Annotated in this window: 52 protein-coding genes (1 of these 52 running past the window's edge); 34 read left to right on the forward strand and 18 right to left on the reverse strand. The window is 71.0% G+C overall.

The features are described from left to right. The first annotated feature begins 178 nt into the window (after positions 1-178). Together recA and PCC79_RS07350 are read left to right on the forward strand one after the other, a co-directional pair. Complete coding sequence (recA, locus tag PCC79_RS07345; protein WP_232548087.1) at positions 179-1,252, forward strand: recombinase RecA; 1,074 nt, start codon at positions 179-181, stop codon at positions 1,250-1,252. Positions 1,253-1,356: 104 nt separating this feature from the next. Further along, the gene (locus PCC79_RS07350) at positions 1,357-1,818 is read left to right on the forward strand and encodes a regulatory protein RecX (protein ID WP_232548086.1); all 462 of its coding nucleotides are present in this window, start codon (positions 1,357-1,359) and stop codon (positions 1,816-1,818) included. A gap of 80 nt (positions 1,819-1,898) precedes the next feature. Here the strand turns inward: PCC79_RS07350 and PCC79_RS07355 are convergent, their stop codons facing one another. Beyond that, a complete protein-coding gene (locus PCC79_RS07355) occupies positions 1,899-2,144 on the reverse strand; it encodes a hypothetical protein (protein ID WP_232548085.1) in 246 nt (81 codons plus the stop codon). 94 nt (positions 2,145-2,238) lie between these two features. Between PCC79_RS07355 and miaB the strand changes: the two genes are divergently transcribed. Then, positions 2,239-3,732 (forward strand): tRNA (N6-isopentenyl adenosine(37)-C2)-methylthiotransferase MiaB, encoded by a 1,494-nt coding sequence (gene miaB / locus PCC79_RS07360; RefSeq protein WP_342373424.1) that lies wholly within the window; start codon positions 2,239-2,241, stop codon positions 3,730-3,732. Between the two features lie 148 nt (positions 3,733-3,880). Here miaB and PCC79_RS07365 read toward each other — a convergent pair whose 3' ends face one another. Further along, complete coding sequence (locus tag PCC79_RS07365) at positions 3,881-4,093, reverse strand: antitoxin (RefSeq protein WP_232548083.1); 213 nt, start codon at positions 4,091-4,093, stop codon at positions 3,881-3,883. 128 nt (positions 4,094-4,221) lie between these two features. Between PCC79_RS07365 and miaA the strand changes: the two genes are divergently transcribed. The 5 genes from miaA (at position 4,222) to PCC79_RS07390 (ending at position 10,788) form a co-directional block, all read left to right on the forward strand. Beyond that, entirely contained in the window at positions 4,222-5,235 is a 1,014-nt protein-coding gene (miaA, locus tag PCC79_RS07370; RefSeq protein WP_232548082.1) for a tRNA (adenosine(37)-N6)-dimethylallyltransferase MiaA, read from the forward strand. A gap of 25 nt (positions 5,236-5,260) precedes the next feature. After that, complete coding sequence (gene dapF, locus PCC79_RS07375) at positions 5,261-6,109, forward strand: diaminopimelate epimerase (protein ID WP_232548286.1); 849 nt, start codon at positions 5,261-5,263, stop codon at positions 6,107-6,109. Next, the gene (hflX, locus tag PCC79_RS07380; RefSeq protein WP_232548081.1) at positions 6,106-7,521 is read left to right on the forward strand and encodes a GTPase HflX; all 1,416 of its coding nucleotides are present in this window, start codon (positions 6,106-6,108) and stop codon (positions 7,519-7,521) included. Before dapF ends, hflX begins: the two co-directional genes overlap by 4 nt. Before the next feature lie 63 nt (positions 7,522-7,584). Continuing rightward, a complete protein-coding gene (locus PCC79_RS07385) occupies positions 7,585-8,613 on the forward strand; it encodes a lactonase family protein (protein WP_342373425.1) in 1,029 nt (342 codons plus the stop codon). Positions 8,614-8,691: 78 nt separating this feature from the next. Beyond that, positions 8,692-10,788, forward strand: coding sequence for an ATP-dependent DNA helicase (locus PCC79_RS07390; protein WP_232548079.1), 2,097 nt, complete (start codon positions 8,692-8,694; stop codon positions 10,786-10,788). 42 nt (positions 10,789-10,830) lie between these two features. On the opposite strand, the gene lexA is transcribed toward PCC79_RS07390, so the two are convergent. Further along, positions 10,831-11,643: a transcriptional repressor LexA gene (lexA, locus tag PCC79_RS07395; protein ID WP_232548078.1), complete on the reverse strand. Its 813-nt coding sequence runs from the start codon at positions 11,641-11,643 to the stop codon at positions 10,831-10,833. Positions 11,644-12,135: 492 nt separating this feature from the next. Between lexA and PCC79_RS07400 the strand changes: the two genes are divergently transcribed. From PCC79_RS07400 to PCC79_RS07410, 3 genes are all read left to right on the forward strand, one after another. Further along, positions 12,136-12,348 (forward strand): hypothetical protein, encoded by a 213-nt coding sequence (locus PCC79_RS07400; protein WP_232548077.1) that lies wholly within the window; start codon positions 12,136-12,138, stop codon positions 12,346-12,348. A gap of 193 nt (positions 12,349-12,541) precedes the next feature. Then, positions 12,542-13,042, forward strand: a complete 501-nt coding sequence (gene nrdR / locus PCC79_RS07405; RefSeq protein WP_232548076.1) for a transcriptional regulator NrdR — start codon at positions 12,542-12,544, stop codon at positions 13,040-13,042. A gap of 56 nt (positions 13,043-13,098) precedes the next feature. Beyond that, positions 13,099-15,957 (forward strand): vitamin B12-dependent ribonucleotide reductase, encoded by a 2,859-nt coding sequence (locus tag PCC79_RS07410; protein ID WP_232548075.1) that lies wholly within the window; start codon positions 13,099-13,101, stop codon positions 15,955-15,957. 238 nt (positions 15,958-16,195) lie between these two features. Here the strand turns inward: PCC79_RS07410 and PCC79_RS07415 are convergent, their stop codons facing one another. The 6 genes from PCC79_RS07415 to PCC79_RS07440 are packed head-to-tail and all read right to left on the reverse strand — an operon-like array spanning position 16,196 to position 21,166. Beyond that, positions 16,196-16,915, reverse strand: a complete 720-nt coding sequence (locus PCC79_RS07415) for a hypothetical protein (RefSeq protein ID WP_342373426.1) — start codon at positions 16,913-16,915, stop codon at positions 16,196-16,198. Continuing rightward, a complete protein-coding gene (locus PCC79_RS07420) occupies positions 16,915-18,108 on the reverse strand; it encodes a hypothetical protein (protein ID WP_342373427.1) in 1,194 nt (397 codons plus the stop codon). Before PCC79_RS07420 ends, PCC79_RS07415 begins: the two co-directional genes overlap by 1 nt. Beyond that, complete coding sequence (locus PCC79_RS07425; protein WP_342373428.1) at positions 18,105-18,854, reverse strand: ATP-binding protein; 750 nt, start codon at positions 18,852-18,854, stop codon at positions 18,105-18,107. Before PCC79_RS07425 ends, PCC79_RS07420 begins: the two co-directional genes overlap by 4 nt. Before the next feature lie 31 nt (positions 18,855-18,885). Continuing rightward, complete coding sequence (locus PCC79_RS07430) at positions 18,886-19,557, reverse strand: hypothetical protein (RefSeq protein ID WP_342373429.1); 672 nt, start codon at positions 19,555-19,557, stop codon at positions 18,886-18,888. Beyond that, positions 19,485-20,498: a hypothetical protein gene (locus PCC79_RS07435; protein ID WP_342373430.1), complete on the reverse strand. Its 1,014-nt coding sequence runs from the start codon at positions 20,496-20,498 to the stop codon at positions 19,485-19,487. Before PCC79_RS07435 ends, PCC79_RS07430 begins: the two co-directional genes overlap by 73 nt. After that, entirely contained in the window at positions 20,495-21,166 is a 672-nt protein-coding gene (locus tag PCC79_RS07440; protein WP_342373431.1) for a hypothetical protein, read from the reverse strand. The genes PCC79_RS07435 and PCC79_RS07440 overlap by 4 nt, the downstream gene beginning before the upstream one ends. A gap of 119 nt (positions 21,167-21,285) precedes the next feature. Here PCC79_RS07440 and PCC79_RS07445 point away from each other — a divergent pair, with 119 nt between their 5' ends. Beyond that, complete coding sequence (locus tag PCC79_RS07445; protein WP_342373432.1) at positions 21,286-21,612, forward strand: helix-turn-helix transcriptional regulator; 327 nt, start codon at positions 21,286-21,288, stop codon at positions 21,610-21,612. A 707-nt stretch (positions 21,613-22,319) separates the two neighbouring features. Here PCC79_RS07445 and PCC79_RS07450 read toward each other — a convergent pair. Next, complete coding sequence (locus PCC79_RS07450; RefSeq protein ID WP_342373433.1) at positions 22,320-24,803, reverse strand: hypothetical protein; 2,484 nt, start codon at positions 24,801-24,803, stop codon at positions 22,320-22,322. A 195-nt stretch (positions 24,804-24,998) separates the two neighbouring features. Between PCC79_RS07450 and PCC79_RS07455 the strand changes: the two genes are divergently transcribed. From PCC79_RS07455 to PCC79_RS07485, 7 genes are all read left to right on the forward strand, one after another. Next, positions 24,999-26,006, forward strand: a complete 1,008-nt coding sequence (locus PCC79_RS07455) for a toll/interleukin-1 receptor domain-containing protein (RefSeq protein ID WP_342373434.1) — start codon at positions 24,999-25,001, stop codon at positions 26,004-26,006. 104 nt (positions 26,007-26,110) lie between these two features. After that, entirely contained in the window at positions 26,111-27,202 is a 1,092-nt protein-coding gene (locus tag PCC79_RS07460) for a hypothetical protein (protein WP_342373435.1), read from the forward strand. 1 nt (position 27,203) lies between these two features. Further along, positions 27,204-28,220 (forward strand): hypothetical protein, encoded by a 1,017-nt coding sequence (locus tag PCC79_RS07465; protein ID WP_342373436.1) that lies wholly within the window; start codon positions 27,204-27,206, stop codon positions 28,218-28,220. 76 nt (positions 28,221-28,296) lie between these two features. After that, positions 28,297-31,833, forward strand: a complete 3,537-nt coding sequence (locus tag PCC79_RS07470; RefSeq protein WP_342373437.1) for a DUF6531 domain-containing protein — start codon at positions 28,297-28,299, stop codon at positions 31,831-31,833. After that, a complete protein-coding gene (locus PCC79_RS07475; RefSeq protein WP_342373438.1) occupies positions 31,755-32,579 on the forward strand; it encodes an RHS repeat-associated core domain-containing protein in 825 nt (274 codons plus the stop codon). Before PCC79_RS07470 ends, PCC79_RS07475 begins: the two co-directional genes overlap by 79 nt. Then, positions 32,576-32,959 (forward strand): hypothetical protein, encoded by a 384-nt coding sequence (locus PCC79_RS07480; RefSeq protein ID WP_342373439.1) that lies wholly within the window; start codon positions 32,576-32,578, stop codon positions 32,957-32,959. Before PCC79_RS07475 ends, PCC79_RS07480 begins: the two co-directional genes overlap by 4 nt. A 100-nt stretch (positions 32,960-33,059) precedes the next feature. Continuing rightward, complete coding sequence (locus PCC79_RS07485) at positions 33,060-33,551, forward strand: hypothetical protein (RefSeq protein ID WP_232548074.1); 492 nt, start codon at positions 33,060-33,062, stop codon at positions 33,549-33,551. Between the two features lie 43 nt (positions 33,552-33,594). On the opposite strand, the gene PCC79_RS07490 is transcribed toward PCC79_RS07485, so the two are convergent. Beyond that, entirely contained in the window at positions 33,595-34,311 is a 717-nt protein-coding gene (locus PCC79_RS07490) for a FadR/GntR family transcriptional regulator (RefSeq protein WP_232548073.1), read from the reverse strand. A gap of 143 nt (positions 34,312-34,454) precedes the next feature. Between PCC79_RS07490 and PCC79_RS07495 the strand changes: the two genes are divergently transcribed. After that, positions 34,455-35,747, forward strand: a complete 1,293-nt coding sequence (locus tag PCC79_RS07495) for an ABC transporter substrate-binding protein (protein WP_342373440.1) — start codon at positions 34,455-34,457, stop codon at positions 35,745-35,747. Between the two features lie 124 nt (positions 35,748-35,871). Here the strand turns inward: PCC79_RS07495 and PCC79_RS07500 are convergent, their stop codons facing one another. Further along, complete coding sequence (locus PCC79_RS07500; RefSeq protein WP_232548071.1) at positions 35,872-36,066, reverse strand: hypothetical protein; 195 nt, start codon at positions 36,064-36,066, stop codon at positions 35,872-35,874. 114 nt (positions 36,067-36,180) lie between these two features. Here PCC79_RS07500 and PCC79_RS07505 point away from each other — a divergent pair, with 114 nt between their 5' ends. The 4 genes from PCC79_RS07505 (at position 36,181) to PCC79_RS07520 (ending at position 39,362) form a co-directional block, all read left to right on the forward strand. Beyond that, positions 36,181-37,032 carry a transporter substrate-binding domain-containing protein gene (locus PCC79_RS07505; protein WP_232548070.1) on the forward strand — a complete coding sequence of 284 codons (852 nt, stop codon included), beginning with the start codon at positions 36,181-36,183 and terminating at the stop codon, positions 37,030-37,032. An 85-nt stretch (positions 37,033-37,117) separates the two neighbouring features. Continuing rightward, the gene (locus tag PCC79_RS07510) at positions 37,118-37,945 is read left to right on the forward strand and encodes an amino acid ABC transporter permease (protein ID WP_232548069.1); all 828 of its coding nucleotides are present in this window, start codon (positions 37,118-37,120) and stop codon (positions 37,943-37,945) included. Positions 37,946-37,949: 4 nt separating this feature from the next. After that, entirely contained in the window at positions 37,950-38,786 is an 837-nt protein-coding gene (locus PCC79_RS07515) for an amino acid ABC transporter ATP-binding protein (protein WP_425325658.1), read from the forward strand. Positions 38,787-38,828: 42 nt separating this feature from the next. Continuing rightward, complete coding sequence (locus PCC79_RS07520) at positions 38,829-39,362, forward strand: pyridoxamine 5'-phosphate oxidase family protein (protein ID WP_232548068.1); 534 nt, start codon at positions 38,829-38,831, stop codon at positions 39,360-39,362. 39 nt (positions 39,363-39,401) lie between these two features. Here the strand turns inward: PCC79_RS07520 and PCC79_RS07525 are convergent, their stop codons facing one another. Together PCC79_RS07525 and PCC79_RS07530 are read right to left on the reverse strand one after the other, a co-directional pair. Continuing rightward, positions 39,402-39,938, reverse strand: coding sequence for a DedA family protein (locus tag PCC79_RS07525; protein ID WP_232548067.1), 537 nt, complete (start codon positions 39,936-39,938; stop codon positions 39,402-39,404). An 81-nt stretch (positions 39,939-40,019) separates the two neighbouring features. After that, positions 40,020-41,303: an acyltransferase family protein gene (locus tag PCC79_RS07530; RefSeq protein WP_232548066.1), complete on the reverse strand. Its 1,284-nt coding sequence runs from the start codon at positions 41,301-41,303 to the stop codon at positions 40,020-40,022. Positions 41,304-41,418: 115 nt separating this feature from the next. Between PCC79_RS07530 and PCC79_RS07535 the strand changes: the two genes are divergently transcribed. The 3 genes from PCC79_RS07535 (at position 41,419) to PCC79_RS07545 (ending at position 44,985) form a co-directional block, all read left to right on the forward strand. Next, positions 41,419-42,351, forward strand: coding sequence for an AEC family transporter (locus PCC79_RS07535; RefSeq protein ID WP_342373441.1), 933 nt, complete (start codon positions 41,419-41,421; stop codon positions 42,349-42,351). Between the two features lie 76 nt (positions 42,352-42,427). Beyond that, the gene (locus tag PCC79_RS07540; RefSeq protein ID WP_232548064.1) at positions 42,428-42,817 is read left to right on the forward strand and encodes a pyridoxamine 5'-phosphate oxidase family protein; all 390 of its coding nucleotides are present in this window, start codon (positions 42,428-42,430) and stop codon (positions 42,815-42,817) included. Between the two features lie 71 nt (positions 42,818-42,888). Beyond that, entirely contained in the window at positions 42,889-44,985 is a 2,097-nt protein-coding gene (locus PCC79_RS07545) for a prolyl oligopeptidase family serine peptidase (RefSeq protein ID WP_342373442.1), read from the forward strand. An 87-nt stretch (positions 44,986-45,072) separates the two neighbouring features. On the opposite strand, the gene PCC79_RS07550 is transcribed toward PCC79_RS07545, so the two are convergent. Beyond that, positions 45,073-45,675 carry a DUF1707 domain-containing protein gene (locus PCC79_RS07550; RefSeq protein WP_342373443.1) on the reverse strand — a complete coding sequence of 201 codons (603 nt, stop codon included), beginning with the start codon at positions 45,673-45,675 and terminating at the stop codon, positions 45,073-45,075. 182 nt (positions 45,676-45,857) lie between these two features. On the opposite strand from PCC79_RS07550, the gene hrpA reads away from it, so the two are divergent. Together hrpA and PCC79_RS07560 are read left to right on the forward strand one after the other, a co-directional pair. Next, a complete protein-coding gene (gene hrpA / locus PCC79_RS07555; protein WP_342373444.1) occupies positions 45,858-49,718 on the forward strand; it encodes an ATP-dependent RNA helicase HrpA in 3,861 nt (1,286 codons plus the stop codon). Between the two features lie 49 nt (positions 49,719-49,767). Further along, positions 49,768-50,682: a PAC2 family protein gene (locus tag PCC79_RS07560; protein WP_342373445.1), complete on the forward strand. Its 915-nt coding sequence runs from the start codon at positions 49,768-49,770 to the stop codon at positions 50,680-50,682. Positions 50,683-50,737: 55 nt separating this feature from the next. Here the strand turns inward: PCC79_RS07560 and PCC79_RS07565 are convergent, their stop codons facing one another. Next, a complete protein-coding gene (locus tag PCC79_RS07565; RefSeq protein WP_342373446.1) occupies positions 50,738-51,904 on the reverse strand; it encodes a hypothetical protein in 1,167 nt (388 codons plus the stop codon). Between the two features lie 99 nt (positions 51,905-52,003). On the opposite strand from PCC79_RS07565, the gene PCC79_RS07570 reads away from it, so the two are divergent. The 5 genes from PCC79_RS07570 (at position 52,004) to PCC79_RS07590 (ending at position 56,380) form a co-directional block, all read left to right on the forward strand. Beyond that, entirely contained in the window at positions 52,004-52,861 is an 858-nt protein-coding gene (locus PCC79_RS07570) for an acyl-CoA thioesterase II (protein ID WP_342373447.1), read from the forward strand. Between the two features lie 327 nt (positions 52,862-53,188). Further along, positions 53,189-53,584: a hypothetical protein gene (locus PCC79_RS07575; RefSeq protein ID WP_342373448.1), complete on the forward strand. Its 396-nt coding sequence runs from the start codon at positions 53,189-53,191 to the stop codon at positions 53,582-53,584. A 47-nt stretch (positions 53,585-53,631) separates the two neighbouring features. Beyond that, entirely contained in the window at positions 53,632-54,654 is a 1,023-nt protein-coding gene (locus PCC79_RS07580) for a peptidoglycan-binding domain-containing protein (RefSeq protein WP_342373449.1), read from the forward strand. Further along, a complete protein-coding gene (locus PCC79_RS07585) occupies positions 54,651-55,301 on the forward strand; it encodes an ABC transporter ATP-binding protein (protein WP_342373450.1) in 651 nt (216 codons plus the stop codon). The genes PCC79_RS07580 and PCC79_RS07585 overlap by 4 nt, the downstream gene beginning before the upstream one ends. Further along, positions 55,298-56,380 carry an FtsX-like permease family protein gene (locus PCC79_RS07590; RefSeq protein WP_342373451.1) on the forward strand — a complete coding sequence of 361 codons (1,083 nt, stop codon included), beginning with the start codon at positions 55,298-55,300 and terminating at the stop codon, positions 56,378-56,380. The genes PCC79_RS07585 and PCC79_RS07590 overlap by 4 nt, the downstream gene beginning before the upstream one ends. A 96-nt stretch (positions 56,381-56,476) precedes the next feature. Here the strand turns inward: PCC79_RS07590 and PCC79_RS07595 are convergent, their stop codons facing one another. Both PCC79_RS07595 and PCC79_RS07600 read right to left on the reverse strand, forming a co-directional pair. Further along, complete coding sequence (locus PCC79_RS07595; RefSeq protein WP_269779159.1) at positions 56,477-57,430, reverse strand: sigma-70 family RNA polymerase sigma factor; 954 nt, start codon at positions 57,428-57,430, stop codon at positions 56,477-56,479. 139 nt (positions 57,431-57,569) lie between these two features. Continuing rightward, positions 57,570-57,671, reverse strand: the 3' portion of a protein-coding gene (locus tag PCC79_RS07600) for a S9 family peptidase (RefSeq protein ID WP_342373453.1). Its footprint extends 2,052 nt past the window's final position; only the last 102 of its 2,154 coding nucleotides appear in the window; the start codon falls outside the window, past its right edge; it ends in the stop codon at positions 57,570-57,572.

Consider the following 57,671-nt stretch of genomic DNA (forward strand, 5'->3'; position numbering starts at 1 on the left):
GGCGCCCCCTTCGAACACCTGTTCGGTAGAGTTGTGGATGTTGGGCACGACGGCAGCTCGTTCTCCACAGCCCGCCACGGGGGTGACGGAATGTCGGAGGCACGGCCTAACGTGCTGGGTGAAGCGGGAGAGACCTCTCCCACCCGAGGGCCCACCCGGTGGGCGGGAAAGGTGAACGATGGCGGTAGCAGATCGCGAGAAGGCGCTCGAGGCGGCCCTCGCACAGATTGAGAAGGCCCACGGCAAGGGGTCGGTCATGCGGCTGGGCGAGGAGACCCGCCAGCCGATCGAGGTGATCCCCACCGGGTCGATCACACTGGACGTGGCGCTCGGCATCGGCGGGTTGCCCCGCGGCCGGGTGGTCGAGATCTACGGCCCGGAGTCCTCGGGCAAGACGACGGTGGCGCTGCACGCCATCGCCAACGCCCAGGCGGCAGGCGGCATCTGCGCGTTCATCGACGCCGAGCACGCGCTGGATCCGGAGTACGCGGCGAAGCTCGGGGTTGACACCGACGCGCTGCTGGTGAGCCAGCCGGACAACGGTGAGCAGGCGCTGGAGATCGCGGACATGCTCGTGCGCTCGGGGGCGTTGACCCTCATCGTCATCGACTCGGTGGCCGCGTTGACGCCGCGCGCCGAGATCGAGGGCGAGATGGGCGACAGCCACGTCGGCCTGCAGGCCCGTCTGATGAGCCAGGCGCTCCGCAAGATGACCGGTGCGCTCTCCGGGGCCGGCACCACGGCGATCTTCATCAACCAGCTGCGCGAGAAGATCGGCGTCATGTTCGGGTCGCCCGAGACGACGACCGGTGGTCGCGCCCTCAAGTTCTACTCCTCGGTCCGGCTCGACGTCCGCCGCATCGAGACCCTCAAGGACGGCACCGACATGGTCGGCAACCGCACGCGAGTGAAGGTCGTCAAGAACAAGGTGGCGCCGCCCTTCAAGCAGGCCGAGTTCGACATCCTGTACGGGCAGGGCATCAGCCGCGAGGGCAGCCTCATCGATCTGGGCGTCGACGAGGGCATCATCCGCAAGGCGGGTGCCTGGTTCACCTACGAGGGCGACCAGCTCGGGCAGGGCAAGGAGAACGCCCGCAACCACCTGAAGCGCAACCCCGACATGGCGAACGAGATCGAGCTCCGCATCAAGACGAAGCTCGGCGTGGGCGTCAAGCGCGAGGACGCCGCGGGTGACGCCGGTGCGGAGGCTGCTGAGGACATCGATCCGGTGACCGGCGAGGTCAGGTTCTGAGCGGGGGCAGGGGAGGGGGCGCGGGCGGCCGTCGCGGGCGTCGGCGCTCCTCCGAAGAACCGACCGACCTGGTCGGTGACCAGCCTGAGGCCGATCAGGAAGCCGTGGCCCGGGAGATCGGGCTGCGGCTGCTCGAGCTGCGCGCCCGATCCCGTGCCGAGCTGGCCACGGCCATGGCCCGCAAAGGTGTGCCCGCCGAGGTCGCCGCGCGCGTGCTGGACCGTTTCGAGGAGGTCGGGCTGGTGGACGACGCGCAGTTCGCCAGCTTGTGGGTGGAGGGGCAACAGCGCCGCATGAAGTCGGCGCGCGCCCTGCGCCAGGAATTGCGCACCAAGGGGGTCGACGCCGAGACCATCGACACCGCGCTGTCCGACACCCCGGACGACGCGGACTACGCGGCGGCGCGGGCCCTGGCCGAGAAGAAGGTCCGCTCCATGGCCAACCTCGAACCCCACGTCCGGTACCGCCGGTTGGCGGGGGCATTGGCCCGGCGCGGTTTCGGCCCCGGCTTGGCCCACCGCGTGGTGGGCGAGGTCACCGAGGGCCTGGACGAGCCGGAGCCCTGAGCGGGGCCGGCCGCCGAGCGGACGGAGCCGGGCCGCGCTGCCTGCCGAACCGTCCAGCCCGAGCCACTCGCGCGGTCGACTCAGGGTTTGGTGACCTTGTCGACGATGTCGCTGTCGGACTGATCCGTCGTGTCTTGGCCGTCCTCGTCGCCGACGGGCTCGCGACGCTCGCCGACGTCACCGGCTTCCGGGCCGTCGGGCTGCTCGTCGGCCACGTCCTGACGGGTGGTCGGATCGTCGATGTGTGCGGGGTGACGCAGCGAGGGATTGTCGGCGGCCTGCTCTTGGGAGGGCTTGGCGCGCGGGTCGATCTGGTCGTTGCTCATGGAAACCTCCTTCGCGGCCCGCCACCGGGAGGCGGGGCATGGGCCTCCCACCCTAATGACCCGCGTCGGCCACGGGGTAGAATCTGCCCTCGTCATGACGAACCAAGCCCTGCCGCGCACCTACGAGGTCATCACCTACGGCTGCCAGATGAACGTCCACGACTCCGAGCGGATCTCCGGTCTCCTCGAGGGAGCGGGCTACACCCGCGCGCCCGAGGCGTCCCGCGGTGACATCGTCGTGTTCAACACCTGCGCGGTGCGCGAGAATGCCGACAACCGCCTCTACGGCAACCTCGGCCACCTGCGCCCGGAGAAGCTGAAGAACCCGGCGATGCAGATCGCGGTGGGTGGCTGCATGGCGCAGAAGGACCGCGACACGGTGGTCAACCGCGCGCCGTGGGTGGACGTCGTGTTCGGCACGCACAACATCGGCTCGCTGCCGGTGCTGCTGGAGCGGGCGCGCGTGGAGCAGGCGGCGCAGGTCGAGATCGAGGAGTCGCTGACGCGCTTCCCCTCGACGCTGCCCACCCGGCGCGACTCGCCGTACGCAGCGTGGGTGAGCATCTCCGTGGGCTGCAACAACACCTGCACCTTCTGCATCGTCCCGCAGCTGCGCGGCAAGGAGGCCGATCGGCGTCCCGGTGACATCCTCGCCGAGATCCGGGCCCTCGTCGCCGAGGGCGTCCAGGAGATCACCCTGCTCGGCCAGAACGTGAACAGCTACGGCGTCGAGTTTGGCGACCGGCTGGCCTTCGGCAAGCTGTTGCGGGCCTGCGGCGAGATCGAAGGCCTCGAGCGCGTCCGCTTCACCTCGCCGCACCCGGCGGCGTTCACCGACGACGTCATCGCCGCGATGGCCGAGACGCCCAACGTGATGCCGAGCCTGCACATGCCCCTGCAGTCCGGCTCCGACGCCGTGCTCCGCGCCATGCGCCGCTCCTACCGCAGCGAGCGCTTCCTGGGCATCATCGACCGCGTTCGCGCCGCCATCCCCGAAGCCGCCATCACCACCGACATCATCGTGGGGTTCCCCGGGGAGACGGACGCCGACTTCGAGGCCACGATGGACGTGGTGCGCGCGAGCCGATTCTCGGCGGCGTTCACGTTCCAGTACTCCATCCGCCCCGGGACGCCGGCCGCCACGATGGCCGACCAGGTGCCCAAGCCGGTCGTCCAGGAGCGGTATGAGCGCCTGGTCGAACTCGTGGGAAACCTGGCGTGGGAGGAGAACAAGACCTTCCTGGGTCGCACGGTCGAGGTGCTCTTCGCCGACGGCGAGGGCCGCAAGGACGCCGAGACGCACCGCGTGTCAGGGCGGGCCCGCGACAACCGGTTGGTCCACGTGGCGGTCGACCCAGACGCACCCGCCCCGCGTCCGGGCGATCTGGCCGACGTCGAGATCACCCACGCCGCCCCCCACCACCTCAACGCCGACGGCGCGGTGACCAACCTGCGGCGGACCGCGGGTGGCTACGCGTGGGAGCGCTGGCGTGGCGCGCCACCCGCAGCCCCCTCGATCGGGTTGGGGATGCCGCTGCGCCGCCCCGAGCCGATGGCCCCGGCCACCGGCGGCTGCTCCCGAAACTGACGACCCCGACCCGGACCGCGACCCCGGTGCTCATCGGCCGGCCGGGTCAGGACGCACTCAGGGCCGCACCCGAATCGGGTGCGGCCCTGAGCGAGATAGCTTGCGTCCAGGACGGATCAACGAACGTCAGGCGTCCGCCACCGCTGTGTCACGCGCGCTCCTGCGGAGCGTTCGCGTTCTGGTCGGTCGTCCCCTCCGGGGCGCCGACCCAGTCCTTGGCGAAGTCCTGGGCCTGGTCGACCTGCTCGGCGTAGCGGGACCCGGTCTTGCGGTCCACGGCGTCGCCCGCCTTGTCGATCCCGGCCTCCACCTGCGCCTCGTGGGCGTCGGCGGTGTTCTTGATGTCGTCGAAGATGCCCATGAGACCTCCTCTCTCCCGTCCAGTGCCGGCCCTGTTGTCACCCGGCAGGCCCCACCGTACGCCGCCGATGCGGACGAGGGAACCCCCCGCCCGTGAGCCGGACGCCCCGGATGGGCCAAGATGGACCGGTGCCCCACCACCCCGCGCCCGAGGAGACTCTGCCGGTCATCGCCCTGAACGGGCCCACGGCGAGCGGCAAGTCCACCCTCGCCGTCGACGTCGCCCTCCACCTGGCCGCCCACGGCCAGCCGGCCGAGATCGTCAACGCCGATTCGATGCTCGTCTATCGGGGCATGGACATCGGCACGGCCAAGCCGACGCAGGCCGAGCGGCGCGGCGTCCGCCACCATCTCGTCGACGTTCTCGACGTCACCGAGGTCGCCACCGTGGCCGACTTCCAGGATCGCGCCCGCACGGCCATCGCGGACTGTCGCCGGCGCGGGGTCGTGCCCGTGCTGGTCGGTGGGTCGGCGCTCTACCAGCGGGCCATCCTGGACGTGTTCGAGTTCCCGGGCACCGACGCCGCGGTGCGCGCCCGTTGGGAGGCGCGCCTGGCGGACGAGGGGCCCGAGGCGCTGCACGCCGAGTTGGCCCGGCGCAGCCCGGCGGCCGGCGCGGAGATCCTGCCGGGCAACGGTCGCCGCCTCGTCCGGGCGCTGGAGGTGATCGACCTCACCGGCAGCCATGCCGCCACCTTGCCCGCGTGGACGTACGCGATCCCCGGGGTGCGCGCGTGGGGGCTCGAACTGCCGCGCGACGTCATGGATGCCCGCATCGCCGAGCGTGTCGACGCGATGTGGGAGGCGGGATTCGTCGACGAGGTGCGCCGGCTCGAGGCGGCCGGGTTGCGGCGGGGCCGGACGGCAGCGGTCGCCATCGGCTACGCCCAGGTGTTGCGCTTCCTCGCCGGGGAGATCACGCAGGACGAGGCGCGGGCCGACACCGTCCGCCGCACCAAGCGGTTCGCCCGCCGCCAACTCGGCTGGTTCCGGCGCGACGACCGCATCGCCTGGCTGGCGGCCGGGGATCCCGGTGCCGCCGCCACCATCGCCCACGACGCCTTGGGCCCCGACGCCTTGACCACCGACGCCCCGCAACAGCGCTGCGGGGGCGGGGAACAGGCCCACGGCCAGCGGCGTTGATCTGCTCGTGTGGGAGAATGACGCGGTGGTGAGCTTTGCGAAGGGGCACGGGACGAAGAACGACTTCGTCCTCCTCGTCGACCCCGACGACGAGCTCTTGCTCACCGACGCCGCCGTGCGCTTCCTGTGTGACCGGCGCGGCGGCATCGGCGGTGACGGCGTCCTGCGGGCTGTGCGCGCTCGCCATGTTCCGGAGTGGAGCGGCGACCCCGACCTGTGGTTCATGGACTACCGCAACGCCGATGGCTCGATCGCCGAGATGTGCGGCAACGGCGTCCGCGTGTTCGCGCGGCACCTCGTGGCCGAGGGGTTGGTGCCGGCCGGCACCACCACCGTCGGCATCGGCACCCGGGCGGGCCTGCGCGAAGCGGAGGTGCTGCCCGACGGCCGCATCCGCGTCGCGATGGGACGCCCCCGCCTGGCCGCCGCGGAGGTCGAGGTGAGCCTCGCCGCGGGCGTTCCCGAACAGCGCTGGCGGGCGCGCGCGGTCGACGTCGGCAACCCGCACGCGGTCGTCTGGCTGGAGGGCGACGACCTCGACGGGCTCGACCTGACGCGTCCGCCGGTCTGGACGCCGCGTGAGGCCTTCCCCGACGGCGTCAACATCGAGTTCGTCGCCCCGGTCGGGGACCATCACGTTCGCATGCGCGTGTTCGAGCGCGGCGTGGGTGAGACCGCCTCGTGCGGCACGGGCACGGTCGCCGTGGCCGCAGCGCTGGCTGACCGTGGCGAGAACCAGAGTGAAAGCACCTGGCGGGTGGACGTGCCGGGCGGCTCCGTGGAGGTCACCCTCCGCGACGGGGACGCCTGGCTGACCGGACCCGCCGAGATCGTGGCCCGCGGCGACGTCGCGTGGCCCCAGGAGGAAGCATGACGCACGAGCCGTATGGCGCCGATCCCGAATCCGTCGACTACGACGGTGACCAGCTCGATCTCGCCGAGCGCATCTCGCTGCGGCGCGTGGCGGGCATGTCGACGCAGTTGGCCGACATCACCGAGGTCGAGTACCGCGAGCTGCAGCTGGAGCGCGTCGTCCTCGTCGGGGTGTGGACGTCCGGCACGCAGGCCGACAGCGACAACGCGATGGCCGAGCTCAAGCTGCTCGCCGAGACGGCCGGTTCCGACGTGCTCGAGGGGCTGGTCCAGCGGCGCACCAGCCCGGACCCGGCCACCTACATCGGCCGCGGCAAGGTCGACGAGGTGCGCGAGGTGGTGATCGCGACCGGCGCCGACACCGTCATCTGTGACGGGGAGCTGGAGCCCGCCCAGCTGCGCAACCTGGAGGACCGGATCGGCGTCAAGGTCATCGACCGGACGGCGCTGATCCTGGACATCTTCGCGACACACGCCAAGTCCATCGAGGGCAAGGCCCAGGTCGAGCTGGCCCAGTTGCAGTACCTGCGGCAACGGCTGCGCGGCTGGGGCGGCAACCTCTCCCGCCAGGCCGGCGGCCGGGCGGCGGCCGGCGCGGGCATCGGCGGCCGCGGCCCCGGTGAGACCAAGATCGAGACCGACCGCCGGCGCATCGGCAGCCGCATCGCCCAGCTCCGCAAGCGGTTGCGTGACATGGACGCCGTGCGCGACACCAAGCGCGCCGAGCGCAAGCGCAACCAGGTGCCCTCCGTCGCCATCGTCGGCTACACCAACGCCGGCAAGTCGTCGCTGCTGAACCGGCTCACGGGCGCCGGCGTCCTGGTGGAAAATGCCCTGTTCGCGACGCTCGACCCGACCACCCGGCGCAGCGAGACCGCCGACGGGCGCGTCTTCACCCTGACCGACACGGTCGGCTTCGTCCGGCACCTGCCCCACGATCTGGTCGAGGCGTTCCGCTCCACGCTGGAGGAATCGGCGGACGCCGACCTGCTCGTCCACGTGGTCGACGCCTCCGATCCCGACCCGGCCGGGCAGATCAGCGCCGTCCGATCGGTGTTGAACGAGATCGGCGCGGGCAACCTCGCCGAGCAGATCGTGTTCAACAAGATCGACCTGGCCGACCCGGACGCACTCGTGCCGCTGCGCACCCTGGCCCCGGACGCGCTGTTCGTCTCGGCGCGCACGGGCGCGGGGGTCGAGGAGCTGCGCGCCCGCGTCGAGGAGCGACTCCCGCGTCCGCCGGTCGAGGTGCGCGCCATGATCCCGTACGCCCGTCACGACCTGGTGGATCGGATCCACAAGGCGGGGGAGATCCTCACCACCGAGCACACCGGCGACGGCACCCGGGTCATCGCTCGGGTGAACGCCGATCTGGCCGGCGAGTTGGCGGAGTTCAGCGAACGTTCAGCCTGAACGCGTCCGCTCGGGCGTCCGCGGCGCCTGCGTGGGCGGGCGGCGTCCGCCTACGATGGACCCATGACTGACGCACTGTTGGCCCTTGTCGGCAACGCCAAGGCGGGCACGATCTCCGTGGTCGCCGTGGACGATGACCACCTGCGGGTGGTCGGCACGAGCGAGGTGGGTGCCGGGTGCAGCACCTTCGCCGTGGACGCCGCCCGCAACCGCGTGTACACCGCCGTCAAGGAGCCCTCGCCGGGCATCGTGACGCTGGAGCTGGACCGGCTCACCGGCACGCTGAGCGAGCTGTCGCGCACCGAGGTGCCGGATGCGTTGGCGTACCTCACCCTGGCGCGGGGCGGTGAACTGCTGCTCGGTGCGTCCTACGGCGGGGGCTGGGGGGCGACGTGGCCGGTCACCGACGGGGTGGTCGGGGAGCGTTCCAAGCCGGTGCAGCACCGCAACGTCCACTGCGTCGTGACGGACGCCGCGGGGCAGCACGCCTACTTCGTGGCGCTCGGGGACGATCTCGTGGCCCAGTGCGCGATCTCTCGCGACGGGGCACTCTCGCCGCTCGAGCCGCCGACCGTCGGCCTCGACGCCGATGCCGGGCCGCGCCACCTCATCTTGTCCTTCGACGAGACGTCGGCCTACCTGATGACCGAGTTCACCGGCGAGGCCATCCGGTTCGACCGCGACACCGAGACCGGCACGCTGACCCGGGCCGAGTCGGTGCGCGCCCACGCCACTGACCGGGGGCTGTCCGACAGCGAGCTGGGGGCGGACCCGAAGGAGGGCCACCTCGTCTGGGGCGCCGATCTGCACCTGGCGCGTGAGGAGGCGTACCTCGTCTGCTCGGAGCGCACCGAGAGCACGCTGGCGGCGGTGAGGCTGGACGCCGACGGTCACCTCGGTGAGGTCGTCGCGCTGGCCGAGACCCAGACGCAGCCCCGCGGGTTCAACGTCACCCCGGACGGTGCCCAGCTGCTCGTCGCGGGTGAGGCGTCGGGCCGGGTCAGCCTGGTCGGCATCAGCCTGGACGGCCGGCTCACCGAGCTGGACCAGGTGGCCACCGGCGAGGGCCCCAACTGGGTGCGGTTCGTCTGAGCCGCTCCACCGACGCGCTGTCCACAGGCGCGGCGCCCCGAACTGGGGCGGCGCGCCGTCGTCCGTTACGGTGATCGGATGAGCACCCCGCAGCCGACGGCCACCACCATCTTGGCTGCGGCCGTCGACCGCATCGGTGGGACGCCGCGCGACGGCCAGGTGCGGATGGCGCAGGCCGTCGAGCAGGCCATGGAGCGCGAGGAGCACCTGCTCGTGCAGGCCGGCACGGGCACCGGCAAGTCGCTCGGCTACCTGGCGCCGGCGCTCGCTCGGCTGCACTCCCACCCCCGCGAGCGCATCGTCATCGCCACCGCCACGCTGGCGCTGCAGGCGCAGCTGGCCCACACCGACATTCCGGCCGCGGTGGCGGCGGCCGCCACGGTGACGGGACGATCGGTGTCGCACGCGATCCTCAAGGGCCGCACCAACTACGCCTGCCTCCATCGGGTGATCGACGGTGCGGGAGCCGACCAGGGGAGTCTTCTCGCCGGGGCCGATGTCGCGGAGAGTCTGCGCAGCGGTGCGCGGGCGGACGCCGCCACCGTGGTGGGCGCGGAGGTCGTGGCGCTGCGCGAGTGGGCGAAGGAGCAGCTCGACACCGAGGCGTCCGGCGACCGTGACGACGCCCCGACGCACACCGCCGCAGCCTGGGCGCAGGTCTCCGTGCCGGTGCGCGAGTGCCTCGGCGCCACCGCGTGCCCGTTCGGGGACGTGTGCTTCGTGGAGAAGTCGCGGGAGACCGCGCGGGCAAGCCAGCTGGTCGTGACCAACCACGCCCTGCTCGCCATCGACGCCATGCACGGCCACACTGCGTTGCCCGATCACGACCGGTTGATCATCGACGAGGCGCACGAGCTGGTCAGCCGCGTCACGGGCGCGGCGTCCGCCGAGCTGGGCCCCGCCCAGGTGGAGCGGGTCGCGCGTCGCTGCCTCGGGGCGGTCGACGACGACCTGGGTGTGCAGTTCCTCGAGCTGGCCGACGAGCTCACCGGTGTGCTGACGACGATCGAGCCGGATCGCATCACCGACCCCGAGGCGCCGGTGTTCGGCGTCCTGGCGCGTCTGCGGGAGGTGACGCGTGAGGTCGCAGGGGTGTTGGCCAAGTCCGACGACGCCACCGACAAGCAGGCCGGCGCGGCGGCCAAGGAGATCCTCGATGTGGCCGAGCGCATGGCAGTGCTCGGTGACGGGGACGTGTTGTGGTTGAGCGACCGGGAGCGTGGGGGGCGCTGGCTCGTCATCGCGCCGCTGGACGTCGCGCTGCTCATGCGCGACAAGGTGTTCGCGCAGACGCCGACCGTGCTGACCTCGGCCACGCTCAAGCTCGGCGGTGAGTTCGAGGGCGTGGCCCGCACCGTGGGCCTGTGGCGCAGCGAGCGGCTCGCCGACGGGGCGACCGCGGTGGGCGCGCCGCGCAAGCGGCACGACGAGGTCGGCCAGGAGTCGGGGGCAGCGGACGCCGGGGGAGCCGGGAGCGGCGCTCCCGCGTCGGCCCAGGCATGGCGCGGCCTGGATGTGGGATCGCCGTTCGACTACACCCGACAGGGCATCGTGTACGTGGCGGCACACCTGCCCGCACCCTCGCGGGACGGAATCGGCCCCGAGGCCCTGGCCGAGATCTCCGAGCTGGTGTGGGCGGCCGGCGGACGCACGCTCGGCCTGTTCGCCTCGCAACGCAACGCCGAGGCGGCGGCGCGCCACTGCCGCGCCGAACTGCCATCGTTCACCACCTTGTGCCAGGGCGACGCGCAGCTCCCGGAGCTGGTGCGCCGCTTCGTCGCCGAGCCCACCACGAGCCTGTTCGGCACGCTCAGCCTGTGGCAGGGCGTCGACGTGCCGGGGGACACGTGCCAGCTCGTCATCATCGACAAGATTCCCTTCCCGCGGCCCGACGAGCCGCTGATGCGCGCGCGCCAGCAGGCGGCCCAGCAGGCCGGGGGCAAGGGGTTCATGACGGTCGCGGCCCACCACGCGGCCCTGTTGCTGGCCCAGGGCAGCGGACGCCTCATCCGCCGGGTCAGCGACCGGGGCGTCGTGGCGGTGCTCGACCCGCGTCTGCGCACGGCCCGCTATGGCTCGTTCCTGCGGGCGTCGATGCCCGACTTCTGGCAGACCACGGACCGGGAGACCGCGATCGCTGGCCTGCGTCGGCTGGCCAGCGAGGCGGCGGGCTGAGCCCCCGGGCGACACCACGTCCGCCCGGGGGGTGACGCCGAGTCAGACGCGCCGCAGCACCGCGGTGACCTTGCCCAGGATGGTGGCCTGGTTGCCGTCGATGGGGGAGTAGGCGTCGTTGTGGGGCAACAGCCACACCTGCCCCGGCGTCCGCTTGAAGGTCTTGACCGTCGCCTCGCCGTCGATGAGCGCCGCGACGATCTCGCCATTGTTCGCGTCCGGCTGTTGGCGGACCACGACGTAGTCGCCGTCGCAGATGGCCGCGTCGATCATCGAGTCGCCCTTGACCTGGAGCAGGAACAGCCGCCCCTCACCCACCAGGTCGCGGGGGAGGGGAAGCACCTCCTCGACGTGTTCCTCGGCGAGGATCGGCCCACCCGCCGCGATGCGGCCCACCAGGGGAACCTGCACCGAGGCGCTCACGTGGACATCGGCGTCCGGCACGACCTCGTCCGCCTCCTCCTCGTGCGCGACGGCCCCGGTGGCCTCACCGGGCAGCCGCACCATGAGGGCGCGCGGACGCTTGGGATCCCGAAGCAGGAAGCCCTTCTTCTCCAGCACCTTGAGCTGGTGGGTCACGCTGCTGGGCGAGGCCAGACCGACCGCGTCGCCCATCTCACGGATGGTGGGGGGGAAGCCCCGCGCCTCGACCATCTCGCGGATGTGGTGCAGGATCATGCGCTGCCGGATCGTCAGCCCGTCCTCCCCGGCAGGGCCGTCGGGCAGGGGGCGAATCTTGCTGAGCTTCTCGAGATCGGCGTCGCTGGGCCGGCCGCGGTGGGACTGCTTGGGAATCTGCTTGCGGGGCCGCCCGCGGCGCGACGGGTTCGGGTTCGGTGTCGTGGTGGTCGCCATGGAGGTCACGCTAGCGCTCCGCACGGGGGGCATTCAAACATCTGTTCGACGTGTCGCGCGACTCGGTTCGAAAACTGTCGGAGGCGGCTGATGGACTCGTCCCCAGGTGAGCAGCACGCTCGAACAGATGTGCGATGGGTGCTTGCAATCGCTCGCCCGTTCGGTTCATACTGATCGAACAGATGTTCGACCGGTGCACCAGGAGAGGAAGCCACCATGAGTGCAGTTCTGATGGATCGCCCGGCGGTCCGGTCTGCCACCCCGCGTGACCCGATGGCGGCGGAACCCGCCCGCACCGCGCCGGCCCGCGCCCCTCGCCAGCTTGGCACGCGGGGGCCGGCGTCACGCTCGGACGCGACGGGCCCGGACCGGGCGCGGCCTGACGCAGGGCGGGTCGCCGCGGCGCGTGGCGCCGTGCGGGGTGTGGGAGCCGATCGACGCGGGCGCGCCTGGACGGCGTCCGGCGCGAGGGCGTGTGCGGAGGTGCGGTCGGTGACGTCGGTTGCGCGGCCGGCCGCTGCCCCGTCGGCGTCCGGCCGGCTGTACTGGACGCCCCGGGGTGTGGCGGTGATGGTGATGCTGGTTGCCGTCGTGGTGGGGGTCATGGCCACGACGTTGGTCGGGGCCTTCCTCGCCGTGAGCAATGAGCCGGTGGCCGAAACGGCCCTGACGGCGGCGTTCGTGGCTCCTCAGCCGGGGCGTTGACCGACGTCGGCGCGCCGCACCGGCGCGACGCGCCGACGAGCTTGCATCGTGCCCACCTCTGCTCCTAACCTCTACATGTAGTAGTTACATCGGTGTCGTTCATCCACAGATTGTGGTCGTGGCGCACAGGGTGTCCACGGGAGATCCACACCTTCGTCCACAGGGCGAGGCTGTCGCGGGAGGAGGGAGAGCCGTGCACTGTCCGTACTGCCGATTCACCGATTCCCGCGTCCTCGACTCGCGCGTGGCGGAGGACGGCACCTCAATCCGGCGGCGGCGGGAGTGCCGGTCGTGCCAGCGGCGTTTCACCACCCTTGAGCAGATGCAGCTCGTCGTCGTGAAGCGCTCCGGCGTGGTTGAGCCCTTCTCGCGCGAGAAGGTCGTCAGCGGCGTGCGGAAGGCCTGCAAGGGCCGTCCGGTGTCGGAGGGCGAGCTGGCTCGCCTCGGCCAGCAGGTCGAGGAGGCGCTGCGCGCCGCGGGCCAGGCGGAGATCCCGGCGGACGAGGTCGGGGTGGCCATTCTGGGCCCCCTGCGAGAACTCGACGCGGTGGCGTACCTGAGGTTCGCGTCCGTGTACCGCCACTACCAGTCCGTGGAGGACTTCGAGGCGGAGATCGACCGTCTCCGGGGGGAGCTGTCGTCCGTGGGTGCGTCGTCGGACGTGCCCGAACCCACTGAGCAGCAGCTGTTCTGAAACCACCCACCGGCGCCCCGCGGGCGCCGAACAACCCAGGAGGAGAAGGGTATTCCATGACCGAGACGAAGCAGGCACCCCGCAAGGGCGCGACGAAGGGCGGCGCCGGCCTGACCATCGAGCGCGTGTTCACCACCGAGGGCGCCCACCCCTATGACGAGGTGACCTGGGAGTCGCGCGACGTCGTCCAGACGAACTGGAAGACCGGCGAAACGGTCTTCGAGCAGCGCGACGTGGAGTTCCCGGACTTCTGGAGTCTCAACGCCTCCACCATCGTCACCACCAAGTACTTCCGCGGCGCCGTGGGGACGCCCCAGCGCGAGCGCAGCCTGCGCCAGCTGATCGACCGGGTCGTCGGCAAATACCGCACCGCGGGCGAGGAGAACGGATACTTCGCGACGCCCGAGGATGCCGAGATCTTCGACCACGAGCTGACCTGGATGCTCCTCCACCAGGTGTTCAGCTTCAACAGCCCGGTCTGGTTCAACGTCGGCACGCAGAGCCCCCAGCAGGTCAGCGCATGCTTCATCCTCAGCGTCGATGACTCGATGGACTCGATCCTCAACTGGTACAAGGAGGAGGGCTTCATCTTCAAGGGCGGCTCCGGTGCCGGCCTGAACCTGTCCCGCATCCGCTCGAGCAAGGAGCTGCTGTCCTCCGGTGGCACCGCGTCCGGGCCGGTCTCCTTCATGCGGGGGGCGGACGCCTCGGCCGGCACGATCAAGTCGGGCGGCGCCACCCGCCGCGCGGCGAAGATGGTCGTGCTCGACGTCGATCACCCCGACATCGAGGAGTTCGTCGAGACGAAGGCGCGTGAGGAGGACAAGATCCGCGCGCTGCGCGACGCCGGCTTCGACATGGATCTCGGCGGCAAGGACATCGTCAGCGTCCAATACCAGAACGCCAACAACTCGGTGCGCGTCAACGACACGTTCATGAAGGCTGTCGAGGAGGGCACCGAGTTCGGGCTGCGCGGTCGGATGACGGGGGAGGTGATCGAGGAGGTGGACGCCCGCGTCCTGTTCCGCAAGATCGCCGAGGCCGCGTGGCAGTGCGCCGACCCCGGCATCCAGTACGACGACACGATCAACGCGTGGCACACCAACCCCGAGACGGGCCGCATCACGGCGTCCAACCCGTGCTCGGAGTACATGAGCCTCGACAACAGCTCCTGCAACCTGGCCAGCCTCAACCTGCTGAAGTTCCTGCGCGACGACGACACCTTCGAGGTGGAGACGTTCGTGAAGGCCTGCGAGCTCATCATCACGGCCATGGACATCTCGATCTGCTTCGCCGACTTCCCGACCGAGGCGATCACGCAGACGACGCGTGACTACCGCCAGCTCGGCATCGGCTACGCCAACCTGGGCGCGCTGCTGATGGCCATGGGCCGGGGCTACGACTCCCCGGGTGGGCGCAGCCTCGCTGCGGCGATCACGTCGCTCATGACCGCGGCGGCCTACCGTCGCTCGGCCGAACTGGCCGGCGTCGTCGGCCCCTACGCCGGTTACGCGCGCAACGCGTCGGCGCACCAGAAGGTCATGCGCAAGCACCAGGCCGCGAACGACGACCTGCGTATCGTGGAGGCGGCGGACCGCCCGGTTCACGACGCCGCCAGCGCCGAATGGGCCCATGTCGTCGAACTGGGCGCGAAGCAGGGCTTCCGCAACGCGCAGGCGTCCCTGCTCGCGCCGACCGGCACGATCGGCTTCATGATGGACTGCGACACCACCGGCATCGAGCCGGACTTCTCGCTGGTGAAGTTCAAGAAGCTGGTTGGCGGCGGGTCGATGCAGATCGTCAACCAGACGATCCCGCGCGCCCTGGGCAGGCTCGGGTACTCCGCCGAGGTTGTGGAGGCGATCGTCGCCTACATCGCCGAGCACGGCCACGTCGTGGGGGCGCCCGGGCTGAAGACGGAGCACTACGAGGTGTTCGACACCGCGATGGGTGAGCGGGCCATCAAGCCGATGGGCCACGTGCGGATGATGGCGGCCGTGCAGCCCTTCCTGTCCGGCGCGATCTCCAAGACGGTGAACCTGCCCGAGTCGGCCACGGTCGAGGACATCGCCGACGTGTACATGCAGGGCTGGCAGCTCGGGCTCAAGGCCCTGGCCGTCTACCGCGACAACTGCAAGGTGGGCCAGCCGCTCAGCGATGCCAAGAAGAAGGTCGAGCCGGTCGTCGAGGTGAAGGCCGAGCCGGCGGTGCGCGTCGAGTACCGCCCGCGTCGGCAGCGGTTGCCCAAGCAGCGCATGTCGCGGACGACGTCGTTCACCGTGGGTGGCGCCGAGGGTTACATGACGAGCTCGGAGTACGAGGACGGCCGTCTGGGCGAGCTGTTCCTCAAGCTCGGCAAGCAGGGCTCGACGCTGGCCGGTGTCATGGACGCCTTCTCCATCGCGATCTCGATCGCGCTGCAGTACGGCGTGCCGCTGGAGACGTACGTCCAGAAGTTCACGAACCTCAAGTTCGAGCCCGCCGGCATGACCGACGACGTCGACCTGCGGATGGCGCAGTCGGTGATCGACTACGTCTTCAAGCGGCTGGCGCTGGACTACCTGAGCTTCGACGAACGCGGCGAGCTGGGCATCTACACCGCCAGCGAGCGGGCCCGGTACGTCGAGACCGGTTCCTACCTCTCCGAGGAGGACGAGGCCCAGCTCATCGAGTCGGAGTCGCTCAAGAACGACGCGATCGACGACATGCGCTTCGACGAGTCGGGCCCGAACCAGCCGAGCCTGGTCTCCGCGAGCCCGGACCTCACCGGTGCGCACACCACCGCCGAACTCATGGAGCGGGTCACCGGTCACGCCGTCGACGCGCCCCTGTGCTTCACCTGCGGCACGAAGATGCGGCCATCGGGCAGCTGCTACGTCTGCGAGGGCTGCGGCTCGACCAGCGGCTGCAGCTGATGCCAGTTCTCACCCGAATGTCACCGTAATGAGACGCTGGTGTCACCGCCGTCGCACGGTTTTGTCACCAGCGTCGCACCGGATGTCACCACTGCTTGTGCAGGTCGCAGGCGAGGAAGGCGTCATGGGAGGCCCGTGAGAACGGGAGTGACAAAAGGATGAGAACAGCACGACCGATTGCCCCGGGCCGAGTACGGTCCGGGGCTTTCGCGTCCCCCGAGTCGGGGGCGTCGTCTGTCTAGGTCATGGCGGTGCGGTCCTCGTCGAGCATCAGGGAGTAGGCGGTGTGCGGGGACAGGGCGGGGCCGTGTCCGGGGGTGAGGGCGCCGCGGTTAGTGAGGGCGGACATGTCGATCCGGTCCTGGCGGGTTGCGCGTCGCTCGGTGAGGGCGCCGGTGTAGGCGCGGTGGAGGACGCTCGCGGCGGAGCGGGACAGTGGCCGGTTCGCGGCGTCGAGGCGGTCGAGCGCGTCGATCGCCTGGGTGGTGTCGGGGTCGGTGCCGCGGGAGACGGAGACGGCGCCGTTGTTGGGGTACACGAGCGTGAGTCCGAGGGCGGCGAACCGGGGCGCGAGGGTGGCGAGGTCGTCTTCGAGCTGGTCGAGGGTGTACCCGAACACGATGCACAAGTGCTCGATGGGGGTGCCGTACCGGGCGGTGGTGAGGACGCGGGCCAGGACAGTCAGGCGGGTCTCGTCGGGCAGGTGCGTGGGAGCCCGGTCGGGCGTTGGCTGGTCTTGCTCGTCGTCGAGGAGCTCGGACCAAGTGATGCCAGCGGTCGTGACGATCGCCTGGACGTTCCCGATGGGCGTGGAGGGGTGGATGCCGTCGGCGACGATGATGTAGCGGAACGCGGACGGGGACAGGCCCGCGGCGCGGCACGCTTCCCGTTCGGACATGCCTGCGGCCCGGACGGCGGTGGCGAGCGCGGCACCGTTCGCGGGGACGTGCTTGGGCATTACCGGCTCCTTCCCACGGGCGTGACGGTGAGGCGCAGCGACTTGACCCACTGGTCGGGCTGGCTAGCGTGGGCAGTGCCGGACAGGTTCAGGTCTGACCTGGCCCACCGGACGGCGTCCGCGACGTCGCGGCCTGAGCGGGCCAGGAACGGGTCGTCGGGCCCGGCGCCTTCGAGGACGCGCAGGTGCCGTTGCGCGCGCAGGAACGGGATCGCGTCGTCGTGGAACGTCCACGCATCCCGTCGGTTCCCGGTGAGGGTTCCGTCCGGGGTGACGTGCCGGAGCCGGAGCCTGGACATGTTCGCGCCGTACTCCATGCCCGCGTCGTGGAGGAGGACCGCGGTCCCGACCCACGGTTCGGCGTACGCGCGCAGGGACCGGATCTCGTGCCCGTCGAGGCGGCGGTGCTCGTTGGCGCGGACGGCCGCGAGCGCGGCGTTCGTGACCAGGTTCAGGAAGAACCCGGACGTGAACATCGCGGCTTGGGTGGCACGGACGACGGTCACGCACTCGCCCGGGCCGGTCTTGTCCGCGAGCAGGCTGGCGATGGTGCGGGTGGCCGTGTCGGCGTCGCCGGGCGGGTCGGCTACCACGGACGCGAACACGGACCTGTAGAGCCGGTCGACGACCGCGAAGTCGGCGGGCGGTAGCGTGTCGCGGGCACGGGCGCGCCACACGTAGAACGCGGCCCGCGGCACATGCACCGGGAACGGACGCCCGGCACGCTCCGCGGGCGGTTCGTGGCCGCTTGCGCGGACGGTGCACAGTGACGGGTCGAGGCCAGTCTCGACCGGCATCCCGTTCGCGTCGCACCAGTCCGCGAACGGCCCGTCCGCGGAGTCGTCGGACACGAGGACGAGGTCCGCGCCCGCTGCCTCCACCGCGTCCGCGACGGGCCCGATCCACGCGGGGACGCCGATCATGTCCGCGTGCGCGAGGACGACCGTGTCCACCCGGTACCCGGCCAGCCACGACTCGACAAGCGCGAGCTCGCGACCCGCCCCGGAGCGGGCGGTCGCGCCCCGCACGTCGTGCCGCGCCCCGATCGCCGCGAGTACGTCCTGGTGGAACGTGTACGGGCGGCGGTGGGGGCGGACGACGGACAGGACCACGCCGTCGTCCACGGTCCCCGCGTCCCGGATCGCGCGGGAGTGGTCGGCGGGGTCGGCCCACAGGTACCGGCTGGTGGTCACGCGGTCCTCCTCGCCATGAGGACGCCGCGCGCCCACGCGAACCTGGGCCCGGTCACGGGCACGGACGGGTCGTCGTCGGCGAGGACGCGCGCGGTGTGCGCCCACGTGCGGATCAGGCCCCGGCACACGACCCGGTCGTGGACGAACACGTCGGCCGGGTCCGCGAGCGCGAACCCCGGGTGCAGGCGCCCGACGGCCGCTAGCAGGTCGTCCCCTTCCAGCGGCGCGAACGTCGCGGACGTGAGGACGCGCGATTCGAGCTGCGGGTACCGGGCGACCGCTTCGAGGACGTCCGACCCGACGGCCGCGAGCGCGAACCCGCCACGGGTCGTCTCGTGCAGCCACACCAGTTCCTTCATCGCGGACACCTGCGCGTTCTGGAGCTCGTCCACGACGAGCAGCCCGCCCCACTCGGGCAGGGTGTCGCCGAGCAGGTTCCCGAGGTCGTACCGGGTGAGGCGCCCGCACCGTTCCCCGGTGACCGCCTGGTAGGAGTGGCGTAGCACGTCGAGCGGGGCGGGCCTGTCGGACATGGTGACGATCACGGCTGGACGGGCGACCCGGTCGGCGGCGTACACCGCGCAGGTCGTCTTGCCCGTGCCGGGCGGCCCGTCGATCGCGACGATCGCGTTCTCCTCTGTCGCGTACCGGATTTTCGCGTACGCGTCGCGGAAGTAGGGCGTGACCGCGGGGTCGTCCCGCAGGATCGCGGAGAACGGGACCTGGGTCCGGTCGGTGACAGTCACGGGGTTGTTCCTCTCAGGGGGGGGGGGGGGTTCAGTCGGGCAGGTCGTCGCCGTACCGGTCGGGCAGCTCGGCCGGGAGGGCGGGGGCCGGGGCGGGCGGCTTCGCGGCGGGGGCGGTGCGGCGCTTGCGCCGGTCGAGCTTGACGACCGGCTCGGGCACGACCGGCGTGGTCGCACCGTCCGGGCCGTCGTCGTCCTGGTTGCCGTCCGCGTGGTGGGCGGCGGCGATCGCGTTGCCGGAGCGAGCGCGCTGCTCGCGGACGATCCGCAGGGACTCGTTCACGCGGTTCAGCTCCTTCGAGTCGCGGGCGCGCTTGGCGAGGATCGCGTCGCGTTCGGACTTCGGCACCACGTCTACCTTCCATGCGCGGGCCACGTGCTCCCCGGACGTGTCGAACACCTCTATGAAGTCGCGGGACCGTGCCATGTGACGGATGCGGTAGTCGGTGCCGACGCGCAAGTCCGCGGATACGTACTGGCCGTTGTCGAAGTGGATGCCGTTCTTCGTGGCCCGGCATGTGTCCTTCGCGGCCGGCATCATCGCTGCGCGCAGCTCGGCCGGGTCGAGGAACCGCTGTTCGGTCGGGTCGGCCGCGTACGCCTGCAGGCGCGTGAGCCCGCCGAGCTCCTTCACGGGGATGCCGGTGTTGATCTCGTCCACAACCTCGGTGAGGGCCAAGTTGAGCGCGTGCCACGTCCACACGGAGGACAGGTCGGTGTCCTTCGGCAGGTTCGCGACACGCGCCGCTTCCCGTCCTGTGTGGTGCCGACGTGCAGGGCGCCGGGGGCGCGCCCTGTGAGGCGGGAGTTCACGAGCTGGATCGCGCGTTCGGCCTTCCCGTTCAGCCAGGACGAGTACGGCGGGATGGGGGACACGACCCAGCCGAGCATGTCCGCCGACTTGTGCGTGACGGCGGCGTAGTTCTCGGCGCCGTTGTCGAAGACGACCTGCTCGGGGACGCCGCCGAGGGTCACGCCGTGGTAGTCGCGCTCGGTCGCGACCTCCGCGAGGGCGGCTGCGACCAAGTCGGTGTTCACTGGCGTCTTCCACAGGAACGCGTGGACAAGGCTCGTGGCGGCGTCCACGGCCACGGTCAGGTACGGGCGGATCGCGGTGCGCGCGCGGTGGTCGGGCAGGACGCGCACGTCCGCGTGGGTGTGGTCGACGTGGAGCGAGTGGTTGCGGTGCGGGGACGTGGTGCGCAGGTACACCCAGTTGCGGGACATGCCGGGGAACCCTTCAAGAGCGCCGTACCTGCGGGCCGGGTCGACCCGTGCGAGGGCCCGCGCGAACGTCGCGTACGAGCAGTCGACCTGCCCGTGCCGGGCGAGCTGCCGGTACGCCTCTCGGACGGACCGGCTGTCCGCGTACGCGAGGAGGTGCTCGGGCGTGATCTCGAACCTGGCCCGGGCGTTCGCGCCCGTGCGGGCGCCGTTGACGGGCGCCGTGGTGCTGCCGATGTCCACGACGGCACGTTCCGGGGCGTGGTGGGGGTCGGTCGTGAGCCAGCGACGGACCGTACGAGGGGTCACACCGAGCCGTGCCGCGGTGTCGCGGACGTGCTGGTTGGAGACCCGTCCGTCGACGGCGAGGCGGCGCAACCGGGCTATAGACGCGGCACGGTCGGTAGAGGAGACGGTCACGGCGTGGTCCTTCCTGCGAGTACGGCCGGGGACAGGTGGGTGTCCCACAGGGGAGTGGTGCGGCCGTCCGGTGCCATGAGCAGGGACGCGGCCGTGTTCCCGAGCGTGAGGAGGCGGACCCCGGCGAAGGCGAGCCCGTGCCGGGCGGTGCCCGCCGCCACGTACCGGGCGAGCTGGGTCAGGACCGTGGCGTCGCGGGCGGTTTCGGCGGAGCGGTAGGTCTTCAGCTCGTCGTAGAAGACGCCGGCGTGCGGGTGGTCCCAAGCGAGGTCGGCACGTCCGTGGCCGCGGGTGTGGACCTCCGCGCCAGCGAACGTGGCGGTGCGGGGGAGGAACACGCGGACGTACTGGTGGACGAGGCCGGACACGCGGACGCGCGCGACGGCGATGCGCCCGTTCTCGCGGCCTACGACATGTTCGGCGACGGCACGGCGGACCAGGTCGGGCAGGTCCTCCTCGGCGGTGACGGGCAGGAGCCCGGCGATGGCGGCGATGGCGGCGTGCGCCTGGGTGCCCTGCCTGCGGGCGGTGGCGATGTGCCGGTCGTTGAGGGTGGGCGAACTGTCGGCGACGGGGACGAGGGCGATGGGCCCGATGTCGTAAAGGGAGGTCACGGGCGGGCCTCCGTCCAGGTAGCCGAGGTGGGGACGCCACTGGGTGTGGGACAAGGAAAACCTCCAAGAGTGTCATAAATATAGGACACCCTCCCGTCCCGACCCCGCCGTGCGCAAGCCCGACACGGCGCGGACGGGCGACACCGTCCACGGGCCTCCGTAAGGTTGCCACCGTGACCGATCGACCGACCCCCGAGCGGAAGACGCGCACCCGGCGCCTGCCCCCGCGCGTGCAGCCCAACACGGGGCTGCCCGACTGGCCGGCCACCCCGAGCGACGACCCCGCCATCGAGAAGGTCCGCCAGCTCGCCGCCCGCCTCGCCGCCGTCATGGACGAGCGCGGGCTCGCCGCCCGCGAGGTCGCACGCCTCGCCGGCATCAGCGTGAACACCGTCCAGGTGATCCGCTTCGGCAAGGGCTGGCCCGACAGCCACGCCATCGCCCGGCTGGAGGTCGTCCTCGACACGGCGCTGTGGCCCGCCCACGGCGACCACGCCTGACCTTTCCGTTCGTTCTCGCATCACGTCGTCGACGATCACCGTCCGCCGCGACACGAACGTGGCGACAAAGTGACGACCACCCCCTCGCACTGGGACCGACCGGCTCCCCTGCTTGACCACAGAACCGTCGGACCTGTAGGCATGGCAACGTCAGGAACGCCTACCGGGAGAACGCCATGAGCACCTGTGCCAGCGGTTTGTCGTCATTTTGTCGCCACCCCGGGCCGTGACCTACTCCGCCGGTGGCCGCTGCCCGGACTGCCGGGACACGGGCCTGCCCAACGTGTGGCCGGCCCCCGGTAGCGCGTACTGCACCGCGCACGCCTACGCCCGCCGGGCCCACCAGAAGCGTCACCAGAAACGCGTCGAGAGAGCCCGGAAGGCAGGCTTGCCCATCCCGCCCGCCGAGACGTACGAGCCGCGTCCCGCAGCCACCTACCCAGGCGCGCACCTGACCCCTCGGCAGGTGCTAGAGGTCGTAGCGGCCGTGTCTGAGGTCCGCCGCGCGGAGGACGCGGTCAGGGACGCTATCCGCGCCAACGACACCCGTCGTCTCGGCCTCGCCGCCGACGAGCTGCTCGACGCCGGCGGCGCCCTCCGGCAGACCCTACGGCCCGTAGAACGGGCTGCTACGCCGGCAGGGCCATCCCGGTACGGTCACGGCCGGGGACGACGACGCGGAACGCCGCAACCGTGACAGCCCGTCCCTACTTGACCAGCCCGAACTCCCACAGCCTGGGCGTAATCACCTTGGCGTGGTAGGCAGCCAACAGGCCCTTCATCGTGTTGATCGCCCCGTTCAGGTCCGGGGAGTCCGCAATCTGGGTCACCTTCCCCTTCGCGGACGTGACCGGGTGGGTCGTGTTCAGCTCCAACGCGATCTGGTACAGGCCCCACGGGATGGACGGGTCGAACACCTTCTTGTCCGCGCCGTGCCGGCGGACCTTGGTGACCTTGCGGGCTTCCGCGAGGACCGCTTCCCACTGTGCGAGGAGCCCGTCCTCCTGCGTGGTCAGCGGGTGCGACTTGGCGAGCCGATCCAGCTCGCGGCGCGCGGCCGTGTCCCCGTCGAGGCAGAGCTCGTTGCGGTACTCGCGCTTGTCGGACCCGGTGAACGAAAGGCACTTGTTGTGGTACGCGAGCGCCGTGTACAGCAGGCACTCCTTGAGGAACCCGAGGTCGTGGGAGAAGTTGTCGCCGTTGTCGGCGCACCTGTTGACCACGCCCCGGATCCAGAACCTGCCTTCTGACGCCATCCGGCCGGCCACGAACAGCGGGAGCTTGGTGGCGAAGTTGTCGGAGCGCAGGTGGAACCCGTTGCCGTTGTAGGCGGTGCACCTGGTCAGTTGCGAGTACAGGTCGATGTTCTCGAACGACGTGCCGTAAGCGCGGAGGTAGCCGACGATGTTGGGGTTGTAGACGGCGGCGGTGATGGCCTTGCGGTGGGCCTCCCGCCCGTTCGTCTCGCAGTAGATGCCGGTCGTGTCGTCGGGGAACTTGCGGGTGTCGAACAGGGCGGAGAACACGGACGAGGTCTTGTGGACAGTGACGACGGGCACCCCGTCCGAGCCTGTGGAGATGTTCCCCGAGTCCGGGTCGAACCCCTTGTGCAGGGCCCCGGGGACGATCGCGTCGTCGCCGTGGTCGTACTTGTCGCCCTCGTCCACGTCGTACATCTTCAGTGGGAACTCGGTCCGGGTGGTGTCGTCGGTGTTGCCCCACAGGACGCAGGAGACGCCCGCGTCCTTGGTCGCGTGGAAACGTCGCCGGTTGAACAGGTAGCCGTCCACGAACTCCTTCTGCGCCAGGCCCTGTGACTTGAAGTACTTCGACGGTGAGTAGACGACGTAGGAGTCGGTGGGCAGGCGCAGGTAGTAGCGGAACGCGGACCAGATGAACAGGTTCGTCAGGTCCCGCAGGGGCTGGGTGCCGTTGGCCTTGATGTCCGGGTCGGCGGCCATCTGCTTCTTCACCCACGACGACTGCCAGCCGAAGGACTCCTTCTTCCCGCTCACGTTGGCTTCGACGCCGGCCACGTCCGCGTAGGGAGGGTTCTCGAACAGGATGATGGTGCAGTGCGGGTCGTCCAGGTACGCGCGCGTCGCGTTCGGCGCGCGGTGGTCGGCGGTGTCGTCCCCGTCTTTCTTGACGGGGGCGCCGAGGACGAACCTGTCGGAGAGCGCGTCGCCGTTCAAGAGGGTCCCGAAACCGGAGTCCTCGCCCGCGGCGACGGTGGGAGGTATCACGGCCCGGACCCGGCCGGCGAACTCGCGCAACAGCTCTAGGTACTCGAACTTCTCGTACGTGTTCACGATCGCGTGCGACAGGACCGTGTGCGGCTCGCCGTCTTCCGCGCCGCTCGCGGCCGCGCCGGGACAGTCGGGGTGGGGGCAGGGGATGGCGTCGAGGCCGCGTTGCAGGTTGCCGGTGCCGGCGCACCTGTCGATGAGGACGTAGTCGTTCCCCGCGGGCACCCTCCCGATCGCGGTCAGGAGCAGCTCGTAGGACTTCTTCACGTACGGCTCGGGCGTGTAGAACGCGCCGAGCTCGATCTTCTTCAGCTTGTCGTTGAGCCGGTCGAGGATGCGTTTGAACTCGGACCAGTCGTCTCCGTGGTAGGGCGTGACGAGGCCGGCGAACCGGGCAGGTTTGCGCAGCTCGCCGTTCGCGGCGAGGAGGTGCTCTTTGGTGGACCCGGGGACCTCTCGGTAGTACCGCTCGGCCCAGGGGACGACGCACTCCTGGGTGATGTCGACGGGCACGAACTCGTCGGACTTCAACAGCTCGACGACGCGGGCGGCGCCGCCCACGAGGAAGTCGTGGACGACCTCGGGCTCCCGGACGACGTGGAAGCCGGCGTTCTCGCGTGACGCGGAGATCGCGTAGGTCTGGTGGATCGCGTCCCGGTAGTCGAGGGCGTCGTAGACGCGGAGGACTTTGGCGTTCAGGTCGATGAGGAGGATGTTGCGGGGGACGTTCCGGCCGGTGAGACGGAGCTTGGACAGGTACTTGACGGCTTGGAACAGCACGGCCGGGGTGTCGTTGATGGCGAGCTTGAACTCCAGGAGGTTGCCCTTGACGACGCCGTCTGTGCTGGCGATCAGGATCTCTGGGAGCGCGGGCAGGTAGGGCTGGAACTCCTTGTAGAAGGCGAGCTGCCCGGCGGTCTCGTTGGGATAGCTGTTCGGCAAAGCACGTGCTCGTTTCCGTGAAGTGGCGGGTGGGCGCGGCCACCCGGCCAGCCTCACGTGAATCCTATCCGCGGTCGCCGGGGGCGGGCCGACCGTCGCTGTCCGCGGACCGAAGCCCCGCCTTGCCGTACTAAATCTAGGACGCTACGGTCGACCGGAGGCACGACCACGCGATACGGACTAGGGACACACAGGATGCTCGGTTTCGGCACGCCGGAGGAGGCCGCCCCGGACGGCGGGCACGTCCACGAGGTCTTCACGGTCGGCAACCGCCGCACTGGTGACATGGTCCGCTGGGAGCAGTGCGACACGTGCCCGCACACCCAGCCGACCACCACGTGGACCGGGCCCGACGGCACCCGTCACCTGCTCGCCGACGGGGTCCACCTGTCCGTGCCCGCCGGGACGAGCGTGGAGGAGTGGTGGGCAGCGCACGGCTGGGACCCGGACGACATCGACCACACGACCACGTACGTGCCCGCCGACTTCGACCAGCCACGCGAGCTCGACCGGGTGAACCGGGCGAACAAGAAGGCCGTCGACGACTACAACCGCAAGGTCGACCAGCACAACCGCCGCGAGATCGACCGGGTCAACCGCGAGAACAAGAGGGCCGTGGACGACTACAACCGCAGGGTGGACCGGCACAACAGGGAAGCGGACAGGCACAACCAACAGGTCGTCGCCGACATCAACCGTCAGCTCGCCGCAGCGCCGAGGACGAGGACCATCACTTACCAGCCGGTGGAACGCGAACTGGTCGAGCGCGTCCACGGGGCGATCGACTTCGACGACGGCCGGGACTACGACGTGTTCCTGAGCTACGCCCGCATCGACGGCGAGGCCACCGCGAAGGCGCTCGCAGCCGCGTTGGAGGAACGGGGCGTCCGCGTCTGGTTCGACGCCGTCGCGATCCAGCCCGGCAAGTCCCAGTCGCTGCAGATGGACGCCGGGCTCCGCAAGGCCCGCGCCGGCATCGCCGTGCTCACCGCCGCGTACCTCGCGGGCCGGTTCTGGACCCAGCGGGAGCTCGGCGCGCTCTTGAACAAGCCGACCCTGATCCCCGTCCTGCACGGGGTGACGTTCGACGACGTGAAGGAGTACTCGGGCATCCTGCCCGACCTGGCCGGGTTCACCACCGACCAGGACGACGTCGACACGATCGCGGACAAGATCGCGCCAGCCGTCGCCCCGCCACGATAGGGGACTGACAAGGCCCGCCTCCCGCGGACGACGGATGAGACGTAGGCGGGGTCCGGCTGCACGGCCGTGCGCAGGCTGCGATAGTTGGCTGGTTAGGAGGCGACGTGGCGTATACCCCCATCCTCGACGCGGTGCTGTCGACGTGGTCGACCGCGCGCTTCGCCACGTTCGCGAACGTGATGGACAGGGCGTCGGAGTCCGACAAGGGCCGCGCCCCGCACGTAGCGTTCGAGACCGTGTGGGTCAGCGACGGCCACCCGTTCGACCACCTGGGCGCCGCCGAGGTGCTCGCCGCCGAACGCCGCTCCGTCGGGGACGTGGAGATCCTGAAACTCGCCGACGACGAGGGCCCGTGGCAGGTCGTGGCGCTGCCGACCGTCCACGACGGCGTGTTCCACCTCGCCAGCGGCGTGCCGACCACGCACGCGCGGTGGAAGAAGGTCGTCCGCTGGGTCGCGTCGGCGCGCGACGTGTCCCGGTGCTTCCTCGACCACCGCGACTTTCGCGCGTTCGGCCACCAGCTGCAACAGTTCGGCGAGGTGGAGGTCGTGACGGCCACCGGCAGGTCGACCCGGGACCAGTCGTCGCTGTTCCGCGGCTTCCCGCCGGTCACCGGCTCCCTACGGCCACGCCCCGAGGAGGTCGTCGAGGAGTTCGAGCGCAACAGCGCGTACGTGCGCTCGTGGGTGCTGCGGGTCGGTGACGAGCTCAACTTCCACCTGCGCCGGGTCGCCGGGGCGACGTTCTACTCGGGCAGGTACCGGCTGTTCGAGGACCAGGTCCTCGCACCGCTCGCCGAGGCCGCAGCCGCCCGCCGGGCGCTGCTCACCGGCCGTCAGCGGCGCAGGTCCGTGCCGGTCGTGCCGCTGTCGGTCGTGCTCGCCGAGGACGTGTTCAACTCGCGCGAGGACACGGGCCTGCTCGTCGACCTGGCCCAGGGAATGACGGACATGAGCATGGCCGTGTTCCACCGCAACCCGTACCTGCACTTCGTCCTCACCGACGAGGGCGACGGCTCCAACTTCGACGTGATGGTCACCGTCCCCGACGTGGTGAACGTGTACCCCGGCTTCCGCGCGTCCCCGGCCTCGCTCGCGAGAGTGACCGGCCGGATCGCGGAGGCGTTCGGCGCGATCCGCATCGAGCAGGCCGAGCCCCGACCCAAGGTCAGCCTCACCGACCTCGTGGAGGCATGACGTGGCGCGCAAGGCACGGCCCGTGTTCGACGCCGACCGGCTCGTCGACGAGTTCAAGGTCTACGACCGGCACGTGGACGTGGTCTCCAGCTTCCACTGGCTGTACACGCAGGTGACCGAGCTGGCGGACACGGTCGCCCAGTTCGAGCGGTACCCGAGCATCAAGGTAGGCGACAAGTCGCTCACCCCCGACTTCACCGTCGCGTTCACCGACGGGTCCGGAATGGCCGGGGAGGTCGCGAACCTGTCCCTGCGGGACGAGTCGGTCGAGGGGCTGTGCCGCCAGTTGCAGGGCTACGCCGAGCTCACCGAGATGCCCGGCCCGCCCAACCAGAAGGGGCACCAAGCGCCGCTGCCAGTCTCCCCGGTGGACGTGTTGTTCCTCACGCCCGTCGCGGTCGCCGCGGACGCAGCGGACCGGGTGCTCACGCAACGCGTGGACGACCCCGAGCACTGGTTCTCCCCGCCCCGACGACCCGTCCTCGTCCACTACTCCCAGGAGCCGGACAAGTACGTGTTCCTGGTCTGGCCCGCAGGCAACGGCACTCTCCACCGCGGCCAGCGGGAGCACGTGTTCGGGGACAGGCACACGTTCCGTTGCCTGCCCGACCAGTTCGGCCCGAACAAGGTCCAGTACGGCTTTATGAACGACCAAGTGCCCGGCCTGTACATGGCGACCCGCCTGTGGACCCAGGTGCTCCCCAACTCGTTCTGGCAGGACGAAGCCACCGTCCCCCTCGCGGAGCTCGTGGCCGCTGTGAAGGACCAGCACGAAGGGCACGGCAACACGCGCGAGGTCCGGCTCGGCATGCAGGTCCTCGTCGCCGCCGGGCTCGCGAAAGAGACCGTGCCGGACAAGGAATGGGTCGTCACGCGCCGCAGCCTCCGCCGGAGCGACAAGGACGTGGCCGTCGCCATCGCCGAGCGGGTCCGCAAGGCGGCCGCCCCGTCCGCAACCCCGCCCGCCCGCAGGCCACGAAAGGCGACGCCCGGCGACGGGCAAGAGACGCTGTTCTAGCCCGACCAGCGATCCCAAAGCTTCGGACGGTCCCCCTCCGGGGAGCAAGGCGAGGGCAGGAGGTTAGGGAGGGGGCGTGACCCGCCCCGCCAGCCGTGACCCATCTCGTGCTTCGCTGCTCGCACTCGTCCTCGCGGTGGCACTGGCCCTGACGGTGACGCCGTTCTTCGCGCCCGTCACGGTGCACGCCCAAGGGGGCGGTGGGACGATCCGGGTCGACGATCCGCGTCCGGGACAGCCGATGACCTCGGGGGAGGAGCGACGCCAGCTCGCGATGCACGCCTTCCCGGACGCCTACACGGCACCGGCGCAGTACAAGTACGAGCTCTGGGAGCGCGACAACGACGGCCCCTACGTGTTGATCGGCAACACGGGCCCGAACGACCTGAAGGTCTACGGCTACCTAACGTCTCCGAACGTCAGCCCCTTCCACGTCTACACGTACCGCGCCCGGCTCCTATGGAGGGCCACCAGCTCGACGGGGTGGCAAGAAGTCGCGCTCAGCAACGAGGTCGCTGCCGTCTGGCAGCCGTACACGCTGAAGATCAACTTCGAGCAGGACGCGAGCACGGCGAAATGGGCCGCACGGGTCACAGCAGATGGAGTGTTCAACAGCTCCGACTCCCAAGTCGCCCTCTATCGAAAGGGGAGCCCGGACAGCTTCGCGTGCTCTAGCACCGACTATGGCACGTGCAAGTCGCCCGGTTTCCTCAAGTCGGAGATCCACGGCACGAGCTGGTACGCCGTGGTGGAGGACAGGCTGAACCCCTCGACGTCGCCGCCCATGTACCGGGTCGACCAAGACTGGTACGACCCGGACGCCCCCGACCCGGGCGAGAAGATCTACACGGCCAGCGACTTCCAAGACCCGACGCAAGGCCAGCACGGCGAGCCGGTCAATACCGCGACGGGCGTGTTCTGGGCGACCCAGACGGACCTGACGTTGACGGGGCGTGGGCCTGCGCACGACGTCCCGCGCACGTACGTGTCCGCGCGCGCGGAGCAGGACGGGCCGTTCGGGTACGGGTGGGCGTTCTCGTACGGTTGGCGGGCCGACAAGACTCCCGACGGGCTCAAACTGAACGTCACCGACCCCGACGGCAACGTCATGGTCATCCCGCGCAACGCCGCGGGCGACGGCTGGGTCGTACCCGCCCGGACCCGTCTCGACGTGGCCGACGAGGGCACCGGGATCGCCGTCACCACCCGCGACCGGACCGTCTACACGTTCGCGGCCACGGGCGAGCTCACGAGCGTCACCGACCGGAACGGTGAGGCGTTGACCCTGTCCTATACGGGAGGGAAGCTCGCGACCGTGACCGGCCAGCTTGGCAACACGCTGACTTTCACGTGGACCGGCGCGCACGTCACCAAGATCGCCGACGCCGCCGGACGCGAGGTCTCCTACTCATATGACACGGCGGGGAACCTGACTGGGGTGGACCTGCCGGGCCAGCCGTCGTGGACGTACACGTACGACACCGCGCACCGGCTCCTGGCGAAGAAGGACGCCCGGAACGCGACCCTGACCAACGAGTACGACACCACAGGGCGGGTGACCAAGCAGACCAACCCCCTCGACGGGATCACCACGTACGTCTACTCGGTGCCGTTCACGGGAGGGGTCCTCACGAAGGTCACCAACCCGGACGGCAGCCGCACCGACTACCTGCATGGCGACGGCGGCCTTCTGCTCCGCAAGACCCTGCGCGCGAACACCGGCAGCGCGACCGCTCTCCCGATCGACTACGCCTACGACGCCGCGCGACGGCGGACCGTGGTCTCCGAAGGCGCGACCACGGCAGCACGTGTCACGGTCACCCGCTATGACTCTCGCGGCAACCCAACCTCCGTCACCGACCCGGCCGGCGCGACGACCCGTACCACCTACGACGCCCAGGATCGGCCCCTCACCGCGACCGACCCGCTCGGCACGACCACCAGCTTCGAGTACGACGCGAACGGCAACGTCTCCAAGGTCACCACCCCCGACCCCTCCGCGCCTACGGGCACAGTCTCGACCACGTTCCAGTACGCGACGACGGCCCACCCCGGCGACCTGACCGGGACGACCGACCCGGCGGGCAAGACCACCACGATCGCGTACGACCCCGCTGGCCGGCCCACCACCGTGACGGACCGGACCGGGCGATCCGTGACGACCGGGTACGACACCGCCGGCCGGCCGACGACGACCACGGTGGACGGGAAGACAACCACGACCGGGTACGACGCGTCCGGTTGGCCGGCCACGGTCACAGACCCGCTCGGGCACGTCACGACGGCCGTGTTCGACGCGGCGGGGAACCCGACCAAGATTACCGACGCGGAGGGCAACGACACGAACCTCGTCGTCGACCTGGCCGGGAACGTCACCAAGTCGACGACCGGCACGAAGACGCAGGAGACCGACTACGACCCCGCCGGTCGGGTCACCGAGCAGCGCGACGGAGCCGGGGCGGAGACCGTCTACGCATACAACGCCACGACCGGCCTACCCTCAACGGTCACCGACCCCGCCGGGCGGGTGACCACGTACACGTGGACCAAGTATGGCGAGGCGGCGACGGCCAAGGACGCCGCGAACCGCACCGTGACGTACACGTACGACACCGTCGGCAACCGGACGCGACTAGCGACGACAGGGATCACGACCACGTGGGTTTACGACCCGGCGGGCCGGGTCGCGTCCATGACGGACGCGGGCGGCACCACCCTGTACGAGTACAACCGTCTCGGCAGCCTCACCAAACTGGACGCCCCCGGCGACCTCGCCGACGTGTCCTGGGCGTACGACCAGCGAGGCAGGCAGACCGGCCTCACCTACCCCGGCGGGCTCTCGATCACCCGAGCGTTCGACGACGAGGGCCGCCAGACGGGGCTGAGCGACTGGGCGAACCGGGCCCACGCGTGGACGTACGACCAGTCGGGCAGGCTCGCCACGCACACAAGGCCGGGCGGCACGGTCGTCACCACCAACACGTACGACGACGCGTCCCGGTCCACCAGCCTCGTCACCACCGCCGGGACCACGGCCCTCGCGTCGTTCGGGGACGCCTTCGACGACCGCGACACCATCTCCACGATTACCCCGACGGGCACGGCCGTCACCGGGGACACGACCCGCAACCTGTCATTCGACGCCGCAGAACGGCTCGGCGCCGAGGGGACGAAGACGTTCGGCTGGGACACCGCCAACAACCTGAAGAACGTGCCCGGCCAGACCGGGCGGACGTTCGGCCCCGACGGGCGCCTCACCGCCGCTAGCGTCGCCGGCCAAGCGGTCACGTACGGGTACTCGGCCACAGGCTCCCGCACGACCACGACCCGCGGGTCGGACACGACGACGTACGGGTGGGACGCCCTGAGCGGCTCACCTCCCACACCACCCCAGACGGCACCGCCACCACGTACGGGTACGACGGCAACGGCCTACGCAGGTCAAAGACGGTCGGTGCGAACCCGGTCGAGACGTTCGCGTGGGACACGTCCGGCGGCCTCCCGCTCCTGCTCGCCGACGCGACGAATCTGTACGTGTACGGGCCCGACGGAGGGCTCGTCCAGCAGGCCGACAAAGCCACCGACACCAGCGCCTACCCGATCCGCGACCTGACCGGCTCGATCCGGGGACTCGTTGACGGAACCGGGACCGTCAAGCTCGCCCGGACCTGGGACGCGTACGGCAACCAGACCGCGACCACGGGCACCGGCACGTCGTCGTTCGGGTACGCCGGGGAGTACCGCGACGCCGAGTCCGGCCTCGTGTACCTGCGGGCCCGCTACTACGACCCCGCCAGCGCGCAGTTCCTCACCCGCGATCCCCTCGTCGCACAGACCCGTGACCCGTACGGATACACAGCCGGCAACCCGTACCAGGACGGCGACCCGTCGGGCCTGATAGTCCCGTTGGTTTGGGGGGCTGTTAGCGTCGTCGCGGCATTAGACGCGTACCTAATCACCACGGACGAGTGTGACGTCGACGGCCGCGAACTTGTGCTCGCAGCAGCGCCAATACCGGGGTTCGCTAAGTTCAAACTCGGGCACTCCGTAGTCTCTGCGGTAACGCCGATCGGCGCACGAGGCCGCCACCTGTCCGTCGCGCTTCCAGTCGGTCAGCGTGCGTTGAACACGCAAGCCGTCATTCGCGGCAGGTCGTATTCCGGGCACGCACTGGACAGGATGCAAGAGCAGGGCATCATGCCATCAGTCGTGGAGAACGCTCTCTCCCCGGAGAATGCAGTAGCTGGCAAAGTCATGGGAACGACCGCCTACTACGACGAGGCCAACCGGCTTACGGTCATCGTGGACACAGGTTCTGGACGGGTTGTAACGGTCGACTATGGGAGGATCAGGCAATGAAACTGGCCTACTCGGGGCGTGACCTGCGCCAGGTCGCCCTCATGGAGGACCGGGTGGCTGGCTTCCGGGCTGGCGGTGTGGCCCTCGCCCGCCTCGTGAACGACTTGGACTCGCTGTGGAACGAGCTGGAGACGACCGCCGCGTGGGTCGATGACCTCCGCTCGCACTGGTGGACGTTGGAGCAGGTCTACGCGGTCGCGATCGACCGCGACGAGCTCGACGCCCTTCCCGCCGAGATGCAGCAGCTCGTCGACGAGGCAGTGGCCGCTATCGCCCTGCTCTTGGGCAAGGTCGAGCGGGACGCAGACGGGGACGGAGACGCCGACGATCCTCCGCGCCGTCCTGACACCGATGTGAGAACTGGAACGACAACTGGATGAGAACTGGCAGCTGAGAACCACTGGCCGCTCCCCACGCGGTGCGGTCGCGGCGACGGGCCCCCGGGATGTTCCCGGGGGCCCGTCGGCGTAGGGTGAACGCGTGGCTCCGGGACGTGTTGCACTGCTCGCGGTGGGCGCGGCGTACGGCGTCCTGCTCGGCTGGCAGGCGGTGAGTCTGCCGGCCACCGTGCCGGTCCACGTCGACGCCGGTGGAGACCCGACGCGGTGGGGCACGCTCGGGGGGCACCTCGCGTTCGCCGTCGTCATGGGCATTTCCGTGGTGGGAGTCTTCTGGGCCGTCCCGTGGTTGACGGGCCGGCTGCCGGCCGAACTGGTGAACCTCCCGGACGCCGAGTACTGGCTGCGTGCCGAGAACCTGGCCACGACCCGTCGGCGGCTCGCCGACGAGACGGGGTGGCTCGGAGCCGCCACGCTCGTGCTGGTCGGATACGCCGTCTGGATGCTCGGCCGCGTGGCGCTGGGGCGTCCGTCCCATCCGGCCGTCCTGTGGATGCTCGTGGCGGCACTGCTGGTCGGAGCGGTGGCCCACGCCGTCCGCAGCCGTCGCACCTGGCGTGCCCCCGAACAGTGACGTCGCCCCCGGGGTGGCCGAACGGGGCCGGAAGCCCCCCGTTTCAGCCCTTCCGCGCCTGCAGACGTCGACGCGACGCGGCCAGGTGGACGCGCATGGCCGCGCCCGCGCCGGCGGCGTCCCCGGCCTCGATGGCGTCCACGAAGGCGGTGTGCTCGGTCAGGATCTGCGCGAAGTGGGCACTGTCGGTGAGCGCGGCGGACTCGTCCAGCCCCGTGCGCTGGAGCAGCACCATGCGCGGCCCGAACGACTCCAGCGTGGAGACCATGAAGGCGTTCTGGCTCGCCCGGGCCACGGTGAGGTGCAGTTCGAAGTCGGCCTGCACGCCCCGTTCCGGCGACCGCTCGGCGCGCCCGAAATGCTCCAGGGCACGCCGCAGGGAGGTGAGGTGGGCGGCGGAGCGGCGCTGGGCCGCCAACGCCGCCGCCTCCGACTCCACGCCGATGCGGAAGTCCAGCAGCGCGGCAAGATCGTCCCGCGTCCGGACCGCGGCGAGCGGGCCGCCCACCGGCTCGACGGGCACGGCCAGGACGAAGGACCCGCGGCCCTGGAAGGTCTCCACCAGCCCGGACGCCTGGAGGTGCTGCAGCGCCTCACGCACCACCGTGCGGCTCACCTCGAAGGTACTGCTGAGTTCACTCTCGGTGGGGAGCTTGGCGCCGGCTGCGAGCTCGCCCGCCAAGATCTGCGCCCGCAGACGTGCCGAGAGTTCGTGGGCCAGCGCGCGGGAGCCGCGGGCGAGGGCAGCGGTGTCAGACATGGCCCTGTCGTACCAGCTGGAGACGTGTCTGACAACGTACCCAAGGCATCATACGAGTCGTTGACTTGTACGATGACGGCTGTTACTCTCGCCTCATCGACGGCAGCGGTGCCGCCGCACGCGCACTGGGAGGTCTCGTCCACATGACTCGTCGCCGCACCCTCGCCCCCGTCTTGGCCGCTGCCGTCAGCGGGCTGGTGCTGCTGAGCGCCTGTGGCGCAGGTGAGCCGGCCACCACCACGGCGGGGGGCGACGCCCCCTTGACCCTCCGCTTCACCTGGTGGGGCAACGACAATCGCCTGCAGACCACGAGCCGCGTCATCGAGGCGTTCGAGGCCGAGCACCCGAACATCCGCATCCAGCCGGAGCCCGGTGACTGGAGCGGATACTGGGACAGGCTGGCCACCCAGTCCGCCGCGAACGACACCCCCGACGTGATCCAGATGGATGAGAAGTACATCGTCGAGTACGGCAGTCGTGGGCTGTTGCTCGACCTGGCGGATGTCGACACGGGCGACTTCGCCCCGGGCACCGTGGAGCTCGGCGAGGTCGACGGCACCCTCGTCGGCATCAACGCAGGCATCAACGCACCGTCCATGGCGGCCAACCCGACCCTGTTCGAACAGGCGGGGGTTGAGCTGCCCGACGACACCACGTGGACGTGGGACGACTTCCAGCGCATCGCCCAGGAGATCTCGGCCGCCGGTGGCGGTGAGTCCTGGGGGGCCATGAACATGATGAGCACCGACGCCGTCCTCAAGGCGTGGCTGCGTCAGCACGGCAAGGAGCAGTGGACGGCCGACGGCATCGCCTACGAGGCGTCCGATGTGGCCGACTACTGGAGCTACTTCCTGACGCTGCAGGAGGACGGCTCGATCCCCCCGGCGTCCGTGACGGGGGAGGACGAGGGGCAGCCGATCGACCAGTCGCTGCTCGGCACCAACCGGGTCGCGCTCGGGTCGTTGTGGTCGAACCAGTACCCGGCGCTCGACCGCGCCACCGGGGAGTCGCTCCTGCCGTTGCGGCTGCCCCGCGCCGAGGGCACCGGCCGGGACGCCGAGCTCTGGTACAAGGCGTCGATGTACTGGTCTGCCTCGGCCCGCTCGGCGCACCCCGAGGAGGCCAAGATCTTCATCGACTACCTCGCCAACAACGTCGAGGCGGGCACGCTGCTGGGCACCGACCGGGGGGTGCCGGCCAACCTGACCGTCCGCGAGGCCATCGCCGGCGACCTCGGCGAGTCCGATCGCAAGGTGGTTGAGTACCTGGACTCCATCAACGACGAGTTGGGCGCGCCCTCCCTCGTGCCGCCGATGGGGGGCGGGCAGAGCCCGTCCATCCAGCTCCGCTACGCGCAGGCCGTCATGTTCGGCACCCAGGCGCCCGAGCCGGCGGCCGAGGGGTTCGTCACCGAGGTGCGGGGCGCGCTGGGCTGATCCCTGCACGGTGAGTCAGCCGAGCCGCCCCCGAGGCGGTCATCTCGGCGGAAAGCACCCAAGGGCGGGCCCGGTCAACGGCGACCGGGCCCGTTCCCCGGGGCGTTTCGAGGCCGGGTTCACCTCAGCAAGGTGGGGGTCTCCGCGTCGGGGGCGACCTCGGCGAGCGCTGCGCCACGTCGGTGACGCTCGACTTGGTCGCCGCCACGTCGAGCACGCGGGGCCGCTCGTCGACGATCGGCCGCCCACAGGCGCGTGCGACGTGGGCGGCGACGGTGAGCAGGGCGTCCAGTTCTGCCTCCACGGGCAACGTCTCCACGCCCCCCGCCTGTCAGGAATGATCACGGCTTCGTTAAATCGTGTGGACACGGACGGGAATTGTCGGCCGCGGGTGCAAAGATTCCGGCGAACACCATCGACCGGGAGGATCCCTGTGAACAACCACCGCCGCCGCACGCGGCTCGCCGCCGCCCTCGTGGCCGGCACCGCGGCGCTCAGCCTCACCGCGTGCGCCAACTACGCGAGCGCGCCCACCACGACCGCTGCCGGGGGCGCCACGGAGACCGCCGGGGCGGACGCCGGCGTCCAGCTGGTCAGCCCGGGCCACCTCACGGTCTGCACCCACCTGTCGTACAAGCCCTTCGAGTTCACCGAGGGCAACGAGGTGGTCGGCTTCGACATGGACCTGATGGATCTGGTGGCCGAGGAGCTGGGCGTGACCCGCGAGGTGATCGACATCGACTTCGGCCAGATCACGTCGGGGGCGGTCTTCACCGCCCAGCGCTGCGACGTCGGCGCGGCCGCGATCACGATCAACGATGAGCGGGCCGCAGCGACGGGCTTCTCCGAGGGGTACTTCAGCGCCACCCAGGCGCTGCTGGTGTCCGCCGACTCGTCGGTGACGGGGTTGGAGGACCTGCGCGGCCAGGTGGTCGGCGCCCAGACCGACACCACGGGCAAGTCCTACGTGGAGGAGCACGCGGCCGAGTTCGGCTACGAGGTGCGCATCTTCGAGGACATGCCGACCAGTGCGAACGCGGTGCTCGCCGGCACCGTGGCCGCCGCGGTGAACGACAACGGCGTCTTCTACGACTTCGCTCGGGAGAACCCGACCACCAAGGTGGCCACCGAGTTCCAGACGGGGGAGGACTACGGGTTCAACTACGCGCTGGACAACGAGGCGCTGGGCGAGGTGATCGACCAGGTGCTCACCGAGGCCCGTGAGGACGGACGCTTCAACGACATCTACCGCAGCTGGTTCGGCGTGGACGCCCCTGCCAGCTGATCCGCGCCCGCGGCGTCCGGCCCGGACGCCGCGGGTTCCTCACCGCGCTCTCGTCGGCGCGCCACCGTCATCTGCCAGGAGTGCCATGAGCTCGACCGCCACCGTCGCCCCGCGCGTCACCCGCGCCAAGATCTCTCCCCGCAAGCGGGCCCGACGCATCCGCCTCGTCCAGTACGCCGTGTTGATCGCCCTCGTCGTGCTCATGATCGCGACGGTGGACGGCCGCCAGGTGCAGTCGGTGTTCTTCCGCCCCGACCTGATCGTCCTGACGCTGCAGGGGGTTCCGCACGCGCTGTTCAACACGCTCGCCTACACGCTCGGGGCGTTCGTGGTGGGGCTGGTGCTGGGCACGATCCTCGCGTTGATGCGCCTCTCCCAGGTCGCGCCCTACCGGTGGCTGGCGAGCATCTACATCGAGTTCTTCCGCGGGGTGCCGGCGCTGATCGTGCTGCTGTCGTTCGGTCTGCTGTCGGTCGCCTTCCCGGGGCTCCGATTCCCCTTCGATCCGTACGGGACGGTGTGGGCCGCGTTGGGCATGGTGAGCGCGGCCTACATGGCCGAGACGATCCGCGCCGGCATCCAGGCCGTGCCGAAGGGCCAGGTCGAGGCGGCGCGGTCGCTGGGGATGCCGGCCGGCATGGCGACGCGCAAGATCGTCCTGCCCCAGGCGTTCCGCATCATCACCCCGCCGCTGACCAACGAGTTGATCCTGTTGACGAAGGACTCCTCGCTGGTCTACGTCCTGGGCCTGACGACCGCCGCGTTCGAGCTGACGAAGTTCGGGCGCGAGCTGTCCAACAGCAATGTGAACCTGACCCCGCTGGTCGTGGCCGGGTTCTGCTACCTGATCATCACCCTCCCGCTGACGTTCCTCGTCCGGCGCATGGAGGCCCGTCAGCAGAAGGCCCGGTGACCCCGTGACCACCACACCCGACGTCGTCCCCACCGGCAACCGCGCCGACGAGATCCAGATCTACGACCTCCACAAGAACTTCGGCGACCTCGCGGTGCTCAAGGGCATCTCCACGGTGGTGCGCCGCGGTGAGGTGGTGTGCGTCATCGGCCCCTCAGGTTCGGGCAAGTCGACGCTGCTGCGCTGCGTCAACCTGCTGGAGGAGCCGACCAGCGGCCGCATCTTCATCCTCAACGAGGAGATCACCGATCCGGACGCCGACGTCGACTTCATCCGCACCCAGATGGGCATGGTGTTCCAGCAGTTCAACCTGTTCCCGCACCTGACCGTGCTCGAGAACTGCACGATCGGGCAGACGCAGGTGAAGAAGATCCCCCGGTCGGTTGCGGAGGAGAATGCCCGCGCGAACCTCGCCAAGGTCGGGCTGGCCGACCGGACGGCGTCCTACCCGGCCCAGCTCTCCGGGGGGCAGCAGCAGCGGGTGGCGATCGCCCGCGCGTTGAGCATGGATGTCGAGATGATCCTCTTCGACGAGCCCACCTCGGCGCTGGACCCCGAGCTGGTCGGCGACGTTCTCGGCGTGATGCGCGACCTGGCCGATGAGGGCATGACCATGATGGTGGTCACCCACGAGATGGCGTTCGCGCGCGAGGTGGCCGACCGGGTGATCTTCATGGACGGCGGCGTCATCGTGGAGGAGGGCCACCCCGACCAGGTGATCGGCAGCCCGCGCGAGGAGCGGACGCGCACGTTCCTGCAGCGGGTGCTCGACCCCACCCACGCGTCGCCGGCGCCCCAGGCGGGCGGAGGCGACCGGTCGCAGCCGCCGGCAGCGGGCTAGGGTGGGGGCGTCCTCGACCGAGGGCCGAAGCGAAGGAGCACGATGAGCCAGAACGAGAACAGTCCCGCCAACGACATTGTCGTCACCTCCGACCCCGCCGAGGTCGAGCGCGTCCGCTCGCTCATGGCCGACATCGACGTCGCGATGCTGACGACGGTGGACGCCGGCGCCGACGACGGGCGCCTGACGAGCCGCCCGCTGTCGACCCAGCTCGCCGAGGAGGACGGCGACGTGTTGTTCCTCGTGCGCAGCAGCAGCCATGTCGTCCGTGACATCCGCGCCCATCCCCAGGTCAACGTGGGCTACACGTCGAAGTCGGCCTGGGTCTCGCTGTCCGGCACCGCCGAGGTGATCGAGGACCGCGCGCTGATCGAGGAGCTGTGGAGTGCCGGGGCGTCCTTCTTCATGGAAGGCGGCCCGGAGAACCCCGACAACGTCGTGCTCAAGGTGCACGGCGACACCGCCCAGGTGTGGGGCGGGGAGTCGCGGGTCGGCATGTTGGTGAAGGTGCTGCGCAGCGTCACCGGCAACTCCGACGAGACCTCCGACGCAGCGAAGGTCGTCGACCTTCCCTGAGCCCGGCTGGCCCCGGGGCTGCGATGCCGCGGAGCGACGTCAGTGCCGGTCGGTTCCCCGCGAGCCGGCCGGCACGTCGTCGGCGGGGACGGGCGGTCGGACGCGTCCGGCCCGGGCATCCTTGACGCGCCACACCACGAAGGCGGCGAAGGCGCCGACCAGGCTGACCCCGAGCGCCACGGCGAGCACGGGGGCTCGCTCCCACACCACCACCAGCGCCTCGACGCTGAAGAACCCCACCGTGCCGTAGATCGCGGCCCACGCCACGCACCCGAGAGCCACGGCGGGCAGGTAACGTCGCAGCGGCATGCGCGTGGCACCGGCCGCCACGTTGACGACGGTCTGCACCCCGACGGTGAGGAACGAGAGGGTGACCACCGGAGCCCCCCAGCGGTTGAGCCGGTCGGCGGCGGTTCGGTAGCCCGGCGAGGCCATCACCCGGCGGGCACGGGTCGACTCGGCACCGCGGGCGGCGAGGCGCCCAAGCCAGTAGGTGGCGTTCGCGCGCAGCATGACGATCACCCACAGCGCGCCGAAGATCACCGCCCACGGGGCGTCCCAGGTCCTCGGATCCACCGACGCTTCCCTCTCGTCCACCATCGCGGGGTGGCGCACACCCGTGGATGCCCGTGGGCACCTCCCCAGGTCAGCGCGCGCTCATCGGCCCCATTGTGCCACGCGGTGCCGACGCGGCTCCGCGTCCGCGGCACGCCCCATCAGCCACGAACCGACCCACACCAAGGCGACGGAGACGACGGACCAGGGGGCGGCGGGGTGCAGCACGGTGCCGCTCTGCCACACCCCGATGGTGCCGGCCGTCAGGAGCACGTACGCCCCGATGACGGCGCGGGCGTCCTGCACCTCACCGAGGCGGGGGATGAGCCGCAGCTCGAGGCGTCCGATGGGGCCGACGAGCGCGGCCACGAAGACCAGCCCCACGCCTGCCACGACGAGTTGGTTGAGCAGCAGGCCGTCCAGCGGTGGCAGCAGCAGTGCGAGCAGCACCAACGCGGTGCCGGCGAGCAGGATGCAGAAGATGTGCCAGAGATAGGTCGTCACCATGAGGGCGTTGACGACCGCGAGGGCGCGTTCGGTGCGGGCGGACACGTGGGCCAGCACGCCAGAGCGTTCCACGAGGGCGAGGGCCCCACACTGGGCGAGCGCGAGGCTGGCCATCGCCAGGGTCGGCGGCTGGATGTTGGCGATCGGCAGGTCGGCGAAGCCCACCGACGAGGGCGGGTAGCCCGCGCCGAACACCAAGAGGGCGACCCCCGCGCTGCCCGCGAGGAGGGCGAGCCACGGCGTGGCAGCGCGGCCGCGGCGGAACCAGCCGCGCTCGTAGGCGATGCCGAACTGGTGCACCAGCGGCCAGACGAACAACAGGTTGAGGTTGCGCCACGCCGGCTCACCGTGGGTGAACGAGACGGCGTCGACGACACCGGCGAGCAGGGCCAGAACGAGCATGGGCACCACACCCTGCCGGTCGTGCCAGGTGACCATCGCCGGCGCCACCGCGACGATCACCAGGTACACCGAGATGAACCACAGCAGCTGCATCAGGGCCCGGGAGAGGGTCACGGCCGGGCCGGGCAGGCCGGCCCACGCCGCGACGGTGGCGATGAGCGTGCAGAACGTCACGAACAGCACCAGCGGGCCCACCAGCCGGCGGCCGCGGCTGGCCAGGAAGTGCGCGTAGCTCGCGCCCTCGCGGCGCATCCGGTCCACGGTCAGGGCGTGCCCGAACCCACCCGCCACGAAGAACAGCGGCATGATCATGAGAACCCAGGTGAGCGGGTAGAGCCAGCGCGGCGCGGCCCAGGGGACGACCTCGGGGATGTCGCCGGCCAGACGCACCTGGTAGAGCAGGCCGTGGAACACGACGACCACGGCGACGGACGCCGCGCGCGCCACATCGATCACGTGGTTGCGCTCCCCGGCCATCGGGCTCAGCGTAGACCCGCACCGGCGGGGCCGGGCGCGGACCCGCCGGGGCAGCCCCGTGCTGCGGGGGCGTCCGCCGGTGGAAGGAGGGTGCCGGACGTCCTAGGGTGTGGGGGTGCAGGACGCCATCACCGGGATCGCGACGATCTGGATCGTGATCGCCGTGGGCTGGCTCACCGCCCACCTCGGCCTGGTGGACCACGGCGGACGCCGGCTCATGTCGCTGCTCGCGTTCAACGTCGGGACGCCCATGCTGATGTTTGCCCTGCTGTCGACGGCCTCACTCGACCACTTGTTCTCGACCACGGCGCTGGTCTCGGTGCTGGCCGTTGCGGCCACGATGGCGGTGTACTTCGCCGTCGCGCCCTGGGTGTTCCGCCCCGGCGTCCGTGGACTGGTCATTGGCGCGTTGGCCTCGGCCTACACCAACGCCAACAACTTCGGGTTGCCCGTGGCACTGGCGCTGCTCGGGGACGGGACGTGGATCGCGCCGATCCTGCTGCTGCAGGTGGGGCTGCTGCAACCGCTCGCCCTGGTCATCCTGGATGCGCGCAACGCCCGTTCCGCCGCCCACCGGCCCAGCCCCTGGCACTACGTCGCGATCCCGTTCAAGAACCCGATCACCGTGGGCATCCTGCTCGGACTGGCCGCCAACGTGTTGCCCGTCACGGTTCCCGCGCTGGTGAGTGAACCGGTGGCGCTGATCGGCAACGTGGCGGTGCCCCTGATGCTGCTGGCGTTCGGGGCGTCCCTGCGGCTGGACCCGCTGCCCGGCTCGGGCCCGCACCGGGCGCACGTGTGGTTCACGGTGGTGTTGAAGGTGCTCGTCCACCCGTTGCTGGCCTGGGTGATCGGACACCTCGTGTTCGGGTTGACCGGCCCGGCGCTGTACGCCGTCGTGGTGCTCGGCGCACTCCCGGCCGCGCAGAACGTCTACGTCGTCGCCACGCGGTACCGCGCGGCCGAATTGTTGGCGCGTGACGCCGTGTTCTGGACGACGATCCTCTCGGTGGCCACCCTGCTGGCGGCAGCGGCCCTGTTCGGGTGAGTCAGGGGCGGCCGCGTCGTCGGGCCCCGGTGCACGCCGCTGGGGGCGGGGGCCGGGTTCGTATACAGTCGTGCCTGTGACAGGCCCTGGTCATCTGCAACCGATTGCTCCGCAGGAGTGCCGCCAACTGCTGGCCGAGCGCGTCGTGGCACGGGTGGCGTGGCAGTCCTCGCAGGGGCTGCTCATCCTGCCGCTCAACTACCGGTTCGACGGGGACGCCCTCTGGTTCAGGGTCGACCGCGGCTCGGTGCTGGCCGAGCTCGCCGACGGCCGCGACGTCGCCGTCGAGATCGAGGACGTCGACGAGACCATGAGCAACGGGTGGACGGTGCTGGTGCAGGGCCGCGCCGGCGTCCCCACCGAGGCCCCCGACCGGGCGCCGCAGCCCTGGGCGCCGGGGGAACGCGAGCTCCTCATCGTCGTCGAGATCCACTCCATGAGCGGCCGGTCCGTCTCCGCGGCCTGACGCGGCGTCCGCCGCCGCGGGCGGTGTCGTGGCGTCCGGATGCGTCGCGCACCGGCCCTAGACTGGCGGCCATGCCTTCTCCGAAGACCCGCCGCGACGCGACGGTCGAGATGATCCACGGCCGCGAGATTGCCGACCCCTACCGCTGGTTGGAGGACGCCGACGCGCCGGAGGTCGCCGACTGGGTGGCCGAGCAGCGGTCCTTCGCGGAGTCCGTGCTCGGCGGCCTGCCGGGGCGCGCCTGGTTCGCCGACCTGATGGCGCGCATCGTCGCCCGGCCCCGCGCTGGCATCCCGGTCGTGCGTGGCGGCCGCTTCTTCCTCAGCCGCAACGACGGCACCCTGGCCCAGGATGTCTGGTACACCGCAGGCTCGCTGGAGGAGCTGGAGCGTGGCGGTTCGGTCGTCCTCGACCCCAACACGTGGTCGGACGACGGCACCGCGTCGCTGAGCACGTTCTCGGTGGCCCGCGACGGCAGCGCGATGGCCTACGCCGTGAGCGAGGGCGGCTCGGACTGGCAGAAGATCCGCGTCAAGGATCTGGCCACGCTGGAGGACACGTCCGACGAGGTGGTGGCGAAGTTCTCCTCGCCGGCCTGGCTGCCCGATCACCGATCCTTCCTGTACACGACGTTCGACCAAGCGGCGGACGCCCGCGGCACGGCGACGGCGGGGCTCGGGGTGGCGAGGCTCATGGTGCACCGCCTCGACGGCGAGGACGAGTTGTTGCTGAGCTTCCCCGACGAGCCGCACACGATGGCGTCCGGCGAGGTCTCCCACGACGATGCGTGGCTGGTGGTGACGATCGGGCGTGGCACCGAGCACGTCAACCGGCTGTGGGCCTACCCGTTGACGACGGTGGCCGGCCGCACCGAGATCGGTGAACCGGTCAAGGTGATCGACGTGGCGGACGCCGAGTACGGCTTCGTGCGCGTCGACGGCCCGCAGCTCTACCTGACCACCGACAAGGACGCACCCATGGGCCGCGTGGTGCGGGTGGATCTCGACTGGGCCGCGTGCGGCGACGTGGCGTTCGCCGAGGTGGTGCCGGAGCGCCGCGCCACCCTGATCGGTGCCGAGGCGGCCGGGGACGGGCTGCTGTTGGCCCATCTCGACGACGCCCAGCCGGTGGTCACCTGGTGCTCGCTGGAGGGCACCGACGAGGTCGAGCTGGCGCTGCCGGCCGGGGCGCTCGTGGGTCTGGACGGCTCCCCGCTGCGGCAGAGCGCCTTCGTGGGCATCAGCACGCTCGACCAACCGACCGCGGCGTTCCGGGTCGACCTGCCCGAGAGCCGTGACCTGGATCCGCGGGTGGAGCGGCTCGGGTTGGCGGGGGAGTCGACGTCACTGGCGCCGGCGTACCGCGTCCTGCGGGAGCGGGCACCCAGCGCGGACGGGACGGAGGTGCCGTACTTCTTGGTGATGCCCGACGACCTGGCCGAGGGTCCGCGTCCGACGCTGCTGTACGGCTACGGCGGCTTCAAGATTCCGGTGTTGGCCGACTACCGGCCCGGCTGGTCCGCGTGGCTGGCGGCCGGGGGAGCGCTGGCGATCGCGAACCTGCGCGGCGGCGGCGAGTACGGGACGCCGTGGTACGAGGCAGGCAGGCTGGGGAGCAAGCAGAACGTGTTCGACGACGCCATCGGCGTGGCCGAGCACCTGATCGCGACCGGGGTGACGGACGCCTCGCGGCTCGCCGTCCACGGCCGCTCCAACGGGGGCCTCCTCGTGGGGGCGCTGCTCACCCAGCGGCCGGAGCTGTTCGCGGCGGCGCTGCCGACGGTGGGTGTCCTCGATCTGCTGCGGTTCCACCGCTTCACCATCGGGGCGGCGTGGATGAGCGACTACGGCGACCCCGACTCCGCCGAGGGCTTCGAGGCGGCGTGGGCGTACTCGCCGCTGCACAAGGTGCGTCCCGGGGTGTCCTATCCGGCGACGCTGGTGTCGACTGCGGACCACGACGACCGGGTCGTGCCGCTGCACAGCTTCAAGTTCGGGGCCGCGCTGCAGGCGGCCCAAGGCGGGGACGCCCCCGTGGTGCTGCGCATCGAGACCTCGGCGGGGCACGGCGCGGGGAAGTCGCTGCAGATGGTGGCGTCCGAGTGGGCGGATCTGCTGGCCTTCGCCGCTCACCACACGGGCCTGGTGGTTCCCCCGGCGGGCCCGTAGGGGCGACGACACGCACACTCAGGGCTCAAACTCCAGCTTGGAAGCTGGAGTTTGAGCCCTGTGCGTGCGTGTCAGCCCGGGACGGCCTCAGCGGTCGCCGGCGAGCTTGACGTCGCTGCCGGCCCAGAACAGGACGCCTTTGAGAATCAGGGTGCCGTTCGAACCGTCTCCCTGGGCGAAGCGGTCGATGTCGTTGCCCGCCATGATCGCGACGCTCTGGTCGATGACGCGGACGCCTTCTGGGACATACAGGTTGTGGCCGGCCATGACCGCATGGAGGTGCAGCGTCACGACCCGGCCGGGGCCCATCGCTTCGCTCAGGTCGTAGTTGTTTCCGCCCCACCAGGCGAAGTCGGAGAGATCGCGCGTGCCCGATTCCACCATCACGTCACGTCCGGACATCACGGTGAGGCTGGCCCCGCCGTGGGCAGGCGCGGTCTCGGGCACGACCGAACGCCGAGGCACGAGCACGGTTGCGCCGGGTCGTTCGCCCAGATCGTCACCCTCCGGAAGGTCCGCGACGAGCGGGCGCAGTTCGTCGGTGTAGACGCAGCTCAAGGCACGGTCCTGGCGCTCCTGCATGTCGGTGAAGGTGAGACGGCCGGCCTCGTAGGCACGCTGCAGGATTTCGAGCGCGGCGTCGCGGTCGGCGTCGCCGGCGCGGTAGCGCGGGGCGGGGACCTCGGTCATGGCCCCATCGTAGGGTGCACCGGGCGCCACGGAACCTGCCCCGGGCCCGCTCACACTCCGGTTTCGGCATCAAACTCCGACTCCGGAACCGGAGTTTGAGCCCGGAGTGAGCGTGTCGGCGCAGGAACGGCGCAGGAACGGCGGAGCCGGGCGCGGGGGAGGGTCGGTAGGCTGGGTGGGTCATGGCGACCCCGCTCACGCTCACCTTCGACGACGCGCTGCCGATCTCGGCCGCCGTCGGGCAGATCCGCGACCTCATCGACGCCCACCAGGTCGTCGTCGTCGCCGGCGCCACCGGCTCGGGCAAGACGACCCAGTTGCCCAAGATCGCCCTGCTGGCCGGCCGCGAACGCATCGGCCACACCCAGCCCCGCCGGATCGCCGCCCGCAGCGTCGCCGAGCGCATCGCCGAGGAGATGGGCACCCCGCTCGGTGACGTCGTCGGCTACCAGGTGCGCTTCACCCGGCAGGCGTCGCGCCAGACCAAGGTCAAGCTCATGACCGACGGCATCCTGCTCGCCGAGATCAGCCACGACCGGGACCTGCGCGCCTACGACACGATCATCATCGACGAGGCCCACGAGCGCTCGCTCAACATCGACTTCCTGCTCGGCTACCTCAAGCAGCTCCTGCCGCGCCGCGCGGACCTCAAGGTGATCATCACCTCGGCCACCATCGACACCGCCCGCTTCGCCGCCCACTTCGACGACGCCCCGGTCGTCGAGGTCTCCGGGCGCACGTTCCCCGTCGAGATCGTCCACGAGCCGCTGGCCGAGGGCGAAGAGCTCGTGGACGGCATCACCCGCGCCGTCGCCCAGCTGCATGCCCTCGGCGAGGGCGACGCGCTCGTCTTCTGCTCCGGGGAGCGCGAGATCCGCGACGCCGCCGAGGCGATCGCCGGGCTCAAGCTGCGCAACACCGAGATTCTGCCGCTGTACGCCCGCCTCTCCGCGGCCGAACAGTCGCGCGTGTTCACCCGCCACAGCGGCATGCGCATCGTCCTGGCCACCAATGTCGCCGAGACCTCACTCACCGTCCCCGGCATCCGCTACGTCGTCGATCCGGGATACGCTCGTATCTCACGGTACTCGGCGCGCACGAAGGTGCAGCGCCTGCCCATCGAGGAGATCAGCCGGGCCAGTGCCAACCAGCGCGCCGGCCGGTGCGGACGCCTCGGGCCCGGCATCGCGATACGCCTGTATTCCGAGGAGAACTTCCTCGCTCGCCCGGAGTTCACCGAGCCCGAGATCCTGCGCACCAACCTCGCCAGCGTCATCCTGCAGATGGCCGACGCCCAGCTCGGCGCCATCGAGGACTTCGGCTTCGTCGAGCCGCCCGACCGCGGCCAGGTGCGCGACGGCGTCCGCCTGCTGCGCGAGCTGGGTGCCCTCGCCGGTGACGACGCGGCGGGCGCCACCCAACTCACCCGCACCGGACGCCTCCTGGCCCGCCTGCCCGTCGACCCGCGGCTCGGCCGCATGCTCGTCGAGGCCGGACGCCGCGGCGTCACCTGGGACGTCCTGCCGATCGTCGCCGCCCTGGCCATCCCCGACGTGCGGGAGCGTCCGGCCGAGAAGCAGGCCGAGGCGGACGCGCTGCACCGCCGGTTCTGGGCGTCCGGGGAGTCGGACTCCGACCGCGACGCCTCCGACATCGCCGCCCTGTGGCGGCTCTGGGAGTACCTGCGCAACCAGCGCGCCGAGCTCTCCGGCAACGCCTTCCGCCGGATGTGCCGCGACGAGTATCTCAACTTCCTCCGCATCCGCGAGTGGCAGGACCTGGTGAGCCAGCTCCGCGAGATCGCCGGCGAGCTCAACCTCGATCGCAGCGGCCCCCAGAGCCACGAGGACGTGAAGCGGCGCGCCGGCCGCGGCCGGTCGTCGCGCGCATCCGGCCCGCGGGACGCCGACGGCCCGCGCAGCCAGCCGAACCGGCTGGGCGACGACGACCAGCAGGGCACGGCGCCCGACTGGGACGCCGTGCACATCGCCGTCCTCTCCGGCCTGCTCAGCCACGTCGGGCTGCTCGACGAGCGCGCCCGGCAGCAGCCGGCGCCCCGCGGGCGGCGTCCGCTGGCGGAGTACGGGGGCGCCCGGGGCACGCGGTTCGCGATCCAGCCCGGCTCGGCGGCGGCCAAGGCGACACCGCCGCTGGTGATGGCCGTCGAACTCGTGGAGACCACGCGGCTGTGGGCGCGCACGGTGGCGCCGATCCGGGCCGAGTGGGTCGAGGACGTCGGCGAGCACCTGGTGAAGCGCACGTACTCCGAGCCCCGCTGGTCGGCGCGCGGCGGGCAGTGCGTGGCCACCGAGAAGGTGATGCTGCTCGGCGTCCCGATCATCGCCGACCGCACCGTGAGCTACGCGAAGATCAATCCGGAGGTGGCCCGGGCGGTGTTTCTCCGCTCGGCGCTCGTCGAGGGCGGCTGGCGCACCCGCCACCATTTCTTCGCCCGCAACGAGAAGGTGCGCGCCGAGGCGGCCGAGCTGGAGGAGCGCACCCGCCGCCGTGACATCGTCGTGGACGACGAGGCCATCTACGCCTTCTACGACGCCCGGGTGCCGGCCGACATCACCTCAGTCGCCGCGTTCGACCGCTGGTGGCGCGACCAGCGCCGCGCCGACGACGCCTTCCTCGACCTGCGCCTCGGCGACCTCGTCGGCGATGCCGCCGTCGACACCGACGCCTTCCCCGACAGCTGGACGGTCGGCCCCGCTGACCTGCCGGTCTCCTACACCTTCGACCCCGGCTCGGGCACCGACGGCGTCAGCGTCGACATCGACGTCGGCGTCCTCAACCAGGTGGACGCCGCCCCCTTCACCTGGCAGGTGCCGGGCCTGCGGGACGAGCTGGCCACCGAGTTGATCCGCTCGCTGCCCAAGGCCGTGCGGACGCGGTTCGTGCCGGCTCCCGACTGGGGACGCCGCGCGCTCAGCTGGCTGGAGGACCACCCGACCGACGGCTCGTTCCCCGAGGCGTTGGCCCGGGCGCTCACCCAGCTCACCGGTGACGTCGTCGACCCCGCCCAGTTCAACGATGCCGCGCTGCCGGAGCACCTCAGCGTCCGCTACGTCATCACCGATGGTCGCCGCACCCTCGGCGCCGGCAAGGACTTCGCCTCGCTGCGCGACCAGTTCGCGCCGCGTCTGGCCAAGCGGCTCAACGCGGCGGCGTCCGACCTGGCCCACCCGGGCGCGACCAGCTGGCAGTTCGGCACCCTGCCGCTCGACACCACCATCGCCCGCGAGCCCACCCCGCTGGTGGGCTATCCGGCGCTCGTCGACCAGGGCGCCAGCGTCGGCGTCCGCATCGCCAACACCGCCGCGCGCGCCCAGAAGTGGCATCCGCTCGGCCTGCGGCGGCTCGTCACGCTCGTGACGCCCGACCCGGCGCGCTCGGTGTTCGCCCGCCTCGCCAACGCCGACAAGGTGGCGCTGGCCTCCGGCCCGTACGCCCACCTCAACGCGGCGCTGGCCGACGCCCGCCTCAAGGCGACCGGCGACCTCATCGCCGCGCGCATCGCCGACCCCACGGCAGTCCGTGACGAGGCCGCCTTCACCCAGCTCAAGGACGCCGTGCGCGCCGACGTGGCCGACCGCATGCAGGCGGTGGTCACCACCGCCGCCCGCGTCCTCACCCGGCACGCCGAGGCGCGCCGCCTCGTCGACGCGCTGCCGGACGGCGACACCCGCGCCGACGTCACCGCCCAGCTCGACAACCTGGTGTTCGACGGGTTCATCGCCGCCACCCCCGAACCCCACTTCGGACGCCTCGAGCGCTACCTGCACGCCGTCGTCGTGCGCCTCGGCAGCCGCGCCACCCACCCGGCCCGCGAGCAGCAGGGCCTGGACGTCATCACCGAGCTCGAGGACGCCTACGGCCGGGTGCTGGAGCGCCATCCGGTCGGTGAGTTGCCGCCCGCCGTGGCTGACGCCGGTTGGCTGCTGGAGGAGTTGCGCGTCAGCCTCTTCGCCCAATCGCTCGGCACCGCCGCCCCGGTCTCGGCCAAGCGCGTCCGCTCGGCCCTGGCCGCGCTGAGCTGAACGCGTCGGGCTGACCTGCGGGCTGCGGCGGCCCACTAGAGTGGCCCGCATGCTGGATCCGAGGGAGCTGTACACCGTCCGCCCCGAGGTGAAGGAGAGCCTGGTGGGTGAGCAGCCGGTCATGATCCACCTGCTCGAGGGGTACGTGGACGCCGGCCAGGTCGCCCGGCAGCTGGGCGAGCACCTCCGCGACGACTTCACCGCCACCGAGCTCGCCGTCTTCGACCACGACCAGCTGCACGACTACCGCTCGCGACGCCCCGCCATGGTGTTCGACACGAACACCTGGACCTCGCTCGACGATGTGGCGCTGGTGCTGCACAAGGTGGAGGACGCCTCGGGCCGCGTCTTCCTGCTGCTGACCGGCCCCGAACCCGACACGCAGTGGAACCGTGCCTGCGCGGCGATCCTCGGCCTGGCCCGGGATCTCGGCGTTGCGCAGCTCGTCACCGCCCAGGGCGTCCCGATGGGCGTGCCGCACACCCGGCCGACCCTCGTGACCGCCCACGCCACCGATCCCCAACTCGCCCCGGACAACCCGGTCTGGATCGACCGGGTCACGGTCCCCGGCAGCTTCGCCTCCATGCTGGAATTCCGCGCGGGGGAGCGCGGGCTGCTCGGGCGCGGGTTCGTCGCCCACGTGCCGCACTACCTCGCGCCCGGCACCTACGCCCCGGCGGCGCTGGCCGCGCTCGACCGGGTGCGGGACGCCACCGGGCTCGACCTGCCGCCCGGCAACCTCGCCTCGATCGCCACGCAGTCGCTCGCGGCGCTGGAGGAGGAGGTGGCCGGCGACGGCGAGCTGGGCCCGCTGGTCGCCCAGTTGGAGCGCCAGTACGACGAGATGGAGGCATCCGAGCGGCCATCCGTGCCGTCGGTGGACGAGATCGGTGCGGCGGTGGAGCAGTTCCTCGCCGAGCAGGACGGCGACGAGCAGGGGGAGCCGCGGGGGCCGCAGCGATGACCCGCGCGCCCCGCCCCGCGCGGGATTCAGGGGGCAGCGGCGGGCGTGCCCTGGGTCACTGCTCCAGCCGACCGTAGAAGTCCGTCAGCAGCTGCCAGCGCTGGGCATCATCGGCCACGGCCATGGGGAGCACCACCGCCAGGGGCAGCGGCAGGGCGCGGAAGGCCCATTCCAGGAGTCCCGTGGCCGTCCGCATCGCGGTCGCGTGACTCAGCAGCACGGCCTCGGAGCGCAGGCGGCGGGTGGGCGGCTGCGGAGGATGCGCGCGCAGCCAGCTGATGAGCTGGGCCCGCATGCTCTCCACATCCAGCGGTGGTTCCGTCGGCACCGGCGGGGGGCAGGCGACGAGCGCGGCGGTCCGCCCCGTCGTGGAGCCGTTCGTCTCGACCCGGCCGAACCCCCGGACCCGCCAGGTCACGTCCTTCTCCGTGGCGCCGCGTCGGCTCTGGCTCTGGCACTCCAGGACGCACCCCGGCGCGTCCTCGCCCTCCGTGGCCACCGCGATGAAGGGCCGCAGGCCCCCGTGACCGGACATGTCCCAGGAACTGTCGGACCGGCTCTGCGTCACGGACGAATCGGGGCCGATGATCACCTGGGGCAACAACCGCACGGGCAACTGCAGTTTCCCGGACGCCTTGCGGTCGGCGTCCCTGTCCCCCTCGGTGCGCGTCCGCGCGTACCAGTCGTCGATGGGCTCCGGGTCAGCCTCCTCGACCCCGTCGGCGGTGATGGTGGGCATGCCGAAGCGCTCAGTCGGGCGGAAGTCCGCCGGTGCCGGCTGCGCGAACACCACGAAGTCCGGGCCGTCGGGGTCGTCGTGCCGTGTCACGGCGTGCACGCTGACGGCCAACGTCCCGGTGGGCAGGTCCACCCACCCCGAGTAGTTGCCGTCGCCGACACCGCGACCCTCACCAAGTTGATCGAACTCCCCGTTGCCCATGAGGAGCATCCGCCCGCTGGACTGGAGCACGAACTCGGCAGGGTCCGCACACGCGTGGCGGCTTCGTTCGTCCGGGTCATCGGTGATGACGACGGTGAAGAGGTTGTCCTCACCGGTGTTGAACACGACGACCTCTCCCGACTTGAGGAGCGCCGGGTAGAAGGACGGATCGAGGACGATGTCGGTGTCCAGCCCCGCCTCCGCACAGCGGCGCATCCAGGCGGGATCGGCCAGCAGGAGCAGCTGCATTTCCGTTCCGACGGAGAGTGTCTGTGTGGGCATTGCTCCACGGTAGCGAGCATGCCCGTACTGTGGCAGGACCATCATCACGGGGTGGGCGCACCCTGCGCACACGAAGGCGACGAGAGGGGAGGGTCCCCCATGGACCACATCAGTGAGGTCCTGGACCTTCTGGATCTGCAGCGCCTCGACACCGATCTCTTTGCCGGACGCCACCCGGAGACCGAGCAGCAGCGAACCTTCGGCGGCCAGGTGATGGCCCAGGCGCTGGCGGCGCTGTACCGCACCGTGCCGGAGGACCGGCTGTGCCACTCGCTCAAGGGCTACTTCCTGCGGCCGGGCTCGACGGCGTCCGACATCCACTACACGGTGGCGCGCACCCGTGACGGGGGGTCCTTCACCACGCGTCGCGTCACGGCGTCCCAGTCGGGGAGGGACATCTTCGTCATGTCCGCCTCCTTCAAGGTGGCGGAGGAGGGGCTGGACCACGCCGCGATGCCGAGCAAGCCCCCGATCCCCCCGGAGGAGTGCCCCCGGTTGTCGCAAGTGCTGGGGATGCGGTCGCCCCGCACCGCCGAGATGTGGGAGCGCGAGTGGGCGGCCCTCGACACCCGCCACGTGGGGTCCTCCCACCGCGAGCTGAGCCAGGGCCCCCGGTTGCAGGTGTGGCTGCGCGCGGTGGGGGAGATGCCCGACGATCCGCGGCTGCACCAGATGGTGCTCGCCTACGCCAGCGACATGACTCTGCTCGGCGTCACGACGCTGCCGCACCCCGAGGCGTTCGGCTCACCGCGACTGCAGATGGCCACCGTCGACCACTCGATGTGGTTCCACCGGCACATCCGCGCCGACGGCTGGGTGTTGTACGACCAGAGCTCCCCGAACGCCGCCAACGGGCTCGGGTTCGCCCGCGGTCAGCTCTACGACCAGGCCGGCGTGCTGGGGGCGTCCACCTCACAGGAGGGTCTGATCCGCCTGGTGGACGGCGAGGCGGGCTGAAGCCCACCAGGCCGGACGCCACGAGGGCCGGACGCCGCGCGGCCGAGCCCTCGGGATTGGCACTTTGGTGCCATGGCGCCCAGGGTCGCTCCCCGCTTATGGTGGTGCCTCCGCGAAGGCACGGCGAAGGAAGGGCTCAACATGAGTGGGACGTCGGTTCGGTGGCCGCGTGATGACGCGCGTGACAGCCGCCATCAGAGCCGACGTCTGGGGGGTTGCCGGTTCGCTTCGGTGAATGGGGTACGACGATTCAGCGCCCTGGCACTCCTGGGCGTCGTGGCGGTCGCTGGCTGTACCGGAGCAGAGCCAACGCCTCCACCGACGCAGGTGTCCCGGCCCGCCGACGCGGGTGCCATCGTGCAGCAATGCATGTTGGAGCGAGGCTGGGAAGTCACCGTCTCCGAGGACGGATCCGTTGACGGTTTTGCGCCGACAGGGCAAGAGCTCCAGTACGAGGCCGACTCCAATGAGTGCTGGGCGTCCGCCCCCGCACAGCCCACGTTCGACGAATCCCCCGAGGAGTACCGCCGCCAGGTCTACGACGCGTTCGTGAGCACCCGGGCCTGCCAGCTCGAGCACGGAGCCGCGCTTCCTGCCGCGCCATCGTACGAAGCCTGGACGGAGATCAAGGGGCAGTGGAACCCGTCCAGCGATCTGCCGCCGGACATGGGCAACCAGCAGGTGCTCGCACTTGAGCGCGACTGCCCGGTTGCGTACCCGTGAGGGCACGCCCCTCACGAGGCGGTCATCGGCGTCAGGTGCCCCTCCTCGTGACAGGTGCGCTCGCGCTGGGCGTGGCGACCGGCTGGGCGGGGGCCGAGTTGTTCCGTCCGTCGGCGGACGCCGTGGGAAGTGCCGATCACGTCCTCGTCGAAGTCACCGAGGGGGAGGTGGGCGCGTCGATCCACCTGAACACGGTGGTCACCTGGCCCGCCACCCACACGGTCGAGAACGCCGCGGCGGGCATGGTGACCGCCGTCGACACGGACGGGACGAGCCCGGTCGACCAAGGCCACACCCTGTACCGGGTCGACCTGCGCCCCATCGTCGCGGCGCGCGGCGTGGTGCCTGCCTTCCGCGCGATCGAAGAGGGCGTCCGCGGAGATGACGTCGCCCAGGTGCAGACCATGCTGGGCGAGCTCGGCTTCCTGGAGGGAGCTGCCGACGGTCGCGTGGACGCGCGCACCACCCGCGCGATCCGCGCGTGGCAGCGGTCGCTGGGGGTGCCGGTCACCGGCGCGGTGGCGCCGGGTGACGTCGTGTTCCTGCCCACGCTGCCGGCCCGGGTGCGGCTCGACCCGGCGGTCGTCCAGGTCGGTCATCGGCTCGCCGGAGGGGAGGCCGCCATCTCAGTCCTACAGGACGCCCCGGCCTTCACCCTGCCGGTCGCGGCGTCCCAGGCCGTGCTGATTCCTCCCGGGACGCAGGTGCAGGTGACGGCTCCGGACGGGTCCTCCTGGCCGGCGACCGCCGAGGCGGCCAGACCCGGTGAATCCCCCGATGTGTTCTCCATCGCGCTGACCGGCGAGGCGGGCGGACCGGTGTGTGCTGACGCCTGCGCGTCGGTGCCGGTGGCCGGGGAGAGCCGCCTGGCCGCCACCGTGGTCACCGTCGCCCAGCAGTCCGGCCTGGTGGTGCCCACCGCTGCCATCGTGACCGGAGCCGACGGCAGCCCCGCCGTCCTGGACGACCAGGGCGGGCTGCGATCGGTGCAGGTCATCGCGTCCGCACGCGGCATGTCGCTCATCGAGGGCGTTCCGCTCGGCACCCCGGTGCAGGTTCGGCGGCCATGAAACCGCTGACGCAGGGGCTCGTGGCACGCGACCTCTGTTTCTCCTACGACGGACGGCGCACGACCATCGTCGACTGGTCGGCGGTGCTCGCCCCGGGACAGGTCACGGCGATCACCGGCGCGTCCGGTTCGGGCAAGTCGACCCTGCTGTACCTGCTCGGCCTGATGCTGACGCCCGGGAGCGGCAGCGTCCTCATCGACGGGGAGCGGGTGGACACGCTGGGCGACACCCAACGCGCGGCCCTGCGCAGCGAGCTGTTCGGTTTTGTGTTCCAGGACGCCGCCCGGGACGCCACCCGAACCGTCGCGGACAACGTCACCGAACCCGTGCTCTACCGCCGCGGCGACCGGAAGGCTGCCAGCGGACGGGTCCCCGCCCTGCTCGCGGCCTTCGGTGTCGACGTGCCCGTCGATCGGCGCCCCGGCCAGGTCTCCGGCGGCCAGGCCCAGCGCATCGCCCTGTGTCGTGCACTCATCGGGGAGCCGAGCATCGTGTTGGCCGACGAGCCCACCGGCAACCTCGATCCCGAGTCCAGCGCCGTCGTGCTGGGCGCGCTGCGCCAGCACGCACGCGACGGGGGTGTGGTGGCCATCGTGACCCACTCGGACGCCGTCGCCGCCAGCTGCGACCAGGAAATTCGCCTGTGACCGCCCTCGTGCGCGAGGCGTGGGCCGCGGCCCGCTCGCAGGGGGTCGCCTCAAGCCTGACGTGCCTGCTCGTGGCGGCGGTGGTGGTGGCCATCACGCTGACGTCGGGACGCACGGTCGCGGCGCAGCAGGAGGTGCTGAGGAGCATCGACAGCGTCGGTACCCGGGCCATCGTCGTCCGGGCGGATACCGACTCGGGCCTCACCACCGGCTTTCTCCAGCGGCTCCGCGCGGTCGACCAGATCGCCTGGCTGGGCGGGCTCTCCCCGATCGTCGACGGGCGCAACGCCGGTGTGCCGGACGCCGCCGGCGTTCCGGTGCGCCAGCTCTACTCGGACGATCTCCGGGCGGCGGGCATGCCCGCCCAGCCGGTCAGCCACACGGCCTATGCCTCGGCCACCGCGCTGGACGCGCTCGGCATGCCGTACGGCGTCGGCGAACTCTCCCTGACCAACGGCGACACGCTCGGCGTCGCGCCTGCCGCGGGGCCGGCTCCCGCGCTGCTGGAGTTCGAACCGCTCGTGCTCGTGCCCGCCACGCCGCACGGTGATGAGCCGCTGGCCGTGGTCGTGGTGATCGCGGCCAGTCCGGACATGGTGGCGCCCCTCACCCCCGTGGTGACATCCCTGCTGGCACTGGACGACCCCCGGATGGCGACCGTGTCGACCAGCAGTGACCTCGCGGAGCTGCGCTCCCTGGTGGAGGCGCAGATGTCCGCGCTGTCCCGCTCCCTCATCGTGGGGTTGGTGGGCGTGGCGGCCGTGCTGGTCGCCGCGCTGCAGACGGCGCTCGTCCTCATGCGGCGCAAGGATTTCGGACGCCGTCGCGCCCTCGGAGCCTCCCGCAGGTTCATCGTGGCGCTGCAGCTCACCCAGACGGCCCTGCTTGTGCTGGTGGGGGCGGCGGCCGGGGTGATGGCGTCCGGCGTCGTCCTTGCCGTGACCGGCGCACCCCAACCCGGGGTGCGGTTCTCCCTGGCCGTCACGATCTGGACCCTGACGTTCGCGTTGATCGCCTCGCTGGCCCCGGCGATCCTCGCCAGCCGACGGGATCCGGCCACCGAACTGCGCGTGCCCTGAACCACGAACGAGCCGCCTCACCCGAAGGTGGAGCGGCTCGCGCGGTCGTGCGGGGTGGTGTGGGGTGATGGGGTGCCCGTCGGTGCCTGCTGGGGGTCAGGCCGCCAGCGTGTGGTTCTTCAACTTTGCGATCGCCTGACGCTCGATCTGGCGGACCCGCTCGGCGGTGATGCCCCAGACCTGGGCGATGTCGGCGAGCTTGGCCTGGCGGCCGTCGAGCAGGCCGTAGCGGCGGCGGACGACGTCGGCAGAACGCTCGTCGAGGCTGGCGAGCAGCGCGTCCAGGCGGCCGCGCTCCTCGGCGTCCAGCACCATCTCGTCCGGGCCGGGGGCAGTGTCGCGGGCGAGCAGATCGCCCAGCGCGGTGTCGCCGTCCTCCTCCACCGGGGCGTCCAGCGACACGTGCTCGCGGGCCAGGCGGAGCAGCTCGACGACGCGCTCGACCTCGAGGTCGAGCTGGGCGGCGATCTCCTCCACCTCGGGCTCGCGGCCGAGCTGACGCTCCAGGTCGCGCCGCGTGGCGGACACCTGGTTGATCTGCTCGGCGACGTGCACCGGGAGGCGGACGATGCGGCCCTGCTGCGCGATGCCGCGGCTGATCGACTGGCGCACCCACCACGTGGCGTAGGTGGAGAACTTGAAGCCCTTGGTGTAGTCGAACTTCTCGACCGCACGGATCAGGCCGGTGTTGCCCTCCTGCACCAGGTCGAGCAGCGGCATCTGCGAACGGCCGTACTTGCGGGCGACTGACACGACGAGCCGCAGGTTCGCGGTCACGAACTGGCGCATCGCCTGCTGGCCGCGCTCCGAGATCGCCTGCAGCTCCTCGGCGGACGCCTTGACGGCCGACCGGCCGCCACGCTCCTTGGAGGTGACCGTCTTCGCGAGAATGGCGTCGGCGTACAGGCCGGCCTCGATCTCGCGGGCGAGCCGCACCTCCTCCTCAGCGGTCAGCAGCGGCGTCTTGGCGATGCCGTCCAGGTACAACCCGACGGAGTCCTTGCCGTCGATCCCGTCGTTGGTGCGGGTGCGGTGGGAGCTCGAGATCATGTGGTGGTCCTTTCCCTTCGACAACCAGTACAACGCCAAACGCGTCGGATTTGTTCGGTCGACCCCCTGAACCACCCCTAGGAAGGGAGCCGGGGGTGCGATCGTAGACCGTGGTCGTACACGCAGATCTGTCCTGGGGTCACCCCGCGCGGGTGACCTGCGGCGCGGACGCCCCACGCCCCACCTGGTCGATGAGCCACGCCAGCTGCCACGCGCGCTCCCGCCAGGCCTTGTACCGACC

It is taken from the genome of Propioniciclava soli (assembly GCF_038502305.1).
Taxonomy (GTDB): domain Bacteria; phylum Actinomycetota; class Actinomycetes; order Propionibacteriales; family Propionibacteriaceae; genus Propioniciclava; species Propioniciclava soli.

Bases quoted from the DNA above. Each gene is read 5' to 3' on its own strand.
- PCC79_RS07390 (WP_232548079.1), top strand. From the start codon at position 8,692: ATGAGCACCCCGCAGCCGACGGCCACCACCATCTTGGCTGCGGCCGTC.
- PCC79_RS07545 (WP_342373442.1), top strand. From the start codon at position 42,889: ATGCCTTCTCCGAAGACCCGCCGCGACGCGACGGTCGAGATGATCCAC.
- PCC79_RS07595 (WP_269779159.1), bottom strand. From the start codon at position 57,430: ATGATCTCGAGCTCCCACCGCACCCGCACCAACGACGGGATCGACGGC.
- PCC79_RS07410 (WP_232548075.1), top strand. From the start codon at position 13,099: ATGACCGAGACGAAGCAGGCACCCCGCAAGGGCGCGACGAAGGGCGGC.
- PCC79_RS07530 (WP_232548066.1), bottom strand. From the start codon at position 41,303: ATGGCCGGGGAGCGCAACCACGTGATCGATGTGGCGCGCGCGGCGTCC.
- PCC79_RS07565 (WP_342373446.1), bottom strand. From the start codon at position 51,904: ATGCCCACACAGACACTCTCCGTCGGAACGGAAATGCAGCTGCTCCTG.
- PCC79_RS07585 (WP_342373450.1), top strand. From the start codon at position 54,651: ATGAAACCGCTGACGCAGGGGCTCGTGGCACGCGACCTCTGTTTCTCC.
- PCC79_RS07510 (WP_232548069.1), top strand. From the start codon at position 37,118: ATGAGCTCGACCGCCACCGTCGCCCCGCGCGTCACCCGCGCCAAGATC.
- miaB (WP_342373424.1), top strand. From the start codon at position 2,239: ATGACGAACCAAGCCCTGCCGCGCACCTACGAGGTCATCACCTACGGC.
- PCC79_RS07550 (WP_342373443.1), bottom strand. From the start codon at position 45,675: ATGACCGAGGTCCCCGCCCCGCGCTACCGCGCCGGCGACGCCGACCGC.
- PCC79_RS07480 (WP_342373439.1), top strand. From the start codon at position 32,576: ATGAAACTGGCCTACTCGGGGCGTGACCTGCGCCAGGTCGCCCTCATG.
- PCC79_RS07455 (WP_342373434.1), top strand. From the start codon at position 24,999: ATGCTCGGTTTCGGCACGCCGGAGGAGGCCGCCCCGGACGGCGGGCAC.
- PCC79_RS07490 (WP_232548073.1), bottom strand. From the start codon at position 34,311: ATGTCTGACACCGCTGCCCTCGCCCGCGGCTCCCGCGCGCTGGCCCAC.
- PCC79_RS07560 (WP_342373445.1), top strand. From the start codon at position 49,768: ATGCTGGATCCGAGGGAGCTGTACACCGTCCGCCCCGAGGTGAAGGAG.
- PCC79_RS07415 (WP_342373426.1), bottom strand. From the start codon at position 16,915: ATGCCCAAGCACGTCCCCGCGAACGGTGCCGCGCTCGCCACCGCCGTC.
- PCC79_RS07570 (WP_342373447.1), top strand. From the start codon at position 52,004: ATGGACCACATCAGTGAGGTCCTGGACCTTCTGGATCTGCAGCGCCTC.
- PCC79_RS07495 (WP_342373440.1), top strand. From the start codon at position 34,455: ATGACTCGTCGCCGCACCCTCGCCCCCGTCTTGGCCGCTGCCGTCAGC.
- hflX (WP_232548081.1), top strand. From the start codon at position 6,106: ATGACGCACGAGCCGTATGGCGCCGATCCCGAATCCGTCGACTACGAC.
- PCC79_RS07355 (WP_232548085.1), bottom strand. From the start codon at position 2,144: ATGAGCAACGACCAGATCGACCCGCGCGCCAAGCCCTCCCAAGAGCAG.
- PCC79_RS07385 (WP_342373425.1), top strand. From the start codon at position 7,585: ATGACTGACGCACTGTTGGCCCTTGTCGGCAACGCCAAGGCGGGCACG.
- recA (WP_232548087.1), top strand. From the start codon at position 179: ATGGCGGTAGCAGATCGCGAGAAGGCGCTCGAGGCGGCCCTCGCACAG.
- lexA (WP_232548078.1), bottom strand. From the start codon at position 11,643: ATGGCGACCACCACGACACCGAACCCGAACCCGTCGCGCCGCGGGCGG.
- hrpA (WP_342373444.1), top strand. From the start codon at position 45,858: ATGGCGACCCCGCTCACGCTCACCTTCGACGACGCGCTGCCGATCTCG.
- PCC79_RS07520 (WP_232548068.1), top strand. From the start codon at position 38,829: ATGAGCCAGAACGAGAACAGTCCCGCCAACGACATTGTCGTCACCTCC.
- PCC79_RS07365 (WP_232548083.1), bottom strand. From the start codon at position 4,093: ATGGGCATCTTCGACGACATCAAGAACACCGCCGACGCCCACGAGGCG.